Below are 56479 nucleotides of genomic sequence, written 5' to 3'. Positions count from 1 at the left end.
GGGTATCGAAGTCGAGATCGACTTGCTGCGGCCCGCCGAGCGACACCTTCAGAGGAAAGGCACTCTCAGGCGGTAGAAGATCGGCCTCGCCGAGCGCGTGGGCGGCGAACGATGCCAGCATCAACAGCACGCCAAGCGCGATGCGCAGCACGAGCGCATGCGCCCAGCGTCCACCGAACGCCCTCGCCGTGGAATGCCATGTGTGCACTGCCGCCTCCATTCAGAGACGCCGCATGCGGGACCGGCCATCGATGGCCGGCCCGCAGGCACGGCTTTACCCCATCAAGACGATTGCTTCACCATTTTCACGATGGTCAGGGTGCCGCCGACATCCTCGACGCGCACCTTGACCTTGTCACCCTGGTGAGCCTGCTTGACCATCGCGGCGTCCTTGGCCTTGTACGCCATCGTCATCGCGGCCATGCCGATATTGGCGAATTCGCCATGCTTGAGCGTGACCATGCCGGTTGCGGCATCGACCTTCATCACCTCCGCATCGGTCAGTGCCGACTCCGAGGCTTTCTTCGATGCGGACGGTTTCATCGACATCCCCTTGCCGGACATGTCGTCGCCGGCGAATGCCGACGATGCGAACGCGCCCATTGCACAAACTGCAGCGGCAGTAATGACAAATTTCTTCATTGAGCTTCTCCAGATTGGATTGAAGGCACCTTCGTGCCGGAAGGAACTGCTTGGTGAATTCCCGCCTGGTCCACCTTGCGCGCACGACGACGCTGCAACAGGAACCAGGCTGCCGGAATGACGAACATCGACAGCAGCGGCGCGGTGACCATACCGCCCACCATCGGCGCAGCGATACGCTGCATGACTTCAGAACCGGCGCCGTGCCCGATCATGATCGGCACAAGGCCGGACAGCACGACGGCAACAGTCATCGCCTTGGGTCGTACGCGCAGCACCGCCCCTTCACGAATCGCGTCGGCCAGCACGGCCTCCGTGAATGGCGCGCCGGCTTCGAGCCGACCGTTCAACGCACCCTTCAGGTACAGCAGCATCACGACGCCGAACTCTGCCGCGACGCCCGCCAGCGCGATGAAGCCGACCGAGGTGGCGACCGACACCGCGTGGCCCAGGCCCCAGATGAACCAGAGGCCGCCCACCAGTGCGAACGGCACGGTCGACATCAGCAGCAATGCGTCGGCCGCCGAATTGAACGTCAGGAACAGCAGCACGAAGATCACGACGAGCGTGACCGGAATGACGGTGCGCAACTTCGCCGCCGCCCGCTCCAGGTACTCGAACTGTCCGGACCATGCGATCGAATAGCCGGGCGGCAGCTTCACCTGCTGCGCGACGGCCTTCTGCATCGCCTGCACGGCCGATTCGAGGTCCGTATTGCGGATGTCGACGTACACATAGCCGGACAGCCGTGCGTTCTCGCTGCGGATCATCGGCGGCCCGTCGGCGATCGTGACATGCGCGACGTCGCCGAGCTGGATTTGCGCGCCCCGATCCGTGACGATCGGCAACTGCCGCAGCTTCTCGAGCGAATCGCGGACTTCGCGCGGATAACGGATATTGATCGGGAAGCGTTCGCGCCCGGCAATTACCTCGCCAACGTTCTCTCCCCCCACAGCCGACGACACGACGGACTGGATGTCCATGACGGATAGGCCGTATCGCGCGGCCGCAAGCCGATCGATGTCGACGTCGATGTACCGTCCACCGTTCAGACGCTCCGCCAGCGCGGACGTCACGCCCGGCACGTGCTTCACCGCAGCTTCGACCTGCGTCGCGATCGTGTCGATCTGCGTCAGGTCAGGTCCGGAAATCTTGACCCCGACGGGTGTCTTGATGCCGGTGGACAGCATGTCGAGCCGGTTGCGGATCGGCGGCACCCATACGTTCGACAGGCCCGGCACCTTGACGGTCCGGTCCAGCTCGTCGACCAGCTTCTCGGGTGTCATGCCGGGCCGCCATTGACTGCGAGGCTTGAACTGGATCGTCGTCTCGAACATCTCGAGCGGCGCCGGGTCCGTGGCCGTGTCGGCGCGGCCGGACTTACCGAACACGGTCGCGACCTCCGGCACTGTCTTGATGAGCCGGTCGGTCTGCTGCAGTAGTTCGGACGCCTTTTGAGCCGAAATGCCCGGCAGCGCGGTCGGCATGTACAGCAAGTCGCCCTCATCGAGCGGCGGCAGGAACTCGCCCCCTAGTCGCGACACCGGAATCGCCGTCAGGGCCAGTGCGACGACGGCAAAACCGATCGTCAACCATGGGCGACGCAGAGTCGCTTCGAGCAGTGGCCGGTACAGCCGGATCAGCACGCGGTTGATCGGGTTCGCGTTCTCATGCGGAATGCGGCCGCGGATCAGGTAGCCCATGAGCACCGGCACCAGCGTGACCGACAGCCCGGCTGCGGCCGCAATCGTATAGGTCTTCGTGAACGCCAGCGGCGAGAACAGCTTGCCCTCCTGCCCTTCGAGCGAGAAGACCGGGATGAACGACAGCGTGATGATCAGCAGCGAGAAGAACAGCGCCGGCCCGACTTCCGCCGCGGACGCGGCAATCAGTTCCCAGCGCTGCGCTGCGTTTATCGGCACGCGAGGATGGGCATGTTCGTAGGCCTCAAGATGCTTGTGCGCGTTCTCGATCATCACGATCGCCGCGTCGATCATCGCGCCGATCGCGATCGCGATACCGCCCAGCGACATCAGGTTCGCGTTCACGCCTTGGTAGCGCATCACGATGAATGCGGCCAACACACCGAGCGGCAGCGACAGGATTGCGACGAATGCGCTGCGCAGGTGGAACAGGAACACTGCGCATACCAACCCGACGACGATGAATTCCTCGATCAGCTTGTCCTTCAGGTTGTCCACCGCGCGTTCGATGAGTTGCGAGCGGTCGTACGTCGTGACGACTTCGACGCCGGGCGGCAGCGAGCGCTTCAGCTCGGCGAGCTTCGCTTTGACCGCGTCGATGGTCGTCAGGGCGTTCTTGCCGGAGCGCATCACGATGACCCCGCCCGCGACCTCGCCCTCGCCGTTCAATTCGGCGATGCCGCGGCGCATCTCCGGGCCGATCTGGATGCGCGCGACGTCGCCGAGCAGTACCGGGGTACCCGCTTCGTTCGTGCGCAGCACGACGTGGCGGAAGTCGTCGAGCGAGCGCAGATAGCCGGACGAGCGCACCATGTATTCCGACTCGGCGAGTTCGACGACCGAGCCGCCCGACGCCTGATTGGCCTTGCCGAGCGCGTCGGCCACCATCGACTGCGTGATGCCGTACGCGCGCAGCTTGTCCGGATCGAGCACGACCTGGTACTGGCGCACCATCCCGCCGATGCTGGCGACCTCAGACACGTCCGGCACGGCCTTCAGCTCGAACTTCAGGAACCAGTCGTTCAGCGCGCGCAGTTGCCCGAGATCGTGCTGTCCGGTCTTGTCGACGAGCGCGTACTCGTACACCCAACCGACACCGGTCGCATCTGGGCCGAGCGACACCGTCGCACCCTGCGGAAGGCGGCTTTGCACCTGATTTAAGTATTCCAGCACGCGCGAGCGCGCCCAATACTGATCGGTCTTGTCATCGAACAGCACGTAGACGAACGCATCCCCGAATGACGAATACGCGCGGATGGTCTTGGCGCCGGGCACGCCGAGCAGCGTGGTCGTCAACGGATAGGTCACCTGATCCTCGATCACCTGCGGTGCCTTGCCTGGATACGACGCCTTGATGATGACCTGCGTGTCCGACAGGTCGGGCAGCGCATCGAGCGGCGTCTCCTTGAGCGAGTAGACACCCCACGCCGCGACGAGGATGGTCACGAGCAGCACCATGAACCGGTTGCGAATGGACCACCGTATGAGATGCGCGATCATTGGACGCCTCCGGCCGGCTCAACCTTCGTCAGTTGGTAGCCGTCATCCGTCTGCTTGAAGGCGAAGTGCACGGCCTGGCCAACCTTCACGTCCGGAAAGGCGTTCGACGCCGGCTTGTTGAACGTCATCGTCATCGCGCCCCAACCAAGCGCGGGAACCGGCTGATGCGAGAACGTCATGTCGGCCGCAGTCACCTTTTCGACCCTGCCGGTGGTCTCGTAGGTTGGTGAAGCGGCTGCCGGCGCGGACGCCGCTGTCGCCGCACCGGCACCCTTCCCGCCCTCCAGCCGCGGCAGCACGGACTTCAGGCTGGCTTCCGAATCGATCAGGAACTGACCGGACGCGACGACGGTGTCGCCGTCGTTCAGGCCGCTCAGCACTTCGGTTTCGTTGCCGACGTCGTTGCCGACCGTCACCGACGCGGGCTGCAGACGGCCGTCGCTGTTTTTGACGATGACGATCGAACGCTTGCCGGTCGTGATGACCGCTTCGGACGGCACGAGCAACCGCGACACGGCCTTCTGGCCGCCGACGCGCACGCGCATCAGCATGCCGGGCGTCAGCTTGAGCGCACTGTTGTCGATTTCAAGGCGCGCCTGAAGCGTGCGGCTACTGGTGGTGATGCCCGGCAGGATCTCGCGGATACGCCCGGTGAAATGCTGCGTCGGATCGCCCGAGAACGTCGCGTCGACGGTCATGCCCGGACGCGCATCGAGCGCGAGCGCTTCCGGAATCTCGACGATCAGCCAGAGCTTCGAGAGGCCCGAAATCTTCGCGAGCGTCTGCCCCGGCGCGACCATCGCACCGTCGCGCACGTTCAGTTCGCTGACGACACCCGCTTCCGGCGATGCCAGCGTGAGGTGCGTTTGCGCCTTGCCGGTACGGTCGAGCGCCGCGATCATGCCGTCGGGAATCGACAGCGCGCGCATGCGCGCACGTGATGCATCGAGCAGACTATGATCCATCCCGCCGCGCTTGAGAGCGAGATATTCCTCCTGCGGCGCGAGCCAATCCGGCACGAATAGCGACGCGATCGGCGCGCCCTTCGCGACGCGTTGCATCGGCGCGCTGGCATACAGGTGATCGATGTAGCCGGTGACACGCGACTGAATGACGTCCGCTCTCGACTCGTCAAACTGCGTCGTGCCAACCGCATCGAAGCCACCGGCCGTATCCTGGCGACGGACGGTCGCGTAGCGTATGCCGAGATTCTGCTGCAAGCCCGGGTCAATCTTGATGCCGCTCGATCCGCCACCTTCGTCCGCGAAGACGGGTTCGAGCTGCATGTTCATGAAGGGCGATTTGCCCGGCTTGTCGAAGTGCTGGTTCGGCACCATCGGATCGTGCCAGTACAGTACTTTTCGGCCGGTTTTCGGGTCGATCTTGTCGCCCGCCGCGGACATCGATGGCGCGGCAGCGCTGGTCGGAAAGCCGTCGCCTGCGTGTCGAGTACCCGCAAAGTAGCCGGCGCCGAGCAGGGCCGCCCCGGCAAACAGCATCAACACTGCGCGCACGAGCGTGGTCTTCGTCATGTTGTTCTCCTTCACTGTGCGGCGGCCATCGTCGATGGCACGACCTGATATTCGAGTTGTGCCCAGGTTTGCGATACCTCGCGCTTGAGGTCGAGCACTTGCAGTTGCGCTTCCAGTTGGGCGCGTCGGGCCGCGAACGTATCCGCGAGCGAGCCGCTTCCGGCGCGATAAGCCGCGTTGGCAAGCTGCACGCGCTGATCGGCGGCCGGCAGCAGCGACTGGCTCAGGTTGGCGATGCGCTCGCGCCCGCTTGCCAGCGTCGCGGACTGCGTGCGGATGTCCGCCTGCACCTGGCGCAGCGTGTCCTCGTAGGTCAGCCGCGCCTTCGTCGCAAGTTCGGTCTTCTGCGCGAGATCACGGTCCTGAAGATTCTTCCGATTGAGCGGCAGCGGAATCGTGACCCCGATCGACACCATGTTCGAATAGGCCCCGCCACGTTGCTGATAGGCGATTTGCCACGTCCAGTTCGGGCTGCGCTCGCTGCTGGCCACCGCGGTATCCGCCTCGGCCACCGCCACGTCGTCGGATGCCGCCACGAGTGTCGGGTGCGCAATGCGCAGTTCGTCCGGCGGCAGCGCGGAGACGAACGATTCGGGCGCCGGCGGCTCCCCCGTCACGTCTGACACCGGTACGGCAGTCCAGCGCGACAGGCCGATCAGCGCCGTCTGGTAGGTCTGCTGCGCCTTGAGAACCTGATCCTGGGTTTGCGCCAGCATCGCTTGCGCCTGAACGACGTCGGCAGCGCTCGCCTTCGCTCCACGGTAGGACGCTTTCGTGGCTGCCAGTTCGTGCGTCATGTGGTCAAGCAAAGCCTGTTGAAGCGCGACCGCCTGCTTGGCGTAGACGGCGTTCAGCCACGCCGTCGCGGTTTGCTGACGGACCGTCGCGAGTTGCATCAGATAACCGGCTCGCTCGCGACCGACCATTTCATCGGCCAGCGCTGAACGCAGTTGCCGCTTCTTGCCCGACACCCACTCCTGCTGGATGCCAATGCGGCGCATCGTCATGAAGTCCTGGCCGATCGTGAAGCGCTGCGCGCCATTGATCGGCAAGTTGTCGACACCGGCCGAGAGCATCGGGTCGGGCAACTGGCCGGCCTTGACGGCCGCCTCGGAGCTGGCGCGAACGGACGCCTGCGCCGCCTGCATCGATGCGGAATGGTCGGTCGCCGATTGCAGCGCGGCGTCGAGCGTGAAAGGTGCTTGCTCGGCGTGAACGACGCCCGCAAGCAGTAGCGCGGCAACAAGAGAATGCGCGCGCATCGAAGCTCGCCGACCCCGCGGCGTGCCGAAAATGAATGGCATGTTCTAACCCCAACGACGGAATCCCATAGGGATTCCACGTCCTGGCAAAGGACGAACCTCACCGCATACGCGGTGAACCTGTCAGCGTGGGATCAGACGAGACGCGGAGGTCGCCACAACCCGTTCGGGTCACGGCTCGGGAGGGAGTCGGCGTAGTGGAAAATGACCGGGCTGACGAGCGCAGCCGGCCGACTGACACTGACCTGCACCGTTGGGTGGTAAAGGCTGCCGAACTGGCACTGGGCGGTCACTTTACAGAAGACGCCCTTCATTTTGGCGTGGCCGGCGGATGCCGACTTCATCAAGTCGCAGCCGGGCATATCGGCTGACATGCTCGAGTCCGTGTTCATGGACATGGTTTGCTGCATCGGACAGTCGCCCGTCAAGCCACTCGCTGCCAGCCCGCTAATGGGCAGCATCGCGCAAAGCAGCAAGAGGATGAAGGTCCGGAGCAATTTCATAACGCGCATTATAGTCCGCCCGTACCGGCGCTTGCATCGGAATTGTACTTATGTTTCCGCCCTTAAACATGCAGTCAACACGTGCACGGTCACGCGTTCGTCTTGGATTTGGGTACGGCGCTTGCGCGATGCGCCCGGCCCGATCCGGGCAGCCCAGTCAAGGAGAATCAAATGGCACACCAACAGTATCAGTCCGGCATCTCCGCCTGCGATGATTGCGCAGCCGCATGCTATCACTGTGCAACTGCATGCCTCAATGAGAGTGAAGTTGCGCAACTCGCGGATTGCATCAAACTAGACCTCGATTGCGCGGCCTTCTGCCGACTCGCGTCGGGCGCGATGGCGCGCGGAAGCGGGCAAACAAAGGCGCTATGTTCGAGCTGTGCAAATATCTGCGAAGCTTGCGCGGCCGAGTGCGAGAAGCACCCTCACGAACATTGCAAGGAATGCGCACTCGCATGTCGAAGATGTACCCAAGAGTGCCGCTCGATGGCACAATAGACTCGGACCACAAAATGAAGGACGACGGCTTCCGCGTCGGCGCGAAAGCCGTCGGTAAATTGATCGTCTGCTGTCCTTTGCTCCCGCGCCATCGCGTACTTTTTATCGTTTCATCACCGGTATCAACGTCGGGCATAAATGGCCATTGGACGGTGGCCATCGGCGAGGAACATCGCGTGGTTCTCTCCGGTTCCGGTACGCACTAATGCTGACCCCGGATCGCAATTACGGATGTGCGGTGCCATGCTCATTCGTTCGATCCCACGCACACGTTGCGCTCCCGATAATGCGGCGTGCGGCGGCATCTTCGGGCAGTTCAGACGGAAATTGTCTATCCACCCGGCGGATCAGTCGCCCCCACTGTGTTGTCCCCGAGGACTCGCATGCTCGGTCTGAAGCGGTCGGGCATCGCTGAACGGCTGATAATCGACAACCCCAAAATCCTGCTCCAGCAGTTCACGCATCTCGTCGACCGCCGATGTCTGTGCATGCCACATTTCGGAACACAGCCGAATCAGAGCATCATGACGCCGGTCAACACCGGTCATGCAAGCATTCAGCGGTTCAAAAAGCTCATAATGGTGCCGGGCGAATATCTCGAGGTACGCGTGGTCAAATGCTCTGCCTGGTTGCGCATGCTCAAGTATTGCAATTGCTGCTTGTTGTTCTGAACGGACCTTCGGCTGGTAGTTGACTCCGTACCAGACACGCAGAAACTTTTGAAGCTGAATGATCTGTTCGCGCTGACCACGGTTTTCCATCCGCGCACTAGACCTAATCTCTACCATTGAGGCCTTCGCGTTTGTCGCCGGATAGGACGGCGTCGGCGATGTCCCTTCATATGCAGACAGTTCGGTACTCCGCCGAGTATCCGTGCCTGCGGCGAGCTCGGTCATTCTGAGTGCAGAATAATGATGATCTATTACCTGCTCCATTAGCGCGACTTCAAATTCCGCTGTAATTCCACGACCGGGCGCGCTCGCGAACGCCATAGTAGGGCCCAAGAATGTTCCCACCATCAGACCCAGTAGCGGGAGTCGCACAATTCTCCTAAGGCTCGTCAAGCGCGCTCGCGGTCGCTCACCCTTCAAGTTTGCAATGCTTTCCATATCGCCTCCGTCGAAGTAGGGCCATCACCGGAAGTCGCAGGGCACGATTCGCTAGTATCAGTGATAATGGCCCGCCGATACCGAGCAGTACATATGCCCGAGGATACCGATGGAAATGCTGAGCACCGAAAATCTTAACTCTCTAAGTTGTGCACAACATGTCGCGTCATTTGCCAGCGCATGATGTGGCCCACGGACCGGCTACGGGCCCGCAAATAATGACATTAAGATGAAGTAAACGTCATGTGTGCGTCATCAAACGGGCTCGGATAACTGCGAGTTGTCGCAAGCCGTTTCGCTCGTCGTGGATTTATTTATTACCAACGCCACCTGTCCGCGTCGTCGGCAGCACCGCAAACGCAAACGTTACCGATGATCTGAACGAACGGGCGAATAAGTCTCATGAAAATTGCATTCATTGCGGCCCGGGCGTCGAAGTGAAATTTTTTTACTTCGCAAACGGCGACAATTTTATTTTGTGCTAGGGTTTGGGCGGCGCATCCCCCAACCCACCAGTTGATCGTTCTCTCTAGCAGAGGTTTTTCTCGTCAGCCGGGCGTGGTACTTCGCCGCCTCGCGCCGCATCCGTGCCTCTTCCGGCGACACGTAGATCGACGTACTGGCCAGCTTGCGCCGTTCGGACTCAGTGAGATCCGACATCACCGCGAGCAGCTGCGCGATCGCCCATTGCGTGAGTCCGCGCGCGCCGCGCACCGAATAGCCGCCCCGCGCTGCGGCGCCGGCTACTGCTTCGTCAGTGTCGACGGGCTCGCCGAATTTCTCGCGGGCTCGCGGCGTCGGCGGGATGACCAACGGCGCCACCAGCGGCAACCCGGGCGGCTTCGCTGCGGCCGCCGCGTCGAGATCCTGGCCGCGATCGCGCCAGTGCGCGCGCAGCGCGTCGACGCACTCGTCGCTGATCGGCACGAAGCGTTGCTTGTTGCCCTTGCCGATCACCTCGAGCAACCAGCTGGCCGGCGTGTCGTCGTCCGCCGGCATCCAGACAAGCGCCGCACGCCTCGCCGCGGCCGCCTCAGCGATCCGCAGGCCACCATCCCCCATCAGCAGCAACAGCGCACGTGCTGTCCGCCAGCGCGGCCCGCTCGGCCCCTGCAGCTCGCTGCGTTCGGCCAGCGTCTCGCGTACGCGCGTCCAGAGGTCAAGCGGTAGTGCTCGCTCGACCTGCAGCTTGCGCACCCGCCTGACGACGCTGGGATCGGAGACGGCCGCCCAAGGGTTGCCGGCCAGATACCGCACCGCGACGAGCCACGTGAATGCCGCGCGAATCGCGCGCACCGCGTAGCGCTGGCTTTCCGGTGACAGGCCACCCGGCGCGAACGGCCGCCACTGGCTGCTCGTGCGCGCGACTGGCGGCCCCGTGAAGCGTTCGCCCGGCGCGGCGAGAAACGCCTTGTAGGCCTCGCAATCCTCAACCCGCATCGACGACAGCGCGACGCCGCGTTCCGCCACGCACCACAGCACGAGGCGCTCGAGCTCCTTCCTGTAGACCCGCTGCGTCGCGGGCCGGTCGTCGTAGCGATGCAGATAGGCCCGCACCGCATCGAGATCGTGCGCCGCGCCGAGATACGCGAACACGGGCGCGCGGTTCGCCCCGTGCGCGCCGGACAGCTCGACGGGCAGCGCCGGGCGCTCGAGCGGGGCCAGCTGCCCGGCGCCGGCGGTGACGCCCGCCGACGTCGGCGCGAGCGCGTCGCCGGCGTCGACGTCGGCCTCGACGGCTGCGCCGATCGACGACGCGTGGCGCCGCAACCAGGCGACCAGCACGCGGGCGCGGCCGACGCCGATGCGCGGTACCGATCGCCACCACTGCCCGCCGCGGCGGTTCGCCACCGAGTATCTCAACGCAGAAAGCATGATCTTCAACTACGCGAGTCGTCTGTCCGAAAGCTATACGGGCGGCCTCTGGCAATTCTTCGAGCTCGACAATGGCGGGTGCTACCTTGCCCCGATCACGTGCGCCGGTTCCAAGTTCAGTGGCCGCTCAACGGCGACGAGGGCGAGACGGGTGCCGACGCGTTCGGGATCGTCGTCACGTTGCTCGTGCTCTGTCACATTGCCGAAGTCACCGGCGACGATCGGTTCGTGGATCGCTATCATCGGCTGCTGGACTATGCATCGCAGCGCCCCGAGTCGGCCGAGATCTCGGCGGCAATCGATTGATGTTGTCGTCACTGCGCCCGGGCATCGTTATGCCCGGGCTTTCTCGTCTTCTCACGGAGGCATATGATGCTGGACTTCAAACAATTGAACGACCCTGAGCGCCGGGAGAAATGTCGTAAGGAACGCGAAGAGCAGGAAGCTAAAGCCGAAGCACACGAAAGGGCTTTGCGTCGCGAACTGAACATCTGCATTGAGGCGTTGGACTATCAGTTCTCCAACAGGACGAACGAAGTCTCGTTCGTAACTGCCAGTCGAGAATGAACAGCTACCTACCCTTGTCAGAAAAGCAGGAAAAGTGGCTGCTCGATATTGCGAAGCGTGTGCGTGACACACTCGATGGCGAGATCCAGAAGCTGGTCCAGCGCCATGCTGCAGGCGACACACTGGGCCAACTGTCACGGGGCGGCGCTATGGAGCCAATGCGGGGTCGGCATAAGGGCGCCACTTGAGGGGCGGCACATAGGCGCCAGTCCAAGGGCGGCGTAATGGCGCCACGTTAGGGGCGGCGCATAGGCGCCAGCAGCATCAGGGCGAGAACGCGGTTCGAACTTTCCGAGTCGGTACGCTCCGTTCTTTTTGAACGGAGCGTCCATGGCCAACAGGAGGTTCGAATTGTTTGAATACCGCCAAGTCCTTGTCCGCATGCGGCAAGGCGATTCTGACCGCGACATCGCGCGCGGCGGTTTGATGGGGCGCAAGAAGCTGACGACCGTGCGCCGCGAGGCTGAAGCGCGTAGTTGGCTGGATCCGGTGCAGCCGCTGCCGGACGACGCTACGATCGCGGGTGTCTTCGGGCGCACGCCGCACCTGCCGCACACCTGTGTGTCGACGGTTGAGCCATATCGCGAACAGGTCCGCGAATGGCTTGCCGCCGGCGTTCAGGGCACCACGATCCATGCCGCCCTTCAACGCAATCATGGCTACGCCGGCAGCTATTGTGCCGTGAAGCGCATGCTGCGCCATCTGGCTGCCGAGCGCAGCGTGGCCACCACAACGATCCTCGACTTCGCACCGGCCGACGCCGCGCAGGTCGACTTCGGCGCGGGACCCGTGCTGACGGTCGAGGGCATTGCGGTCCGGACGTGGATCTTCGTGATGACGTTGTGCTGGTCGCGCCACCAGTATGCCGAGATCGTGCTGGACCAGACCGTCGAGACGTGGCTCGCCAGCCACCGGCGCGCCTTCGAATGGTTCGGCGGCTGTCCCGACCGGGTCATCATCGATAACGCGAAGTGCGCGATCATCCGGGCGTGTCGATACGAGCCGGCGGTGCAACGCTCGTACGCCGCGCTTGCCGAGGGATATGGATTCCGGATCGACGCCTGTCCGCCGCACGATCCCCAGAAGAAGGGCGTCGTCGAATCGGGCGTCAAATACGTCAAGAAGTCCTTCGTGCCGCTGCGCGAGTTCCGGGATCTGGCCGACGCCAACCGGCAACTGCGCGAATGGGTGATGCAGCAGGCCGGCACTCGTATCCACGGCACCGTCCACGAACGGCCGCTGACGCGCTTCGGCGTCGAGCGCCCGTTGCTCGCTGCATTGCCGGACGTGCCGCCGGTACTGTCGGTCTGGAAGGAGGTGGCGGTCCATCGCGACGGCCACGTCGTCTACAAGCACGCGCTGTACTCTGCACCGTTCACGCTCGTCGGCAAGTCGCTCTGGCTGAAGGCGACCGATACGGTCATCCAGCTGTTCCATCGGCATGAACTCGTCGCAACCCATCCGCGGCAGCGGGCCGGCGGTCGCCACACGGTGCGAGATCACCAGCCGCCCGAAGCGCAGGCCTGGCTCGAGCACGATCCGCAGTGGTGTCTGGCGCGCGCGAAGGAGATCGGGCCGTCGTGCCACGGCGTGATCCTCGCGCTGTTCAACGACAAGGTGCTCGTCAACCTGCGCGGCGCGCAGGGGATCATCCGGCTGCGACAGAAAGTCGGCGATCAGAGGCTGGAAGCAGCCTGCGAGCGTGCGCTCGCGTTCAGCAGCGCGAAGTACAGCACCATCAAGGGCATCCTCGACAAAGGCCTGGACAGCGAACCGGTGCCGCGTCCCGCGTCGGCCCCGACTGGCGCTTACCAGAACGGCGGCCGCTTCGGCCGTGATCTCCAATCCCTGCTGATCCACTGACACCATGAACCCGAGTCCCGAATTGAATTCCATCCTCAAACAGCTGCGCCTGTCCGGCATCCTCGACTCGCTTGAGCAGCGCAACCGTCAGGCGATCGACGGGCAGCTCGCCTATACCGAGTTCCTTGCCATGCTGCTGCACGACGAGGTTGCCCGTCGCGAACACAAGAAGCTCGGCACCCGTCTGCTGCGCGCCGGCTTCGCGATGGGCAAGACGCTCGAGACGTTCGACTTCGACCGGCTGCCTACGTTGAACCGCTCACACGTTCATGATCTCGCGACAGGCCGGTATCTCGACGAGAAGGTCGCGATCCTGATCGCCGGTCCAACCGGCACCGGCAAAAGCCACTTGGCCCAGGCGCTGGGCCACTGCGCCGCCCGCCAAGGCCGCGATGTGCTGTTCATCTCGCAGACCGAGCTGCTCAAGCGATTGAACGCCGCGCGCGCCACCGGCGCCTATGACCGCAAGTTCCAGCAGTACGCCCGGGTGCCGCTGCTGATCGTCGATGACTTCGCGCTCAAACCGCTACGTACCCCGCAGGACGAGGACTTCCACGATCTCGTCGCGGCCCGCTACGAGCACGCGGCGACCATCCTGACGTCGAATCTCGACTTCGGTGAATGGGGCGCCGCGTTCCCCGACAACCGCATCCTCGGCACCGCCACACTCGACCGACTACGCCACGGCGCCTACCGGCTCGTCCTCGAGGGCGACAGTTACCGCACCCCGAAACCGATGCCAGATCCCCCTCAAAATGCAGTTGCCAAAAACGGCAAAAAACCGCAACCTTGAAACCGTTCGAATCCGCGTTTTACCCCCGGTTCTGCTGGCGCCATTACGCCGCCCATCCCCGGCTCCTTTACGCCGCCCCGCGACACCAACATCCCACCTACCCCCGCAGCGACTGGCCGAATTTCGGCCTCACCGACGTGGATCCACGGGAATACTGGTTCTGGGTGCTCCGCTTAGTCGGAGCTTTCGGCGAGGATACCGAAGGATAAGTTGCAAACCTGCCCTCGACGCTTGAGGGCATTTTTTTCAATCGGAAATGTGGAGCGGGTGAAGGGAATCGAACCCTCGTCGTAAGCTTGGAAGGCTTCAGCTCTACCATTGAGCTACACCCGCGGAAGCGGAATTCGCGGGCTTTGCCGCGAAAGCGCTCTTTTACTCTGCAGCGGGAATCAGAAAGCGATCGCGATTCTTCGCGTTTGCAATCCACTGCGGTGCCTTGCCCCGCCCGCTCCAGGTGGCTCCTGTCTTCGGATCCTGATACTTGGGTGCCACGGGAGCTCGCTCCCCAGACGCTGCAGCACGTCGGCGCCCAAACAGCTGCTCGGGCGTGATGCCGTACTCTGCGATCTGTTCGCGCATCGCTGCAATGACACTGTCGAGCTCTGCGAGACGTGCTTCTTCTGCTTGCTGTGCCAACGCATCAGCCTGCGCTTTCAATTCAAGATAAGTTGCCATGGAGATGGAAGAGAATCAGTTAAACAACGAACGAGTAGCCTAGTCGGCAAACTCGGTCCCGTCAACACGATTCCGGCATAATCACAAATACCGTCGGTTACGTTTTTCGCGTCCAAAGGTACGCCGGCACGACGCACACACGATAACCAGTCAGTCGATTGAGAGCGACTAGAAAATGGAACAAGCGATGAGCGCAACTACCACCTCACTCGAAGCCGTCGTGGACAACATTTCCTCGAAGCTGCGCGACGAGATCAGGCTGCTCGTCGACGCAAAATACGAAGTCGACGAGCTCGCATGCCGCAGTGCGGCCGGTCGGCGTCTCATTGAACCGTTCCACGACGGTGCCTACGGCCCACGGATCGGAGCTTCTTTTTTCAGAACCGTCTTTCCGTTCAGCAATCTCGAACCGTGCGGCGATTCGTTTAGCGCGCTTGCGCCTGTTTCGCAGACGATCGGCGCGAGCTGGCGATGGACTACCTCCTCTGTCCCTGAGAACGAGCGACCGGCTCTGCTGGCCAGGTTGCAAGACCCGGCTCGCGCGACGGCAGAAGGCTACGATCGAGCCGAGTTCATCTGGATCAAACCGCTCGGTCTATTTCTGGCGCACGAGGGCAAGAATCGCGTGGGATTCTTCCGCGATATGGGTGCGCAATGGATCCCGGCGCACGTTGCGCCGTACGATTACCCGGCCGCCGATCGCCTCGCGACCTACGCGGCGAAGCACGCGCATCAGACCATGTATTGGGCCGTGCTAGACGGCCAACTGCTAGCACCGATCAACCATCCTGCCTGGGCGCTGCCGATCCTGCGGGCCTACGGTGTGGCGGAACATCATCGGTGGCCGCACGAGTTCCCTGCGGTCGACGTAGTCACTGCAGCGCTTACCGAACGCCTGGTCAATCCGGTCTCCAGTCGGCCGGCACCGCTCGACTTGGAGTTGGTCCGCGAGAAAGAGGAATACGAATCGGAAGAGATTCCGTGCTCGATCCTCGACATCGACGCGCTCTCCGCACCATGGTTCTTTCTGAAGGTAATGTTCGGCGTCAGCATCATCGCGATCATGTTGATCTGCATCATGCCGGCAGACTGGTCGAATCTGCGCATCGCGGCCGGAGTCGTCGCCGGCTTGGGTTTCGGCGGCTTGCTAACACCAGGCGTCAAGCTGCTTCGTGCGCCGCGACGGCTCGTCGATCCCTACGCGTCGCTACGCAAATTCTCGCCGCTCGAGCGTAAGGCAGCGGGGATCCGGTGACGTACAACCAAGCCGGCATGGCCGGCCACTTTTCTAACACAGTGTCGAGCTATGCCGATCAAATTGACGCACGAAACAGCGCCGTACATTGCGCGCGCCATCGTCGAATCCGGGTCGTTTATCGGCGGACCGATCCTCGGTGACGCAGGCATGAACGCCTACATTGATGGTGGCCTCTACAACCGCGACTAGGCCGAGCGAACCGGCGCTACCCTGGAATTCGAATGGACTGGACCGGTTTCCGCTGCGCCGGCGAGAGGTGTGCATGAGCCGGATGTGCTGTATGACGAGCGGCCGCACCGCGCGTTCATCGTCGTTTGTACACGCAAGCATCTTCGAGTCACTGGCGTGCGGTTCCGGTCGGGCCTCTCGTGGCGAGACGCGGTTTACGTGCCATCGAAGCCGACCGCGGCCGCCAGCCTTTCGCCAGCGGCTTGGCTCGCGTGGGCCCGAACGTGGCAGCCAGGGTGGTTGGACAACCAGGCGGCCGAACTCGAAAGCGCAATGTTGGCTCGCCTGGCGAGCAAGCCTTCCGTGTCGATCGTGCCGCCGGCGGATTGCCCCTACCTTTTCATCTTGCGCAATCGCGACCTGATCTAACAGTTGTTTTCATTGTCTCTGATCGATTTTCCGATGAATCGATTAATCTGATACCCGTTCGTTTGAAAAGTCGTTATTCAAGGCCCTATGCCAGACGTCAAGAAAGTCCCGTATTACCAACTGGAGTCCGGAGTTCTATATTCCAGCAAACGGTGGAAATGTTACTCTGGCGTGGTCGGATGCGTTCCCATCGACACGCAGCAAAAAATCTCGTTCGATAGACTTGCGCCGAACGAGCCGCCGTCACCGCCACCATCGAAGGCAGCCGCTCCTCTCGCGCCACAGAAGCCGCCTGCTCCAGCACCGGCCAAGCCGCCCGCCAAGCCACAACCGAGTGATAAGCCCCAAGACGCCGAGCAAGCGAACAAGCTGCCTGAGTTCGATCTGCAGGACATTCCCAAAGCGATGGACAAGATGGGCTGGCCGATCTCGGCCAAGCTTGCGCGAGAGTGGTTTGCAAGCCCTAAGCACGCCTATAACGACCAGCTCAACTCGGTGCAGCCGATCGACGACAGGACAGTCTCTCTGGAATGGGCGTTGCGGTTTCGCGGAGCACTTGAGCGTTTCAATCAACTCGTCCGACAAGCGATTTACACTCCGAATGCTGCTACATCGGCGAGGAATACGCTGACGCCCGTGATCGAGAAGAGTTTCGCGGCCGGACAAATGAACGCGGCAGGTATCGTGATCGACACTACGCCGTTTCTGACGGATCTGCTTCAGTTTCATGTCGCCTGGAGATTTCAGTACCAGTCAGTATCATCCGTCGACACACTCGACGGTACGGCGTTGACCGATCTAACCGGCGCACTGGCAAACTTCAACTTCTACGCTGCTGTTGGGAAGGCGACCGTTACCGGCGAGCGTTACTACAAGTACGAAGGCAAGAACAAAATATTCTGTCTCGAACCGGTTGCACAGATTACCCACATCTATGTCTACATCAAGGATAGCTATTCATTTAACGATGATTCGCCTTCCAAGAGCCAGTATCTTGGCCACTGGAACAAGAACGGAATGGTGCTGTCGTACGTCGCTGCAGCCAACGATTTCTTCAAGAGCAGCAACTTGAATGTCGGAAATTCAACCATCGAAAAGTGGCACTATCTTCCTGAAGGCGAAGAGGTCAACAAACCGATCGACAAACGGACAAGTCTCTTTCGGAAATTTATGGCGAAGGATGTGTACTGGCCAGTGCACAACAAGACATATCGCGAGTGGAGAGCGGCACACAATCGTGGCGGTGACTTTATGGTTTACAGTAGACCCAAACTCGTGAAACTGGACAACCCGATTGTTTTGAAACTTGATACCGTATGCAGACCCATCCCGGCGGAACAATGAAGATGATCCGCCTCATCCTCAGAGCGATCTTGGTAGTCGGGGCCGTGGCCTTGGTTGCCGCCATCGTGTGGCCGTTCCTGCCGCCTGGCGCCACGAACGCGATCGCGATTTTCGCGCTCAAGAACGGCAAGACCGCGATCTTCATCGTCACCGCGGTCATCTTTGCAGCCTACTTCTACTGGCTTCTTCGAAATATCGCCCATTTCGGCCGAGCGAAGCGCGCGGGACTGGCGATCGTGACACTTGGCTTATTGGCCTGCCTCGCGCTCATCAGTTTAGGCGGGGTCACGACAGACGACACCGATTGTCAGCGCTTCAACTACAACGCCAAGATGAATGGTGGAATCAAACAGGTCGACGGCACGACCTACATCGTCAACATCTGCGGAAGTGGTGCGCGCAGTCATGGATTTTTTGCAGATCAGAACGAGCAGGTCAAACTCGTCATCACCGATGCGAATGGCTCGACGCTCGCCACGCGCTTATTTTTCGTTTTTTGGGACGGCCGGCCGGGTGAAGACTCGATCAAGATCCGCGATGGCAAATTGATTTACTTCGACGCGTCCGATCAGTACGACAGCATGCGTTCGATCTCGCTGCCGCCCACCTTGATCGACTGGGTTGCCGCAAGAATTCCGATTTGGCTTCGCTGAGAGTAGCCGCCCGTACAGCCATCAAACGGCTCCGCCGTCCAATCCCACAAAAATCAGCCTCGGCGAAATATGCAGGTCACCAGAAAACATGTAATCGCGATCGCGCTTGTCTTGGTACTGGCGATTCCGGCTCTTGCGTTACGGAAGCCATACGAAGATTGCGAGAGCTATACGCAGGATCTTAACGGGGGAACGAAAGAGTTCGGTGGCAAGAAGTACAAGATCGAGCTATGTCGGGTGCCCCGCTCTTTTGCCGATGGTGACGAAATTCGACTCCGGGTGATGGGTCCGGCAGGAGACGTGCTGGCGGAGCGTTATTTTGCGGTGCGCACGCTCAACGATGCAGCACCCACGGAACTGCGGTACAGCGACGACAACATTTTCTACTACGACCAGTCGAAGTCGTCTCCGTTGCGCTTCATTGCCATGCCGCCTTCCCGGACGGACTGGTGGACGGCACGCATACCGTTGCTGCAACGACTGCTCGCGTTCTTTTCATAAGATCGGGAGACGCACTCAGCCGTCGCGTGTTAGCCGGGCATGGTACTTCGCCGCCTCGCGGCGCATCCGCGCCTCTTCCGGCGACACGTAGATCGACGTGGTGCCGAGCGACGCGTGGCCGAGCGTGCGCTGCACGACCTCGAGCGCGACGCCGGCGGCCAACATCTGCGTGCCGACCGTGTGCCGGAATGCATGGGGCGACGTGCTGGCCAGCTTGCGCCGTTCAGACTCAGTGAGATCCGACATCACCGCGAGCAGCTGCGCGATCGCCCATTGCGTGAGTCCGCGCGCGCCGCGCACCGAATAGCCGCCCCGCGCTGCGGCGCCGGCTACTGCTTCGTCAGTGTCGACGGGCTCGCCGAATTTCTCGCGGGCTCGCGGCGTCGGCGGGATGACCAACGGCGCCACCAGCGGCAACCCGGGCGGCTTCGCTGCGGCCGCCGCGTCGAGATCCTGGCCGCGATCGCGCCAGTGCGCGCGCAGCGCGTCGACGCACTCGTCGCTGATCGGCACGAAGCGTTGCTTGTTGCCCTTGCCGATCACCTCGAGCAACCAGCTGGCCGGCGTGTCGTCGTCCGCCGGCATCCAGACAAGCGCCGCACGCCTCGCCGCGGCCGCCTCAGCGATCCGCAGGCCACCATCCCCCATCAGCAGCAACAGCGCACGTGCTGTCCGCCAGCGCGGCCCGCTCGGCCCCTGCAGCTCGCTGCGTTCGGCCAGCGTCTCGCGTACGCGCGTCCAGAGGTCAAGCGGTAGTGCTCGCTCGACCTGCAGCTTGCGCACCCGCCTGACGACGCTGGGATCGGAGACGGCCGCCCAAGGGTTGCCGGCCAGATACCGCACCGCGACGAGCCACGTGAATGCCGCGCGAATCGCGCGCACCGCGTAGCGCTGGCTTTCCGGTGACAGGCCACCCGGCGCGAACGGCCGCCACTGGCTGCTCGTGCGCGCGACTGGCGGCCCCGTGAAGCGTTCGCCCGGCGCGGCGAGAAACGCCTTGTAGGCCTCGCAATCCTCAACCCGCATCGACGACAGCGCGACGCCGCGTTCCGCCACGCACCACAGCACGAGGCGCTCGAGCTCCTTCCTGTAGACCCGCTGCGTCGCGGGCCGGTCGTCGTAGCGATGCAGATAGGCCCGCACCGCATCGAGATCGTGCGCCGCGCCGAGATACGCGAACACGGGCGCGCGGTTCGCCCCGTGCGCGCCGGACAGCTCGACGGGCAGCGCCGGGCGCTCGAGCGGGGCCAGCTGCCCGGCGCCGGCGGTGACGCCCGCCGACGTCGGCGCGAGCGCGTCGCCGGCGTCGACGTCGACCTCAACGGGCGCGCCGATCGACGCCGCGTGACGCCGCAACCGGGCGACCAGCACGCGGGCGCGGCCGACGCCGATGCGCGGCACCGATCGCCACCACTGCCCACCGCGGCGGTTCACGAACGCGACGAGCTCGCCGAGCGTGTGGATGCCCTCTCCCTCCAGGCGTGCGGCAACGAGCGGCCGAAACCAGCGACCGACCGGGTGCTCGGCCCGCGGCGCGGCGACCGCCCACTGCGCGGCGACCTGCTCGATCAGTTGCAGCGACACGGGCGTCAGGCGGGGCTCGCCGTATTTCGCGATCGCCGCCTGCAGGTGGGCTTGCAATACTGGCGAGCCGTCGCGTAGCGCGGCCGCGACCAAGTCGTCGCGCATCGTGCGCAGCAGCTGAGCGACGTCGACCGGCTCGACGGCATCACGGTCGAAGTACAGTCGCTCGATTGTCTCGATCGGCAAGCCTTTCACGCGCGCGCGCAGCGCCGTGAATTCGGTGCGGCTGTAGCTGCGCAACGGCATCTGGGCGAGCTGCTGGGGACGATTTGCCATGGCTCAGCCTGCAGGAATGGGCGATACGACCGTATCGGCCGTGGTGACGCGCTGAAGCCGTTCGAACGCGGCGATATAGCGATGCATCGGTACCGCCGCCAGCTGCGCGTCCAACCGTGCGAGCACGTGCTCGACCGCCGCGCGCTCGAGGTCGGTCAGCGCGCCCGACTCGCCCCGCTCGGCGCGATCGGCGCAGTCCTGGAGGGCCGCCTCGGCCCGTCGATAGAGTGCCGCCTCGGTCGAGTCGAGAAAGTACGCGAGGTAGATCGCATTCAATAGCGTGGCCAGCTGCGCGACGTCGTCGTTCGCGTCGCGTAGTGCCGCGAGCGCCACGTGGTGCTTCAGCTGGATCCGACGCAGTTCGCCGGTCGGGATCGGCAGCAGTTGCGCCCTGGTCAGCGGCCGGCGGTTACGGGACGTGGCTTTTCTCATCGGCTCGGAAAATTCGACGAGCGGACCTTGTCGCACCGCTCGCATTGATACGCGTGGAGACCGCTGTCGTTCAGTATGTAGCGGTAATGGGTATGCTGCACCCAGCGATGCGCACCCACCAGACACGCTAAACGTGCCATCCAATTGCGGAGCATGTTGTCCTCCAGTTCGATTTTCGTCTGCAGCTCGAGCGGCGCTGCGGCACCGTTCGGGCAGCGCATCGGGAAACTCGCAGAGCGCCGTGCAGGTTGTCATTCGGCCGTCGCGGTTTGAGCTGGCCCGAATGTGTCGGCCCAGCTCTCGTCCGTCACGTTGTCGAGCGTGGCAATCGCCGCCGCACGCGACGCGTCGATGCTCGACGCCTCACTGTTCGGCACGTGCATGCCTGTCAGCACGTCGGAAGCCGCATAGCAAGGGACATCATCGCGCCCGACGATCGCATGAACGGCCCATGTCCGACCGCGGTGCTCGAACGGTATGCCGATCACCTGGACATCGCCCGTCCGCATGGCGAGCGTGAACACCACGCCATTGACGTATTGGGGCGCCGGCCGGACAGGCGGTTTTTTCCGGTAAGAGCGGGCCATGGTATTAACTCCTGCAGGGAATCGGCACCCAGAGTTCGGACACCGGCGGTTCGCCGAGGACAAGCGCGAGGAAATCGCCTGCCGCCGCCGGGTGTTCAATGAAGCGCTGTACATGGGCCGGCCGAGCAAACGCGACATCCAGCAACGCGCCCGATGCGCTGCGGACCAACGAGTGCGAGACGAAGCGTTGTTGCGCGCCGTCGCCACCGTTCACAAGCCAGCCGCGTACCGGCGTATCGCCGGGATGCGATTGCAGCCAGCGCGTGACCTGCTCGTGGCAGCGATGCGGATTGGGAGGCCAATGCGCCAGCGCGCCGGCACCCGCGTAACGGTCGATCGACAGAGCGTTCGCATAGTCGTGCGCGATGGCGTCGGAAAGCGTCAGCTTCACGGCGGTCAGCGCGGCGTTACGGTCGAAGGCAGCGGTCATGATGCGCGGTCGTCCGATGTGGTGCGCCCGGACGGTGCGGCCGCGGCGCTGACCAGATCCAGCAGCCGATGCTCGTCGCGCTGCAGCGCTTGCCGTCCCGCGTCATCGACGGTCTTTCGGGCGGCGTTCACGAAGCCGAGCCAGTACGCGAACAGGCTGACGGCTGATGCATGCAGTGCCCTGCGTTCGGCATCGTCGCCGGCGGCCGCGGCGAAGGTCATATAGTCGCGGATATGCCTTTCGGCCGATGCGGTCAGTTCAGGATACGAGACGGTGTAGTCGTGCACGTTGGTCTATCAGGTGTTGAAGTTGGAGGAATCGAGATCCACCGGAACCGCTCCGATGGATCTCTCGTCATTGCTGTTTTTCTACCAGGCCGGTGCGAACGCGCCGGGCTTCAAAATGAGATTCATGAAATGGTGCGTGGTCAGCGACACCGGCCGCTTCTTCGGACGCTTCAAGATCTCGAACTGACACGGCGCCACTTCGACGAGCAAGCCACATCCTTCCGGCACCTCCGACGCCTCGATCATGCCGGCCGGCGCTGCGTAGTACAGCACCTCCGCGATTTTCCCGTAGCCGGCCCGCTTCTCGGGGCGAGCCACGTCCGCGAGAAAATCCGCGCGACTCACCTTCACTTCATCGACACACGGATTGATGCGCTTTTCGTCGTAGTTCGCAGCGACTGAAAACACGTCGGGACGAATCGCTTGCCGGCCACCGCTTTCAAGGTCGACCAGCAATTCGATGTTCTGCCACGTCACGCGACCTTGACTCTGACGCCACTGCGCCAAGCGGCCAGCAAGAGTGTGATGCGGCTGACGCCGCTCGACCTCGCGCGCCTTCTCGGCGGCAAGCTCTTGCTCGCCCGCTTTCGTGATGCGAAAGCGAACGCCGTAGCCGAAGCGCTCGAAGCGCTCAACCAACCCGAGTGCGGCCAGGTCCAGGTCGATGCCGTCCGTCATCCCGGCACCACCATTCGCCAGGCCTTGCCAATAGAACCGCAGGCGTTTGTAGTGTTGGCGTGTCAGCGTCGTCATCGCGTTTTCCGTTACGATTCGTATCCCGGTTGGTGAATAGGATCAGTCGGGTGACCGCCACAGACGCGACACCAGAAGACCCCTTCCGATGGTTGGTCCATCGGAACCACCTCGTGACCGATCATCTCCCTGTCCTCATCATAGTGACGTGGATCTAGGGGAGGCAGTACGCCCAGATCGAGAACTTTCTTCCGGGTTCCGGCCATGGCGTTTTCCTATGCTCGCAGGCGCATCGCTCGCGCCGCGTCTCGAATACGCGTGGCCGCCCGGCGCGGCGTATCGTTGATGCACGTCCAGTCGTGATGCCACCACGCAATCAGGTCCGCCGCGATGCTGATCGTTCGTGCTGCGACGACGTCGCGAATTTCGTCGGCTACCTCATCCCACCAGGCCGCGCCTTCGCCGTCGCCGGCCCGCGAGTCGATTGCTTGACGGTAGATCGCCTTAGCAGCGTCGAGCGTGATCGTCATCGCGTTTTCCTATTCCGTTTCTTGACGCGCAAGTCGGATCTTCGCGGCCGCATCGAGCAGCTGCTGCGCGAGCGCTTCCGACTCGTCCGCCGTGGCGAGGATCCGGAAGTGGTGTTCGCTGTCGAGCTGGCCCACGACATCGAGTTCGATCACTTGATGGTCCTCCCACGCGAACACGCGTGCCCTGGCGTGGACCGACGCGTCGCCGCGGCCTTTGGTGTAGCGGGCGGTTGTTTTCATCAAGGCTCCGTCAAAACCCGTACTGATCGTCGCCCCAGCGACGCAGCACCTGGTAATCATGTTCGGGCAGCACGATCAGCCCCGCCTCGGCCGCCTCGAGCACGCGCTCCATCTGCCCGCTCAGGATCAGGTTGCCGTGCAGACCGTAGAAATACCAGGCGAAGCGATGGCCGATGCGCTCGTCGAACTGCATCAGCTTCCCGTACAGGCTGTACACGTCCAGCTTCGCGGTGTTCTTCAGCGCCGCGATCTTGCGCGTGTGAGTCCAGCGCGGTATGAAGTCCATCTCCCGGCCGATACGTGGATCGGTGTTGTCCTGGGTGATGAAAACCCACCGCTGACAAATGCGCTCGCCCGCCTGGCCGGCGCTTGACGCAGCCCAGTCGTCGAAGAAGCGGCGGCCGCGCCATTGTTGGTTGTCGTAGCCCGGCGTGAGCTCGCGCACACTGACCACCCGCGATTCGCCCGTGTCGAGGTTCCGCTCGACCAACTGCCGATCGCCGTCGCGCTGCCGGCGCTCGTTATAAGTCGTCTCGGCGAGCGCCGCAAAGTGCTTCATGTCGATCACCGCCTCGAGCCGATAGCGCGGCGAGCCGAGCGTGCGCCGCTCGAACCGTTCGACCGGCATGTCGTGCCAGCCGGAGCGCAATTCATGCACATCCGGCGAGCGCCACGGCGTGCTGCGCGGAAACACCTCGCGCTCGACGAATTCCTGTTCTTCCCAGATTTCGAGCTGCACGAAATTGTCCTGGTCACCGCCGCGGTCGAATACGAAGTAGTGCAACAGCGGCTGGACGTCGACCAGTAGATAGCCGGAATCCCGGTGCGCGAGCAACACGTCCTCCACCGAGCCGCCGTGCACGTCGAGCTGGCCGTCGATCCACGCGTGATAGTCGGCTGCGATCTCGCGGCCGTCGGCATCGATCACGCGGGCGGGCCGTTCAGAGAACTCGTCGCGTGTGACCGCGTAGCGCGCGCCGCGATAGTCGGTGCGGGTCGCAAACGTCGTCAGCAGCGCGGCGTGCTTCGACGTGACCGGGGTCGCCGCGACGATCGTCGCGAGCACGTCGGTCTGCAGTTCGTATTCCTTGCGCATCGCAGGGTTCCTATTAGACATGGGTTTGAATACGAGTCAGGCCATCAGCCGGACGAGCGCATCCCTGGCACTTCGGACTGCATCTGCCGCGGCGGGATGTTGAGCGATGCGATGTCCAGGCAGATCAGCACGGCGAGTCGCTTGCAATCGGCCAAATAGGCCGCCTCATCTGCCCCGTGGAAGTCTCTGGCGAGCACCTTCCACATCGACAACACGCCAAGCGCCGCGCGCCATGCGCTCGCCGCGCGGCTCCGGTCATTCGCCACACGATGTGCTTCGGCGATCGCAAGGTACTCGACCATCTCCTGCTCGGCACGCGCGGTGATTCGTTCGTAGGTCAGTTTTGACATGACGGGATCTCCTGATCGTTTCAGCGCCTCGGCGCGCGCTGCTCGAGGTGGATCACGTTCGACCGCGCGAAGGTCACGCGCTCGCCGATGAAGAAGCCGCGGTATTCCTCCCCGGCGCCGGCAGCACCGACGAACTCGGTGACGATCGCGCCGTAGCTGTCCTCGTCGACCAAGCCGTCGTGCACCCGATCCAGGCACACCGTCGCGCGCAGTAGCGGGCCGTCGACCGGCTGTAGCTCAACCACGTCGCCGCGCTCGATCGTCCTGCGCTTGACGTCGCGGTCAGGATTCCAGTCCCGCTCGAAGTCCTCGTGGCGCTCAAAATCGCTCGGATAGCGATAGCCCCACGACCGGCGCAGCAGCAACCACGCGGCGATCGGCATCGGCGCCTGGCCGGCCTCCCAGCGCTGGACCTGGCGCTCCTTCACGCCGAGCAGCGCGGCCGCCTGCGCCTGGGTGCGCCGGCCGCGCTGCCGCATCGCCCTGATCTCGTCGGGCGTCGGCCCGCCGTCGTACGGCGCGACTTCGAGCGTCACACCGCCGTCCCACTCCAGCGTGACCGGCTCGTAGCACTTCGCGCAGGTGGCGGCCGCGCCGTCGTAGCTGTCGTCCGGGTGATGGACCTCGCCGCGTTGGCCGCAGGCTCGGCAGCGATACACGTACAGCACGGACATGATGCCTCCTGAACAGAACCCGTCTTAAAGACGTATAAACCAGCATAGCACGTCTTAAAGACGTGTCAAGCCACTTTGATAAACCGCCCTTTCGGGTATTCGTGCATTAAACGCAATGCCGATAAGGGGAGTTATCGGCATTGACGGCACGCCATAAAAACCCGGCCGCAGCCGGGTTCGGCGTCGTTCAGGACCGCAGGATCAGGTACGCGGCCATGAACGGCAGGTTCGCCGCGGCGATCGCCGCCAGCGGGTGAACCAGCCCGTAGCTGGCCGGCCACAGCGCCGACAGCCCGCGGTCAACGGCCGCCAGCGCGATCAGCGCCCCTCCGGCCGCTACGCCCCTGCCCCACCCGCTTTCCTCGAACTGCCATGCTGTCACGTTCATTGCCGAGATCCTCTGCATTCACCCGGTGGATTCCATCGTGCCGGCCACTCACGCAGCGGGCTCACCGTCCGGCAGTTCGGGATCCGGCAGGAACGACACCTGGCCGGGCGGGATGACAAAGCTCGGCAACCAGTCGTCCAGGGCCGTACACACGCGCTCGTAGGCCGCGTCGAGCCCGGAACCCTCCGGTGCGTTCGGCGCGTCCGGAAACAGGCGCCGGCCGGTCTCGATCATGTCGTCGCAGGGGAAGCCGTACCGCCCCTTCTGCAGCATGGTCCACAGCGCGTCGTAGCGCTCGGCCTCGAGGGACATCAGGCCGACCGACATCGCATCCGCGATCCGGAATTTCATGTAGCCGATGCACCACTCGAGGAACATCTGCTGGACAGCCGTCATCGGCGTTGTCACTTCGCCATCTCCTTCGCCACGCCCACGTATCGCAGAACGGCGATCGGCATACCTGGTTCGCCCGGCGGTCGGCCGGCGCTCAGTGCTCGCCCCGGGACGCGTAGACCGTGCACACAATGCACGCGGCGAACGTTACTCCCGCCGGTACGCTCCAGCCGAGCGCGAGGCACCCGACAGTCAATGAAAAGGCAAAAACCGCCGCACCGCCGAATCCGTTCATCCCCGCTCCTATTCTGTTCTCAGGCGCGCTGTCGTGCGTCGGTGGCGCCCATCGTACCGCCGGCGGCCGCCACGCCGCGTTACGTCGCCGGCCGCAGCCAGTTTTCGACCGGCAGCCCCGCGATACGGGTGAATTCAGCCGTGTTGTCCGTGACCAGCACGGCGTCGACGGCCAGCGCATGCGCGGCGATCAGCATGTCGTTGGCGTCGATCAACTGGCCTTGCTTCTCGAGCTCGGCCCGCAACCGCCCGTAGCAGCGGTCCGCGTCCGGTTGCAGCGGCAACACGGTCAGGCTTGCGAGCAGCTGCTCGACGCGCTGCGCGAGCGTTGACGAGCCACGCTTCCAGACGCCGAACCGCAATTCCGCGGCCACGATGATCGAGGTGCACACTTGTTCGGGCGGCGTTTCTCCAATCCGGGTGGCGCATGCGCCGCGCGGGTCGCGGATCACGTTCGACAAAATGTTGGTATCGAGCAGGTACAGCGTCATTCGATATCGACCGGTTCAGGCGGAAGGTCCTCGATGTCCGGGAAGATCTCGTCCAGCGGGGTCCATTGGGCGAACAGCTCGCGCAAGGGCGCGGCCTCTACGGGCTCAATGATCAAGCGGCGACCTTCCCGGTGGATGGTGACCTCCGACACCGGCAGTTCGAATTCGCGCGGGATCCGCACGGCCTGGCTCCGCCCGTTGCGGAACAGGCGCGCGTGGCGGGTGTCATGGTTTGGCATCGGGGTAGCTCCAATTCAAACAGAATGGCATATGCCACAGCATATACAAACCGACGCGAGTTCGCAACGCGCTCAGCGCACCGATTGATCGGTCTTACTGCTTGGAGGGCAATCTCTTGCTGCTGTGGGGGCGTTTCGGCGCGCGCGGGTCTTCGCGAGTCACGCTCCGTGCAGGCTTGTCGGCGCGCCGCCCACGAAACGACGGATGACGCAACTGTCCGGTCGGCGTCCACTCGAGAAACGCTACTTCGGCAACGAGTTCCGGCTTCAGCCAGTGGAACTCGCGATCGGCTTCGGGTTCCGGCGCGCGGACGAACGGCGAGCGCTTGCGGCCTAAGGATGCAAGGCGGTCTTCGAATTCCCGTGCCTGGCGGGGCGCGAAGCGCGGCGCGACGTGCCCGACGTACCGCAGTTGTCCGCCCTCCTCGTACACGCCGAGCAGAACCGCTCGCACGCCCCCGGCGGCGCCCTTACGGCGCGAAAATCCCCCAATGACGAACTCCTGGCGTTTACTGCATTTGAGTTTGATCCAGCGGTCCGTTCTTCCCGAGCGATACGGCGCGTCCACCCGCTTGCCCATGATTCCCTCTAGACCAAGGGCACACGCCGAGGCCAGCATGGCGTCGGGGTCGGCATCGACCGCCTCAGAGAAGCGCACCTCGTTGCCGAGAATATCGGCAACGAGCTTCGTTAGCGTGGCTCGGCGTTCACGCCACCTCCACGGCCGGAGATCATTGTTGTTAAGCCACATCAGGTCGAAGACGACAAGCGAAATCCCTGCAGTTCGACGTCTATCAAACGCATTCTGCAGGCCGTTGAAGTTTGGCCGCCCTTCTGTATCGAACCAGACGGCCTCCGCGTCAAGCCACGCACGGTCGACCGGCAATCGTTCAAGGACGGACCTCAGGTGCGGTAGTCGGGCGGTCCAGTCGTGGCCGTTCCTAGTGAAGATTCGAACGTCACCAGCGTCGATACGCGCGAGCATCCGGTAGCCGTCGAATTTGATCTCATATCCCCACTCTCCCGACGTTGGAGGTTCTGCAGCAAGCACGGCCAGCGACGGCTCGATGAATTCCGGCATGCGTTCATTTTTGGCTACTGGCGTCCGGGCACGGATGCCGAGCTCACTTGTCCACCGCCCCATATGCCCTCCTCGCTTTGCAGGTATGCGGGCAATCTATATGCCTGTTGCATGGGGCGCCTGACTAGGCCAGGCCGATCTTGGCTCGAGCCAAGATCGAGCCGTCCAGAGGGTGAATGAACTGTTCTGGATCGGCGGGAATCGTAGCCACCCCAATCTCAGTGAGTTGCTTCCGCGAATCTTGGCTCGAGCCAAAACTATTTAAAAGTGTGGTTCATGGCGAATCATCCAACATGGGATCTCCGATCTTGGCTCGGGCCAAGTCGGTAGCATTTTCGCTCCGAATCGTTGTTACTTGACCACATTTTGTAAAGATCACAAAAAAATATAGTTATTTGATTGACTTATTTTGACTGAGGAATAAAACTCCGAGCGTTGAAACAAACACTTTCCAGTGGAGGTGAAATGGTCATCACGATTGGGGCGGAAAAAGGAGGTGTTGCTAAAACGCGGTTAGCAACGCACATAGCAGCCCTGGCTGCCGCGGAAGACGTGGATGTCGTTCTTCTGGATACTGATAAACAGGGCTCTGCGATGAGTTGGTCGCGAATCCGAAATGAGGAGGGCGTTACACCAGCCATTCCAGTGCTCGCTCTCCCGGCTAATCCGGCCCGGGAACTCGCAAACCTCGCCAACAAGTACACCCTCGTCGTGGTGGACATCGGCGCGCAGAACTATCGGACGATGCTTGAATGTGCACTGTTATCCGATCTCGTGCTGGTCCCTTGTGGGCCAGATCAACAAGAAGTGGAGTCGACCTTGAATGTCTTCGCGACCCTTAAAGAAATGGGGCCGCGGCATGAAAGCGGTGAGATCCCCGCGTACGTTGTGCTCACTCGGGTGTCGCCGGTTGAAGGATCGAAGGCGACTGCGGAATTGCGGGCATATTTGAAAAGCGAAGACATTCGACTTTTCGAATCACAGATTCCGCAGAGAGAAGCTTGGCGTGCGACGGGCAAGACTGGCCGGGCCGTTCATGAGCTGAAGGGCCGTGATCGATCGAAGAAGGCGATCGACGAGATGGAGGCGGTCTATCGGGAAATCATCGAACGGATCAACGGTACGGAGGTCAAGTAATGGCTACTTTTAAGAAAAAATCAGTAGCGGTCGAGCGAGTCGCGGCGGTGGAGGATGCCGCTTCGTTGGCTCCCATTGTGGGCGATCCCCGCATGGCGCCGCCGGTGGCAACTATCTCGCAGCTTCGGGGAGGCGAAGTTGGCTCGAGCCAAGAGCCTACCAGATATGAGATCGGGCAAACGTATGAAGTTCCGATTGGCAAAATTAAATCAAATTCTGTCAATCCGAGAGCCATCTATACAGCTTCTGCTGTATCAGAGATGGCGGAGTCGCTAGCGGCGCGGGGGCAAGGCCAGTCGGCGAGTGCGTATGTCGATGAAGTGGGGGACATCGTGCTCATTGACGGAGAGAGGCGCCTTCGCGGGGCTCGAACGGCCGGGCTCCCGACGTTGCGGGTGGAGATTCGTCCGAAACCAGCGAGTGAGCGGGAACTGTATGAAGAAGCACGCGCTGCCAACGTGGAGCGTAAGGATCAAAGCCCGCTCGATGACGCGCTCAAATGGAAAGAGCTGCTTTCGCGGAAGATTTATCCGACACAAGTGGCTCTGGCCAAAGCGCTCAATCTCGGGGAAGACCATGTGAGTCGGACTCTGTCGCTCGCTCAATTGCCGAGCAAGATCGTTCAAGCCGCCGCCGAGTATCCGGAACTTCTCTCTCTCAAAATGCTGAACGCAATTCGAGAGTTCTGGGAAGTGAAAGGGGAAGAAGAGACCCTCGAATTGATCTTCGATGCTGCTAAGACCGGGATCGGGTACCGCGATGTCGCCGCTCGCAGAAAGGCTGCGGCAAAAGGGACGGTTAAGCGGCCGCGGTCTACGCGCGAGCAACTGTCCTTCCGTGGAGCGAAGGGGGAGTTCAAGTCGTTCGAGGAAGATGGCCGGATCGAGTTGAAGCTGAAGGGTTTGGCGCCGGACGTCGCGGCAGAGATCACCGAAAAGATCTTGGCTCTCTTTCCGAAGGAATAGCGCGACTGTTAGACCGTGAAGGGAGTTGGGGTCGATATCGGGGTGTCCCCTGGATGACGCTGGAGAACATTGCTCACGTGACCGAGCAAAAACGACTATCGGTTATGCAGCGATGGAAGCCAGCGTCGCCTAGTCGTTTGGACTCGTCTCTGGAGCGATGGAGGGTGACGTTCTTCCAGCGATGCTCTATATGCGGCGGGCATCTGCGTGAGAGTGTGTACTCACCTTGTAGCGCTGCCGCTTGACGGTATTGTCTCGTTCTTCCAGCGATGCTGATAGGGCGGGGGTCGTCTCTCCAGCGATGGTCGAGAGGACTACTTTCTCCAGCATTGTCGTTCTTCCAGCGATGGTTTGCCGCTCCGACGCGACTCTGTTGGCGCGGAGGTATCGTGCTTACAACGATGGATCGGTCGATTAGAAAAAGATTAAAAGAAGATTAGGCTCTGTGGACAACAGAGGTAGGCGATTGATTACAAAGGTGTTTTTTGTAAGGCTCGCTCGCTGGAAGAACGATAGTGCCATCGCTGGCGATACGAGTGGTGCCTCGCTGGAGGCACGATTGACCTCGTTGCAGGCACGATAGGGGCTTCACGCTGGAGGAACGAGGAACATCGCTGCAGTGACGAATGCACCGTGATACCTCGCTGGAGGCACGATAGTCCCGTAGTTTTTTTGTTGAACCATCGCTGGAGAGACGAGACAAGGGTCTTGATGGCGAAATTCACGTACTTATACTTCTCGCATGGCAAATTCCATCGTCGACCAGGTGAAAGCGATCGCAGCCCGCGCTAGCAGCGCGGGTGTGGAAACGCAATCCCATCCGACACAGATTCCACTGTGGCCGGCGAACGTTCGTGGGATGCCAAACGCGCTCGCGCGCTCGGCACTGTTCAACGTGAACAAATCGAATGCGCCGCGTAGCCGAATGGAGAAGGCGCTGATCGCTAGCGTTGATGGCGTCGAAATTTCGTTTAGCGGGGAAGAGCTTAGACAGGACGACGCGGACGTCTTTCTTGAAGTGCTTCACCTGGCCCGTGATACTCAGCTGAACGAGAAGGTGGAATTCACAGGCTACAGCGTGTTGAAGTCGCTTGGCTGGGGCACGTCGGTAAAGTGTTACGACAGGCTCGTGACAACGCTGGAGCGGTTGCAAGCGGGGCAAGTTAAGGTTCGCTTCACGGGCAACAAAAAGGGGTTTGTCGGGTCGTTGATCCGTAAATTCCTGTGGAAGGAAGGCACCGAGACGGGAACTGACGGCAAGACGCGGTGGGTGGCGTACGTCGAACCGGAAATCGTCGCGCTTTTCTCTGACGACGACTACACGCGGCTGGCGCGTGAGCAGCGTCAGCGGCTGCGATATGAGTTGTCAAAATGGTTGCATACGTACTACCACACCCATGCAGTGCCTTTCGCGCATTCCGTACGTTTCCTTCATCGTCAATGCGGTTCGCAGACGAAAGAGTTGTTCCACTTTCGCGCGAACTTGAAGAAGGCGCTCGACGAACTCGTGAAAGAGGGCTTCTTGGTCAGCTGGACGATTGACAAGAACGACCTGGTGCATGTCGTGCGTGCGTCGTCGCGTGGCGCGATTGCGGCCTGAAAATGAGGCGGTGTTCGCCGGCCAACGACGCGCCTTGTAGTTTGGTGATGATCGACTAGCAAAACTCCCGCGACGTCGTCGGCAGGGCACCGAGCAATTCGGTCCTGTCGACGAGCTTGCTAGCGATCGGGTGACACACTTTCCCTTCGGCGTGCCAAACGCCGTACACGGCCAGCAACGCGGCGCCGAGCGCCTCCTTCCGAAACTTCTCCAGCAGTCCGGAAGAGGGTCACGTTGACCTGGCCCGCCTCGTCCTCGAGCGTCATGAAGAGCACGCCGTTCGCCGTGCCCGGCCGCTGCCGTACCGTTACCAGTCCGTACGCACGCGCTGCCCGCTGCCCAGCGTTGCCAGCTGCTCGCTCGACTGCAGGGGTGTACCGAAATATGGTCAGGTTGGCGCGAAGCGTTCCAGCAACCATCTGCCAGCAGGGCCGGGCAAGCGATCAGTGAGATAGGTTGCCTGGAAAGGCATTAAACCTGCCGAAGGCCCTTCCAATACGATACGCACCAAGCGTCCTTCCTTCAGGTCTTCTTTGATAAGCCAGAGCGGCATGTGCCCCCATCCGAGTCCCGCGCGCAAGAAAGCGTGCTTCGCGCCGAGATCGGCGAGCCGCCAAATATTCTTTCCCTGCACTCCGAAGTCGACGCCGTGAGTCAGGGTAGAGCGGTCGGTGAGGACGAGTTGTGTTTCATTCAACAACTCCCGGAACACGATAGCGCCCCGTTTACCGGCTAGGGGCGATCCTGGGGCCACTACCGTGACCATTTCCTCGCTGAACAGCCGCTCGGCAGCAAGTCCAGGGGGAAGGAACGGCAGCGTCCCGGTTATACCGAGACTGCACTGACCATTGAGCACAAGTTCCGCCACCCGACCCAACGCCTCGACATGGAGCCTGAGCGGCGTGGACGGGAAGCGTTGCTTAAAGCTGCTCAAAGCATCGGTCAGGCATTGCTGCGGAAACATGACATCGACGACGATGGAGAGTTCGGGCTCTAGGCCGGCGGAGAAGCTTCGGGCCTTGGCCTTCAGGGCGTCGGCATCCAGCACGACGCGGCGCGCATCCACCAGCAGGTTCTCTCCGTGTGCCGTCAAGCGGGGGTAGCGGCCGACGCGTTCGAACAAGGTGACGCCGAGCTGCGCTTCCAAATTGGCAATGGTCTGGCTCACTACCGATTGCGCGCGGCTGATCGCTCGGCCCGCCGCCGAAAAACTGCCCTCGTCTGCTGCAGCGACGAAGGTACGCAAGTGATCGAGGGAAACACCGTCCAGCAATGTATCTTTTCCGTAGATGGTTTGTATCGAATAATATAGGCTTCTCAGGTGGATGGATAGACCCTACGCTGCATGGCAAAGGAGTCTTCCATGTCACAGAATATTTTTGTCATTGGCGCCTCAGGATTTGTGGGAAGCACCCTTGCAAGACATTTCGTTGCGCAAGGGCAAGAGGTGTCAGGGCTCGCGCGTTCCAGCCACGCAGAATCTGCTCTGCGGGCCGTCGGCGTCCAGCCCGTGCACGGAGATCTCGACACCGATCTCGCACCGGTACTGGCTGCAGCTTGCTCGGCTAACGTCATTGTCTATGCCGCCCAGGTCGCTTTTGAGCGCGAGCCGGCTGTTATCCGGAGGCTATGCGACGCGCTTGCCGGCAGCGCGAAGACTTTGATCTTTCTTTCAGGAAGCGGTGTCTTCATGCAGCGAACGGGCGGTGCGTGGAGCCCGGACAGCTTCGCGGAGGATGATTCCTTCGTGCCGGAGCCTTTGGCACTTCTCAGGGTCGAGGCGGAAGAAATCGTCCGCGCTGCCGCTCGGCGTGAGTTGCGCAGCATGGTGATCCGGCCACCGCTAATCTGGGGCCCGGGGGACAACGGCCCGGTAGCCCAAGTGTATCGCTCGGTCGCGCTCACAGGGGCGGCCTGCTACATCGGGTCCGGGCTTGCCGCCTATTCCAACGTGCACGGCGACGACCTGGCACGCCTGTTCTCACTGGCCATCGAACGCGGGCAACCCGGCGCGCTGTACCACGCTGCTGCCGGCGAAATTGCTTACGGATGGATTGCCGAAGCCGTGGCGCGTGACCTGGGCGTCAAGACGCGCAGCCTGTCGATGGACGAGGCCGTCAAAGTATTCGGCCCCTTCGGCGCACTGATTCACTCGGCGTGTAGCCGCTCACGCGATCCGCGAACTCGGGGTGAGCTGGGCTGGAAGCCTACCCGACTCGACCTTCTTTCCGAAATCGGTGAGCCGCGCCTGCGGGCGCTCGCGATTTCTTAACCCAACCAAGGAGCACATTCATGAAGACACATGACAACAAGATCGCCATCATCACTGGCGGCAAGCAGGGCATCGGTCGCGGCATCGCTAATCTTCTCGCACAACGCGGTGCTCAGGTGGTGATTGTTAATCGCGAGAAGGCCGACGAAGCCGCCATGGCGATCGGCCATGACGCCATTGCCATTGCAGCCGACGTGACGAGCGAAGACGGCTGGGCCGCAGTCGCCAGCCAAGTCGAACAGGCATTCGGGCGGGTCGACATCCTTGTCCATGCCGCAGGCATTTATCCCCTGGCGACACTCGACCAGATGACGCCTGCCGAATGGCGCCGCGTGATGGCGGTGAACCTCGATGCGCATGTGCTCGGCGCCCGTGCCATCGTGCCGCTAATGCGCAAGGCGGGCCGCGGTGCGATCGTCACGATCGGATCGGATGCTGTCGGCATGGTGACCCCGCCCGGTATGGGTTTCTCGCACTATTACGCATCCAAACTGGGCGCGATCGGCTTGGTACGTGCGCTCGCCAACGAACTGGCGGCCGACAACATTATCGTCAATGCGGTGCATCCCGGCATCACTGACACCGAAGGTGCCAGCGGCATGCCGAACGAGCAGAAGGCGCAAGTCTACATGCAGCAGGCCATCAAGCGACTCGGTACACCCGCTGACATCGCCGGCCCGGTGGCTTTCCTCACCAGTGACGATGCCCGCTTTGTCACGGGTCAGACGCTAGTGGTCGATGGTGGCTGGATGAGGCTATGACGGAAGAGGGGGAGCGGCCGGAAGAATACCGGATCGATTCTCGGTAGGGGCCACAGAGAGAGATCTCAACAAAATTCCCGCGATGTGGTCGGTAGGGCGCCGAGCAACTCAGTCCTGTCGACGAGCTTGCTCGCGATCAGGTGCCGCACTTTCCCCTCGGCCTGCCTAACACCGTAGACCGCGAGCAACGCGGCGCCGAGCGCCTCCTTCCGAAACTTCTCCAGCAGTCCAGGCCACAGGATCACGTTGACCTGGCCCGTCTCGTCTTCGAGCGTCAAGAACAGCACGCCGTTCGCCGTGCCCGGCCGCTGCCGTACCGTGACCACTCCGCACGCGCGCGCGAGCTGCCCGCTGCGCAGCGTTGCGAGCTGCTCGGCAGACTGCAGGTGATCCAGCGCGAGGCGATCGCGCAGCTGCGCCAGCGGGTGCCGGCCGAGCGTGAAGCCCATCGCGCGATAGTCCGTCACGATCTCGTGACCCTCCGATGCCCGAGGCAATGCCGGCACCGCGTCGTCACATTCGGTGCCGCGCAGCAGATCTCGATCAGGCACGGCGGGGGCAGCCAGCCAGAGCGCGTCGCGTCGGTTATCGCCGGCGAGCGAGCGAAGTGCGTTCGCACCCGCGAGCACCTGCAGGTCGTGCCGATCGAGCTGCGCACGGCGCGCGAGGTCCGCGACGTCGACGAACGGGCGCGCTGCGCGTGCGAGCTCGATGCGGCCGGCGACGTCCTCGCGCATGCCGCGCAACAGCGAGAAGCCGAGACGCACGGGCGCCGACGTTGTCGGCCCTTCGATCGCCGAATCCAATGTGCTCCCGTCGATGTCGACACGGGAGCACCGCAGCGCCGCGGTGTCTTGCGTCCTGCGGTAGCTGCGAGGATATGCGAGAACCAATCGAACGGCGTGGGCCCCAGAGTACCGAACCCGAGCACGCGGCGCACGGCTCTAGACTAGGTACTGGACGAAGCCTCCGTTTGTTTGGGCGTATACCCTAGGTATCGGGGAACGAAATGCTTTGATATGTTTATTTCAAAATGTTTCAGAAAAGAAATTCTGAGAGCCGAAGTGCAAAACAGGCGTAGGGAAAGTTCCACTTTCTTGCCTTAAGCGCGTTGCGACAAACGATTACAACGGATGCACCCGGGGGCAATATGCGTCGTCCGAAATTCGAGCTTGGCGTTCGCCATGGCGAACGAGTCATGCACCGTTTCATTCGAGGGACTATAGCCCTGGCGTTAGTGGTTGTCAGTGCTATCGCAACGTCCGGCTCCATCACCTATACGTACGACCCGCTGGGCCGGTTGACAAAGGCCGTTTTCAATAACGGCTCCACTACCACAACGGTTACCTACAACTACGACGCAGCGGGAAACCGAACGTCCGTCTCCACCACATCCCCATAGCGAGGTAAGCAGTCACAGCACATAGCACGCAACAACAGCTCATCTAATTTCGTAGTTCGAAGTATTTAGAATCCTATCGGGGGATGGGTAATACCCCCGTTCAGTAGGCGGGATCAGAAGTAGAATTTCCAGCAAAGGGAGTTCTACGCGATGAAGAAGTCGAAGTTCACGGATAGCCAGATCATGGAAGCGCTCAAGCGCGCGGAAGCTGGGGTGGCGGTGCCGGAGATTTGTCGGGAGCTGGGCGTTAGCACGGCGACCTTCTACAACTGGCGCAGCAAGTACGGCGGGATGGACGTGTCGCTGATGGCCAAGATGAAGGAGCTGGAAGCGGAGAACGCGCGACTGCGCAAGATGTATGTCGAAGAGAAGATCAAGGCGGAGATCGTCGCGGAGGCGCTAGCAAAAAAAGACTGAGGCCATCTACCCGCCGCGAGATGGCCAGAGAAGCAGTAGCGAGCCGGGGTGTGTCGATCCGGCTTGCATGCGAGGCATTTGGCATAAGCCAAACGTGCTACCGCTATGAGCGGCAGCGCAATGCGGAGAACGAACAGATTGCCGATTGGCTGCTACGGCTGACCGACAATCATCGCAACTGGGGCTTCGGGCTGTGTTTCCTGTATCTGCGCAACGTGAAGGGCTTCGGCTGGAACCACAAGCGCGTGTACCGGATTTATCGAGAACTGGAGTTGAACCTGCGCATCAAGCCGCGCAAGCGGCTCGTACGGCAGGCGCCGGAGCCGCTGATCGTGCCGGCGTCGGTGAATGCGGTATGGTCGATGGATTTCATGCACGATCAGTTGAAGGACGGCCGCAGTATCCGGCTGTTCAACGTGATCGACGACTTCAACCGAGAAGCATTGGGAATCGAGATCGACTTCTCGTTGCCCTCGGCGCGCGTCATTCGGTCACTGGAGCAGATCATCGGCTGGCGGGGAAAACCGATGGCGTTACGCTGCGACAACGGTCCAGAGTATTTGAGCGATGCGATCACGCAGTGGGCCACCAGACAGGGCATTTCATTGAACTACATCCAGCCTGGCAAGCCGCAGCAGAACGCCTACGTGGAGCGATTCAACCGGACAGTGCGCTATGAATGGCTATCGCAGTACTACTGGGACGACCTCGCGCACGTGCAGCACTTCGCAACCGAGTGGATGTGGCAATACAATCACGAGCGCCCTAACATGGGCCTTGGCGGCGTGACGCCGAAACAGCGGCTCATGGCCGCGGCATAGTCTCTACTTCTGACTCGCGTTAAAAGCGGGGGGATTACCGATGTAATGCCCACGTTTCCGCGCGTCGATTTCCGGCAGTCAGTGCGTGTCTTCCTTCTGAGTGCCCTGATGGCTCTCGGATCTCACACTCTTGCTAGCCCTATTCAATCCGCCTTGCCACCAACCGCCAAAAAGGTGCCAGCGGATTGGATGTTGGGTGCACAGCCGACTGCACCGAAGTCTTCGAAGCACTACGTTGGAAAGGAGCCACCTCCCTCTGGCGTCGGGCAGCCGGTGACCTTCGTGAGCGGGAAGCCTGCGATTGCGTATTCTCCGGAGGATATTTCGGCACTCGCTAATGCGCAGGGGCCGGGGAGAAATGCAGTCAATATGTTTCCGATCTCCGGTAAAGAGTGGGAGCAATCCCGCTCGCGAGTCGTCCTCCCGCCGAACGTCAATCAAGGCGCAGCGGTCAATACGAAAACCGTTGCACCGTCCACGCGCAGCGCACGTGCCAACGTCATGAGTGCGGGCGGCAACGGAAGTCCTCAAGGGCCGGCATCGATTGCCGAACTTGCTCGCGCACTCAACTATAACCCGGACGTCATCTATCAATACGTTCGCAACAACGTCGAGGTGTATCCGGTATACGGTACTCAGAAGGGCTCATTTGGCGCCGTGCTGGACAATCAGGGGACCGTCTATGATCAAGCGATGTTGATGGTCGATCTCCTCCGAGCATCCGGCTATACAGCGAGCTTCACGACAGGGGTGATCAAGTACACGGCAGCACAATTCAACACGCTTTACGGCGTCGATACATCAAATGTTTGTGGAATCCTGAAGCTGCTAGGCGACGGCGGATTTCCAATCTATGGGGCGACGGCAGTGAGTCCCGGGCAGTGTCCTGGTAACACATCTGCACTGGTTGACGTGTCAGTGGGGCACGTCTGGGTAAAGACGGTCATCAACGGTACGACCTACTATTTCGATCCGAGCTACAAAACTCATTCATTCAAGACCGGCATCAATCTCGCCAGTTCGAGCACGACAGGCTACGACGCACCGACGTTCCTGAATTCGGCGAAGAGCGGAGCGACGATCACCGCGGACTATGCACAGAACATCAATCGCACGAACATTCGAAACAACCTGACGACCTACGCCAATAACCTCGCGACGTATTTGCGATCGAACATGCCAGCGGCTACGGTCGACGATGTGGTTGGCGGCAAATCAATCGATCTGATCTACGGGGCGATTCCGCACTACACATCGCCACCGCTGCAAAACACGGTCTATGCGCTTCAGGATCAGACGGATGTTCCGATATCCATGAAGCCGACTTTGCGGATCCAATATCAGGGGATCGATCAGACCTACTCGTCGGATGCGATCTACGGTCATCGGCTAACCATCACGTACAACTCTACTAATCAGCCGATCCTCACCCTCGACGGTTCTGCAGTGGGAAGTCCTGGCACGGCCCCTCCTTCTGGTGCGTCCACGATCCTCACCCTTACAGCGACGCACAACGCATATGCTACGACAGCTGCAAACCTGACCATCAATCAAACGATTGTCGCGAAACCCGGAAACGTGTTCACGATTGCGAATGCGTGGGGACCGACCGGTCGTGGCCTGCCGAACTATTATCAAACCGCGCTCGGCAACCTTCGAGCGGCGGGCGCGGCCGACACATCGGAGGCGGTGGGGGGAACCACTTTGGCTGTTGTCGCCGCACATTGGCTTGGCCAAACATCTCGGATGCAGTCCCTAAGCGAGCGCTTGTCCAACACCACGTTCCTGGTTCATCACGATATCGGTGTTGCAGGTTATACCGGTGCGTCCTCCTACGTGGACCTGCCCGGCGGCACATTTTCAGTGGCGAGCGTCTCTGGTGACTCGAATAGCGAGACCATGGCCTTTTTCCTACAGGGGATGCACTCGAGCATTTTGGAATCGACTGTTGTGCAACAGATCAGTTCTGTTTCAGCGGCGTCTACGGTGAAGTTGATCGATACGGCTGCGGCGGCCGGGCAGCCGATCTACAACGCAACATCGGCAAACTATGCTACCGCCGTTCAACCGAATTTGGTGAATTGCAGCGCTTACTACGGCACCTTCAGTTCTTACCTGTCTAGCGGGTTCAGCCTGGTTTTGCCGCAACACTGTGATCTGACTGAGAACAGCTGGACGGGTGCTGGCTACTACGTGCAGAGCCCCGTATTTCTGGGTGCGTTGATCACGGGGAACCTCGCCGGAGGATACATGACCCTGGGTCAGTTTCTCTCCACCCTTTCCCCGTTGGCGCAGGTCGCGTCGCCGTTTCCGCCTTCGATGTACAACCTTCCGGTGACCGTCCTAAGCGATGGCAGCTTCCGATTTGCGCCGTCTCTCCAAGGTGGGACGTCTCTCCAAGGCGAGCCATTCAATTTCGTTGCCGACCCCATCGGCCTGGCGGCCGGGAATTTTACGTACAGCCGCGATGACCTATCGTCAGGTGTGGGCCTCTTTCCGCAGCGCCTCACCTTCAGCCGCATATATAGTTCGAGCGCCAAGAATCAGGACAGTGTGCTTGGGAAGGGCTGGGCTCACAACTTCAGCGTGACCGCAAAGGTAAATTCCGACGGTTATCAGGGAATGGGGGAAGATTCAGCGCTCGATGCGGTAGCCGCGTTGGTCGAGATGAAGGCGTCGTCGGATCTGCTTACTGATGCGTCACACCCGATTGAAAAATTGGTCATTGCGACTTTGGGGCAACGGTGGTTCGGCGATCAGCTGATCAACAATACCGTGATCGTCACACAAGGTCTGAATGGCGAGGTGTTCGTGAAGTTGCCGGACGGTAGTTTCAACCCACCCCCGGGGAATTCTTCGAAGCTGATACTGAACGGGGATGGCACTTACACGTACGACACCGTTCACCATAACTCGATGCACTTCAATTCGTCGGGGAACATCGATACCTACAAAGACGCCAACGGCACGCAGGTCAACTACAGCTACACCGGAAGCAACTTGACCAGCGTCAGCAACGGCTTCTGGCGCACACTAAATTTCAGCTATACGAACGGACGGATTAGCCAGGTCTCTGACGGCGCTCGAACGGTTCAATATGGCTACGACGCGAATGGCAATCTGACGACCTTCACCGACACGTTGTCGAAGAGCACGACATACGGCTATGGGTTGCCCGGTCAGATAACGCAAATCTTTTATCCGAGCTTCCCGTCCACCGCCGGCGTGACGAACGTCTATGACAGCCTTGGACGAGTCCAAACGCAGACGAACGCGCGAGGCAAGACATACAGCTACTATTTCGCTGGATCGCGAGCTCTTGAATCTGCGCCGGGTGGTATCACGAGGCTCAGCTATCTCGATGTGCTCGGGAATGTGTTGCAGCAAGCGGATCCGCTGTTCAACGTCACCCAATTCGCTTACGACGGACAGGGGCGGCTGATTACCAAGACTTTGCCTCAGGGGAATGGCTTCTCGTACACGTACGACGATGCATCCTGTGCGAGCTCGGAGAAACGCTGCACGCAGAACGTGAAGTCGATCACGCAGTTCGCACCATCCGGCTCAGGTCTCGCACCGCTCACTCGAAGCTTCACCTATGAGAGTGCCTACAACAAGGTTGCAACTGAAACCGATGCGCGAGGCAATGCCACGACGTACACCTATGCGCCCTGGGGCGACATCGCGACCGTTACCTCGCCGGTTGACGCGAGCGGGGTAGCGCCATGGACAGCCTATGATTACTATTCCTGGACACCGACGGGCTTCCCGACGATGTATCTCTTGTGGAAGACGACGGTCAAGACGAGCGCATCGAATTCCACTGCGACGACGCGGACCTATGATTGGGCGCACCACGAAGTGCCCGCGACCACGACAGTCGACGCCGGCACGGGAACACTGAATCTCACGACCACGTACACCTATGACGACATCGGCAACCTGACCGTGGTGGACGGGCCGCGTACTGACGTGACCGATACGGTGACGACTAGCTACGACAGCGAACGGCGCCCGACCGTGGTCACGGATGCGCTGGGGAAGCAAACTCAGACCACCTATGATGCGGACGGCCGGCCAATTGCTGTCGCCCGGCAGATCGGCGCTCAATGGTTGACAAACTGCTCGCGGTACAGTGCGACAGGAAAAGTTATCCGGGCATGGGGCCCTTCGCTGACTGCATCGGCGACGACTTGCCCAACAGAGGCAGCACCAGTGCCGATCACCGACACGGCATATGACGATCTCGATCGGCCATATCAGCAAACGCAGTATCTTGCCGCTGCAGACGGGGGGAACAGAGTGACGACGACGGTGTACAACGTCGACGATTCGATCAACACCATCCAGAAAGCGACAGGCACGGCGCAGCAACAGAACTATGTGCAATACACCTATACGCCGAACGGTAAACTCAATTCGAGCGCTGATGCGAAGAACAATCTGACCGTCTATGCATACAATGGTTTCGACCGTCTGACGAACCGATACTACCCGCTGGCCAACACACCAGGCTCGGCGAACAGCAATGATTACGACGGCTATACCTACGATCCGAACGGGAACGTGGTTACCATCCGCAGACGTAGCGGGGGCACGATCACCCAGACCTGGGATAACCTGAACCGCCTGACCGCACGTACCTATCCGAGCAGCGCTAACAATGTTCAGTTCGGTTATGACCTGCGCGGACTACGCACCGCGTCGCAGTACGCGAACGGCAGTTACGCGGTGTCCTATGCTTGGGACAACGCAGGTCGATTGCTCAACACGACGGCGGGGGGAAGAACGCTCAATTTCCAGTACGATGCCGCAGGAAATCGGACCCAGACGACGTGGCCGGATGGGTTCAATACGACTACCAGCTACGATGCGTTGAATCGGCCGAGTGTGATCAAGGAGAACGGAAGCACAGCACTCGCAACGTACACCTATGACGACCTGAGCCGGGCTACCACCCTCACGTTCGCGAATGGAACGTCGATTCAACGCGGGTACGACAATCAAGGTGGGCTAGCAACGCTGACGAATGCGTTGACTGCGCCGGGCGACCAGGTGCAGTTCGTATACGCACGTAATCAAATTCTGGATGTAACCAGCGTCACACCGAGCAACCTCGCGTACCAGTGGAGCGGTGGAACGACCGGTAGCCAGAGTTATACCGCGGATGGCCTGAATCGTTACACGACGGCTGCTGGCGGTTCTGTCGGGTACGACAACAACGGAAACGTGGCTAGCTACAGCGGTTGGTCGTATGGTTACGATCTCGACAATCGCCTCGTATCTGGTACTACTGGATTGTTCTCAACAGTGAGTCTTGCGTACGACGCAGAAGGTCGCCTGCGCCAGACTGTTGAACCGAACGGTCTTGGCAGTCTCACGACGAACATGCTGTACGACGACACGAAACTCGTCGCCGAATACGATTCGTCGGGCAATATCCTCCGGCGCTATGTTCATGGTTCCGGTGCAGACAATCCGCTCGTTTGGTACGAAGGATCAGGGACCACGAACAAGAATTGGTTCTACACGGATCAACTGGGGAGCGTCGTCGCGACGGCGAATACATCGGGGGCCAAAACGGCAATCTATACCTACGGTCCGTTTGGTGAGCCGAACGCAACGAGTGGCACGCGGTTCCGCTACACGGGGCAGCAACTGATCGGTTCGCTCGGACTGTACTATTATAAAGCGAGGTTCTATTCACCGGGGCTGGGACGATTCTTCCAGACCGACCCTGTTGGCAGTCGCGATGATCAAAACCTGTATGCATATGTCGGAAACAACCCGGTCAATCGGTCCGACCCGGACGGATTGACTGGCACGATCGTAGGTACGGATTCGTTTCAACTTGCGGGTAGTTATATATGGGGGCACGGCGACAGACACGTAAGCGATCCGGATGCCGCGCGCGCAGAGATCGGCGCCCATCTTCCTCCAATAGGGGATGTGGGTGGCCCATTTTGGGGCGTCACACCGAACTATATTTATCGCGTCTTTCCGTTACCGTCTGGTGATGTAAATATTGGAACGTACTTTTATCGGCCATCTGGGATTCCGTATTAAACACTTAAATTTCTATGTGGGACGGGCATTGGGAGTTTGCGAATGAATATTTCTCAGTTTCGAGAGCTGAGTCAATTGGAAGTCGCCCTCTTGCGCAGGATGGCGACCTGTGGGGTGCCGAATGGCGATATCTTAATGGCACAGATATTAGCTGCACGCGCAAGTCCAATTGATGAAGAGGGATCGCTCCGCCTCGTGACAAGCAGTGATAAAAAATACGGTGACGCGACCGGACCTCTGATAACGGCTGTCCAAGAGGATGTCGACACAGTGCGAAATTATGGGCCATATATTAATTTCGTATTGATATTGAAAAATGGATTTATCGACGAGCTGGAGGTTTATAAGGATGACGGGGGAAAAATTGCCGCTGACTTCAATCCTGATGGCTTGTCGATCACATGGGGTGGCCCGAAAGATTCGCGAGTCTTTTAGGTTCGGTGTGCAATATCGCGGTGAAGCTTGCGCTAAGCTAGGGGGTGCCCTCACGATTTGGCACAGCGCATACAAGACGCCGCTTTAGTATCGTCATGGAGAACGCGTAAGCGTTAGCAAAACTCCCTTGACGTCGTTGGCAGTGCACCGAGCAACTCGCTCCTGTCGACGAGATTGCTGGCGATCAGATGCCGCACGTTCCCTTCGGCCTGCCACACGCCGTAGACCGCGAGCAACGCGGCGCCGAGCGCCTCCTTCCGAAATTTCTCCAGCAGACCGGGCCAGAGGATCACGTTGACCTGGCCGGTCTCGTCCTCGAGCGTCATGAACAGCACGCCGTTCGCCGTGCCCGGCCGCTGCCGCACCGTGACCAATCCGCACGCGCGCGCGAGCTGGCCGCTGCGCAACGTCGCCAGTTGCTCTGCCGACTGCAGGTGATCCAGCGCGAGGCGATCGCGCAGCAGCGCCAGCGGATGCCGGCCGAGCGTGAAGCCCATCGCTCGATAGTCCGTCACGATCTCGTGACCCTCCGATGCCCGAGGCAATGCCGGCGCCGCGTCGTCACATTCGGTGCCGCGCAGCAGATCTCGATCAGGCACGGCAGCGGCAGCCAGCCAGAGCGCGTCGCGTCGGTTATCGCCGGCGAGCGAGCGAAGTGCGTTCGCACCTGCGAGCACCTGCAGGTCGTGCCGATCAAGCGTAAGCGGCTCGGCGCGACCAGTTCCATATTCGCGCGCGCATGGGGCATGATGTGAGAGCTTGGGGAGTTCCGTGAGGATCACGTGAGATCGTGCCCACGATCGTGGATCATGGGCACGATCTATCTGGATCTATGAAGCAGTCAGGCAGTGCCATGCGAGCTGACCGACGTCAGCTTGTCGACCACATTCCAAGGCAGCAGTTCGTCGACGCGGGTGATGACGTGATCAGCGATGTGGGTCAAGACGTATTCCAGATAGGCGCGCGGGTTGATGCCATTGAGTTTGCACGCACCAATCAAGCTGTACATCGCGGCGGCCCGCTCACCCCCGCTGTCGGAACCAGCGAACAGGAAGTTCTTTCTCCCGAGGCTCACGCAACGCAGGGCGTTTTCTGCCAACGCGTTGCTGATCTCGGCTTGCCCATCCTCGCAGAACAGCGTCAGCGCAGTCCAGTGATTCAGCGAGTACTGGATCGCGCCGGCCAGCTCCGACTTGCGCGACAGCGTCGCGAGCTTGGCCCGGATTCTCGTTTCGAAGGCGTCCAGCAGCGGCTTGCTTTTCTCACGCCGCACGCGCTGCCGTTCATCGGGCGGCTTGCCGCGGATGTCGGTTTCAATGCCGTAGAACTCGCCGATCATCTCGAGCAGTTTCTGGGTCTCGTCCGTCGGTGTGCTCGCGTGGATCTCGTAGTACTTTCTCCGCGCGTGGTCCCAACAAGCAGCCTCGCGGATCTTGCCACTTACGTACAACTCGTCGAAGCCGCCGTAGGCATCGGCTTGCAGGATGCCTTCGAATCCGGCGAGATGCGTCTGAGGATGGATGCCTTTGCGATCGCACGAGTACGCGAACCACACCGCAGCCGGCTCCGTCGAGCCCGAACGGCTGTCGTCGCGCACGTACACCCAGAGTCGCCCGGTCTTCGTCTTCTTGTTGCCTGGCGCGAGCACGGGGATCGGCGTGTCGTCCGCGTGCAACTTCGTGCCCGCCATCGTATACCGGCGCAGCGCGTCGGTCAGCGGGCGGCAGAGCGCCTCACACTGTCCGACCCAGCGACCCATGCTGGCGCGGTCAAGCGTCACCCCGTCGCGCGCCGCAATTTCCGATTGTCGGTACAGCGGCGCATGATCTGCGTACTTCGACACCAGAATGTCGGCAAGCAAGCTCGGATGCGCGATACTGCGCTCGATCGGCAGTCCCGGCATCGGTGGCTGCGCGATGTGGCCGCAGGCCGGACAGACCGTCTTGTGCCGGATCGTGCGGATCACCTTGAACATCGCCGCAACACGGGCGAGCTGTTCCGAGACGTCCTCGCCGAGGCACTGCATAGCACCTTCACACTTGGGGCAGATCGAATCCGGTTTGAGCACGCGATCTTCTCGCGTAAGGTGCGGTGGCAGCGGCTCACGTACGGCCGGATCGCTGCTAGTCGTGGACCTTTCTCGTCGGACCTTTGTGTGCTGAACGTCGGCGACACCGCTGCCTGCGGCCAAATCCTCAAGCCGGAGCTCAAGCTTCTCGATCTCTCGGGCAAGTTGTTCCGACTTGCGGCCGAAGTGCATTCGCTTGAGCTTGTCGATCAGGAGCTTCAACCGTGTGATCTCGAGATCGCTTGCGGCGATGTCGCGGCGCAGCTGTTCGATCTCGAGTTCCCGTTCGATGGCCGACGCGCGAGCCTCAGCCAGCATGGCCTTCAGTGCAGCGACATCGTCGGGCAGATCGTCGAGATTCGGCATGCGCCGGAGTTTACGAGCCTCCCGAGCGGTTTTACAACACCTACAGCATCGACAGAGGTGCCGTACGGCGGGGCTGCCGCCAATCGATGCCTTCGAGAAGCATCGACAACTGCGCGACCGTGAGCGAGATCTTGCCGCCATCGGCTTGCGGCCAGATGAAGCGGCCGCGTTCCAATCGCTTCGACAGCAGCCAGAGCCCGTCGTCGGTGGCCCAAAGCAGCTTCACGAGATCGCCTCGACGTCCGCGGAAGATGAACACATGGCCGCACAACGGATTCTCCTCGAGCGTCGCCTGTACCTTCGTGGCAAGCCCCTGGAAGCCGCAGCGCATGTCCGTGACGCCCGCAGCAAGCCAGATGCGGGTGCCGGCCGGCAATGTGATCACTTCAGGCATTCCTGCAGGAACGCTTCGGCCCGCTCAGCAGACAGGCCGCGAATCTTCACGCGCCGCTTGCCGATCTCCACCTCGATCTCGCACACGGGCGTCGGCATCGGTACGCCGCTTGTCACCTTCGACGTCGCGTTTCCCGTAGGCTGCGGCGCTGGCAGCATCAACACCGAATCGATCACGTCAACGCTCAGCAACTCCGTGCCTGTCATGGCCGACGGCGCAGCTTCGAGTCCCGGCAGTTCCAGCTTGCCTTCCCGATATTGCTTGCGCCACCCGAACACGACGTTGGCGTTGATGTCGTGCCGCCGCGCGACGATCGACACCGACATGCCTGGTTCCAACGTTTCCCTGATCACTTGCTGTTTGAATGCCCGCGCATACGTGCGATGGGCCGGGCGCGCTGCATTCGGCATAGCTGACCGTCTCCGTCAATCTAAACGCGACTATCATGCGCCAGCAAAATCAGCATCGGGAAACGGTCGGGCCGAGTCGCTTACGATCAAGCTGGGCGCGACGCGCCAGATCCGCGACGTCGGCAAATGGCCGCGCCGCGCGTGCGAGCTCGATCCGGCTCGCGACGTCCTCGCGCATGCCGCGCAGCAGCGAGAAGCCGAGGCGCACGGGCGCCGACGTTGTCGGCCCTTCGATCGCCGAATCCCATGTGCTGACGTTGACGTCGACGGGCAGCACTTCAACGCCGCGGCGCCGCGCGTCCTGCAGCAGCTGCGACGGCGTGTAAAAGCCCATCGGCTGGCTATTGAGCAGCGCAGCCAGGAACACGGCCGGTTCGTGTCGACGCAGCCATGCACTCGAGTAGACGAGCAGCGCGAAGCTGGCCGCGTGGCTTTCCGGGAAGCCGTATTCGCCAAAGCCTTTGATCTGGGCGAAGATCGACTCGGCGAACTCGCGATCGTAGCCGCGCTCGAGCATGCCGCTCACCAGACGCTCGTGGTACGGCTCCAGTCCACCCTTGCGCTTCCATGCCGCCATCGCGCGGCGCAGTTGGTCGGCCTCGCCGGCGGAGAAGCCGGCCGCGAGCATCGCGACCTGCATGACCTGCTCCTGGAAGATCGGCACGCCGAGTGTGCGCGCCAGTGCCTTCTCCATGCCTTCAGATGGAAACGTGACGGGCTCCAGCCCTTGGCGCCGGCGCAGAAACGGATGCACCATCCCGCCTTGCACGGGGCCCGGCCGTACGATCGCGACTTCGATCACCAGGTCGTAGAAACACTGCGGCCGCAGTCGCGGCAGCATCGACATCTGCGCGCGCGATTCGACCTGGAACACGCCCATGCTGTCGCCGTCGCACAGCATGTCGTAGGTCGCCTTGTCTTCGGCCGGAATGTCCTGCAACTCGAACGTCTCGCCGCGCTTCTCCGAGATCATGTCGAGCGCGCGGCGCACCATCGATAGCATGCCGAGCGCCAGGACGTCGATTTTGAGAATGCCGAGCGCCTCGATGTCGTCCTTGTCCCACTGGATGATCGAGCGATCCACCATCTTCGCGTTCTGGACTGGCACAAGGCGCGTGAGCTTGCCGCGGCTGATCACGAAGCCGCCCGAGTGCTGCGACAGGTGTCGTGGATAGCCGAGCAGCTGCGCGGCAAATGCGGCCCACTGCTGATTCAGCGGCGCGTCGGGGTCGAGGCCAGCCTCGGCAAACCGCTGCAGCAGATCCGCGCGCGAATCGAACCAGTGGTGCTGCTTCGCAACGCGTTCGACGATCGCCGGATCCACGCCGAGCGCCTTGCCGGCCTCCCGCAAAGCGCTGCGCGGCCGGTACGTCGTGACGGCGGCCGTCAGCGCTGCGCGATCGCGGCCGTACTTGCGGTAGATGTACTGCATGACCTCTTCGCGACGCTGATGTTCGAAATCGACGAATCGGCGAGGGGGACAAGGGAACGAACAGCGGCGTATCGCGTGCAGGCCCGCGGCGCTTCACGAACGTGACGTCGACGCCGTCGCGCTTGGGTGCCAGCGCGAGTCGCAATGGCGCCGGCGACGCGTCGCGCGCGGCGGCCGCCGGCCGGAAGAGGTAGAACAGCGCCTGGCCGCTCTGCGCGGCCAGATTGAGCCGCCGCAATGCGTCCGCGCGCACGTGCGACTGCCAGAGCAGCACGGCGGCGCACGTGCCAGCACGCAGCGCCTGTTCGGCGGCCCACAGCGCGTCGGCCGAGCGCGGTGCCGGCAGCATCACGAAGCCGGACGGATCGATACCCCAATACGCGAGCGCCAGCGGTTGCAGCGCATGCGGCGGCTGGATCAGCATGACCGGCTTGCCGGCCGCGCGCGCGAGCACCGGCGCCAGCAGCCGGAGTTCGCCGATTCCAGGCTGCGGCGCGAGCAGTTCGATCAGCGCGCCGGGCGGCCATCCGCCGCCGGGCAGTTCGGCCGTCAACTCCGGATGGCCCGTGTCGACGCCGCGCACGCTCGAGCGCGCCAGTTGGCTGGCTCGCCATAAACTCGGATGGATTGCTTCTGGATGGGCGAGAGCGGGGTGCATGGGGTCGGTTCGCAAAATACTGTATGTTTGTACAGTATATGACAGAGATAACCGTCCCTCCAACCCCCGGGTTTACGCAGCGAGCTGGTGCTCGTAGTACGGCCGCTCGCGGTCGGCGAGGATGTCGCGCAACTGCGCGCGCCGGCTTGGATCCGGTGCGAGCCAGGCGTCGACGTTCGAGGATTTCAGCGGAATCACACACCTGTCGTGCCCTGCGGCCGCGACTTCGGGCGGCGGATCGTCGGTGATCGCCGCAAACGACCAGAGGTCGTCGGCACCGGGAATCTCGGTGCACGTCCATAAGCACGCGAGCTGCATCTGCTGCGGTGGTGTCGGATCGAAACGCAGGATGACGTCCTTCCCGTCTCGGTCGACGTGCTCGAAGAACGTGTCGGCGAGCACGATACCGTGCGTGAAGCCAAACACCTTGCGCCAGGCGGTGCCGAGCGAGTCGAAACGCGCGTTGTAGCTTCCCTGCTTCTGTTTTTCTTCCGCCTCGGTCCAGCCCGGAATACGGCAGCGGTACCGCATCGGCACGATCAGGCGCTTGCCGTCGAGTTCGATCAGCACGGGCGCATACCAGCCGGGGAAGATCCGCGAATCACGCTCCTGCAGGTCCTGCCGGCGAAGATCGTCGAGCCCGCGCGTTGCCGCATCGATCTTGTTCGTGGCGATTCGGACGTCCTCGCTGGCCTTCTTCGTGATCTTCGCGGCGAGCTTTTTCTCGGCCGCGGCCAGCCGCGCGCGTTGCTCGAACAGAGCGGTCTCCAGCTCGCGTGTTCGCTGGTTTCGATACGCGGCGATCGCGGTAGTGATCTCATCATCGACACCTGCGAACGCGGCGTCGACAGCTTTCGGGATCTTGATGTCAGCCCCGGATGCGCGCGCGAAGAAGATGCGCCGGAACGTCTCGATGTCCATGTCGGCGCCGTAACGTCGAACGTACTCTCGATAGTTCGCCTGGATCTTGGCCGAGTAGCACATCGTCGCCTCCCATAACCATTGCTCTTCCGACAGAGTATCGCGCTCAGGCACGGGCTGAACAGAATTGTGAGGATTCCACTCGGGTTGGGGGCGGCCCCGTTCTTGTAGACATGGGGGTGTGGAGCGGCAGGGAAAATTTTGGTGGGGGCGATCCATTTGACCGTTAGTTGCGTATTAAGATACCCCCCCTCTCTGAAAGCTAAGCTGCCGAGGATAGTCGATGGTGCTTGCGGGCAGTCGGGCGCGCACGCGCGCGCGCTGATTTCGGGGTGCGGCTTTGACGCGCCCCGAAATCTTTTGTCGCGCCGTTAGCGGTGCGGCGGCCAGCGGCCGCCGTAGCGCTTACGGCCTGCCGGTGGAAAGCGCATGCAGCCCGTGGGGGTTTCCTGCCAAGCGGGCGAAGCCCGCGTGACACCGCGGCATTGCCGCGGGTCGATATGGGGTATAGGTAGAGATAGGTTCTGACTAAGCCCCGACACTTAACGGCGAGCCGTCCCGACAGTTAAATGCACTTATCCACAGTTGCGAACGGCTAGGCGGCGACACGGCGTCAGAATCCAGGCCGAAAACCAGCGAATGAGACACCAAATACCGGCAGAAGACGGCACGACGGCGGATCCGCGCAAGCGCCATCCTCGCGGTAGCGATAGATAGGAGGAAACCGTTTGTACGCTAGGCGGGTGGGGCGAGCTGGTTATGCGCGACCCGGAAACACCGGTCGCGGTCCCAGTCCGGGTAGATATCTTTGAGTTCGCCGGCGCGGATCATGATCGCGCGCTCGAGATCGGCACGACGATCGTCGTCGGAGCGCGTGCTCCGAGCGACGGCCTTGGCCTGAGCAGCGGCCAGTTTGTCGGTGAGCAGCGTGCGCAGCTGGCCGGCACTGGCATGGGCCTTCCGCTCGGACTTGCGCGCGGCATTACGCCGGCGCTGCGCACGTAGGTGGGCGCGAGTGCGCTCATGGCGCAGCCACTTGCCCAGGCCGAATTGTTCGAATAGTGCAGGCGTCACGTAGCGAATGGCGGCAAGCCCACGATAGCGCGGCCCTTCGTCGCCGACCGCCACCTCGCACTGCGGCCGGCTTTTCACCAGCCGTGCGGTGACCAGGTCGCGCAGCGCGCGCTCGGCACGGCGCACCGAGAGACCCGCCTGCTCGGCCAGGTAGGGCAGGGTGAAATCCACCCAGCCGCTCTGCGCCGGCACTGCAATACGCAACGTCGAGACATCACAAAATTTGACGAGCGCTCGCACCAGTTGCACGCACGCTATACGGCGCTCGCTGCGCTGCTGGCGGCGGCTTCCATTGGCAGCGTTCAGGGCCGGCAACCAGGCCTGCGGCGTTTCGAGATATCGGCCGAGGCGCAACTTCAACTCGCGCAGCAGCCGGGGGCTGTTCGCCGGCGCCGGACACGGAATATCCGCCGGCCAAACGCGCTCGGGCAGCGACGCGCGTCGACGGGGGGCGTGCGTAGGCGCGGCCATCCAGTCGTCGCTGGCGGCCGGACAGGTCGGATTCATCGGGGCGTGCGCCAGATTCGGCGACGTACCGGGAATCAGCCGAGTCATGAGCTGGTTCAGTCCGTACCCGATACCCTCGAATTTTGGATATCCGGATCGCCGCCAGCCGCTACCACGGGGCGGAGCGGCAGCGCCGTTGCATCTGTTTTCAATGCCTCACCGACAATACGGCCAATGTTGTTCTGGATCATCATCTGATGTGCTGATTCGTTAAGTTGCTGTCACATAGATGACGCTTGACAGGGCACGCTTCTGTTCTAGAATCCGAACTTTCTGGTTTGACGCCTGCGACGCCGAAGGTCCCTGTCGTACGTCATCTTGGTCGCGCCCCGAGTGCAATCGGGGCGTTTTTTTTGACTGGCCTATCCAGTCCTCCGTATTCGTTAGCGCTACACAACATTCCAAAAGAATCGCTTTCAGTCCAGCGGAACTAGGCGATTCCATGACCAGTTGCACTCACAACCAATTCGCCGGTCGATCCTCATCGGTATAGGGCGGTTGATCATCGAACCTCGGGGGCGGCTCATCGACGACCGGTGGTTCGGCGAACAGCGGAGTCGGATCCGGTTCCGTTTCGGGCGCCTTAACCACCGTGCGCGTTCTGTTTTCGAGCTCGCGCGCAATCGCGGAGCCCGGTACCGCTAGGGCATTCGTGGCCGCTGCCGATGCGAGCGGCCGCGGTTGCCGTTGGGCCTTCCGCGCCGCGTCGAAGGCGGTCAGGGGAAGCGGGGGCATCACTTCGGTCCCCGGCCGCCAGATCCATGAATCCAGTTCCGACTCCGCGATAAGCGTGTCTAGCTCGGACTGGTAGCCGGACGACACGTCGGCCGGCACAACATAGAGCGCCGTACCGCGCTCGGCGTCAGTCAATAACGCCGTGGCGATTGGATGCTTAGCGGTCTGGTTGTAGCGCAGGCACTTCTGGTAACGACGGGTGGCCAAGGCCTTCAGAAGCGCGTTATCGGCGAGCGATTCGAACGGGATCCACGATTCGTTGGCCAGCATCATCGACACCTCCTGGACGGTGGCGATACCGGCCGCTGACAGGCTCGCGGTGGCGATGACCATGAGGTGGGTGCCTTCCGTTGCCGCCCAGATCTCGAGCTCGGACGCGAAGACCTTCTCGATCCGCTTCTTGGTCTTCTCGTCGACCATCAGGCCATAGTCGGGTAGATGCTTGATGACCAGCTTGAAGCCAAAGCGAGCGGTCGCGATTTCCTTGAGCTCACCGATCACCAGCACGAAGTGCGGCTTCCCGGATTCGGAAACAGAAATCCGGGCGAGATGCTCGGTGCGTCGCTGGGCGATGCGGTCCTTCTGGTCGCCGACGAACATCTCAGGGACGTACAGCATGTCCTCGAGGCTCATCTTCTTCGCATTCTTGCCCGCGACGGCCAACAGCAGATATTTGCGGACCACAGACCAGTTCCGCTTGCCGGCCATGGCCGGCGACCAGCGATTCAGGCCGGCCTGTTCCCAGAGGTAGTGCAGCAAACCCCGCAAGGTCAGCTTCTTGCCATCCGTCTTGATGCTGTCAGGCTCATCGCCAGAGGGCTCCGGCATCTCCCGCGAGGCACCTTTCGCCAACGCGAAACCGAACTTGAGGGTGACCTCTCCGGATTCCGGATCCTCGACGATGGCCGACCCCTCTACATCGCCGTAACCGCTCAGGCCGGGCGGGGTTTCGTACGAGTCGCAGCCGAGCTTGTGCTTCGCGCCGGTACCGGGCATACGCTTGACCTGATACCGCCCCTCGAAACGTGCGATGTACATCGGAATCGGTGGGGTCGAGCACAGGCAGAGCGGACGTGTCTTTGCCTCGTGCGCAGCTGGCAGTTTCGCGAGGAAACTATTGCTTCCCGCCTCGTATTCCAACCCGTCTAATTCAAAGTTCTGCATGCCAGATCTCCTGGTTTAAACGGCGGCTGAGCGCTTGGCCGAGCCCCTCAAGGGCGCTTTGGCAGAGCGGGGATCGGCCTCTCGGACATCTAGGCCGCGCGCGCGGGCCTCAATCAGCAACTGGACGAGTTCCACGGCCTCGTCGGCCGTCATGTCGCCAGCGATCGCGGCCGACACGATGCTGTGTGCTGTCACGGGTTTGCCACTTCGAAACACCTGATCGGGCATGGGAAGCTCCGGTATGTGGATGGGGTAGCTCAATCGCTGTCAGGCGGGACGTCGCCGAATACGGTGCCGAGCGCAATCGCACCGAGCAGTTCACGGGCGTAGGTGACCGACGGTATGGCGTCTCCGAAATAGGCATCGACGCCATACGGATTCGTACACCACAGACCTTCGCCGCTGACGAAGTCGAAACAGTGCCCGTCGACGTCGACCGATTTGCCCGCGGCCAGCGCCTGCACGAAGGCGTCGGGCGTTGGGAGATCCAGCGCCGGCCAATCGCCGGCTTCGATTGCCGCCTTCGTGTTGGCACGTCGCTCGTCGGCCGCCTTCTCTCGCGCCAGCTCGTTCTCGGCTTCAGCCAAGGCCTCCGCCAGTTCAGCCTCGGCGTTGGCCTGGTCGACCTGCGCCCAGTCGACGGCACTTTCGAATGCGTCTCGCAACACGGGCACGTCGGCGAGCAACGGCGAACAACTGAGATCGTCGGCACCGACCAGGACAAGATCTCGGCCGAGATCGCTCGCCCCATAGCGTGCCCGTTTCAGGAGTGCGTTCCGCGCTTCGGATCCCTCATCGGTCGTGCAGATCGCCATCGCGTAGTCGACGCGAGCCTGCAGCGCGCGCTCGAAAGCAATCGGCACCTCAGGATTGCGCAGACCGATGCCTGTCACCACGTCCGGTCCAGCAGGAAGTTTCGAATTCATGGTGATCTCCTTGGTTACCAGACGAATCCCGCACCTACACCGGCGGCCACGGTGCCGCGCGTATCGGTCGAGCCGTTCGCCTTCAGAATCCAGTGGCCGGCATACGTTGAAATGCCGAGCGCCATGGCGGACTGCCCGCCGTACGTCCCGCCCCCGATGGCCACCATGCTCTTTCCCGGCGCCGGCGCCTGGGGCAGACTGGCGATCGCGACAGCCGCGGCGATGCCGCCATTGGCGTCACGTCGGTCGTGTTCGATGCGGTTGCTCAGGTTCGTCACCGTGTCGTTCAGCTGCTGGACGTTGACGGCATCGGTCGGGGCCGTTCCGGCCGAGACATTGGTCAGTGTTCGCGTCGTACCGGTCGCCGAGTTGCCGATCGACACCGAATCGTCGCGATCGGCCACTGAACCGGCGCCCAGCGCCACGGCATTGGCGCCAGTTGTGCTCGCACCGCTGCCGACCGCGATCGAGCCGCTGCCTTGGGCAACGGCACCCACGCCGAGTGCAACACTGCGATCGCCGGTGGCCACCGCATTGCTGCCGATAGCCGTCGCATCCGTGCCGGTTGCAACTGAACCGGCGCCGGTGCTGTTGAACGCAGCATATTTGAGGCTGCCCTGGCCGGGCTCGGGGAGGCTCTGGCTGAACCTCGACGGAAGGATCGCGCCAAGTCGGGCAGAAAGTACATCGATCGCGCTGGTATTGGCGGCGACGTTCGCATTCGTGGCAAAGAGCTGAGCCCCGTTGACCGCATCCGCGCTGGTTGCTGATAACGCGCCGGGCGCCAGGTTATGGATGGTGACGGCCACCCCGGCTCCGAGCCCTCCAAGCGTCACGCTGAGCTTCGTGAGATCGTCGTAAGACAGTGCGTTACCGGCGATCGTATTGACCGTACCGATAACCTGGTTCAACTGGCCGACATTGACCGCGTCGGTGACGTTCACACCCGCTGCCACACCAGAGACGCGGCGCGCGCCAGCCAGGCCGCTGACGTCGATGTTGGTGCCGCCTGTGCCGGCACCGATCGTAATCGCGCCGGCACTCGAGCCGCCGCGTTGTTGCACG

56 protein-coding genes, 1 tRNA gene and 5 pseudogenes (2 of these 62 only partly in view) are annotated in these 56479 nt (G+C 61.9%); 20 read left to right on the top strand and 42 right to left on the bottom strand.

All coding sequences use genetic code 11. The features are described 5' to 3' along the window. The 6 genes from dsbD to LXE91_RS42025 all read right to left on the bottom strand — a co-directional run. Positions 1 to 220 carry the 5' portion of a protein-disulfide reductase DsbD gene (gene dsbD, locus LXE91_RS42050; RefSeq protein ID WP_080353683.1) on the bottom strand. 1487 nt of this gene lie to the left of the window's left edge, so only the first 220 of its 1707 coding nucleotides appear in the window; its start codon is at positions 218 to 220; its stop codon lies off the left edge, out of view. Between the two features lie 62 nt (positions 221 to 282). Continuing rightward, on the bottom strand, positions 283 to 642 hold the full coding sequence (locus LXE91_RS42045) for a copper-binding protein (protein WP_027810174.1): 360 nt from the start codon (positions 640 to 642) through the stop codon (positions 283 to 285). Continuing rightward, positions 639 to 3845 carry an efflux RND transporter permease subunit gene (locus tag LXE91_RS42040; protein ID WP_027810173.1) on the bottom strand — a complete coding sequence of 1069 codons (3207 nt, stop codon included), beginning with the start codon at positions 3843 to 3845 and terminating at the stop codon, positions 639 to 641. The genes LXE91_RS42045 and LXE91_RS42040 overlap by 4 nt, the downstream gene beginning before the upstream one ends. Continuing rightward, a complete protein-coding gene (locus tag LXE91_RS42035; RefSeq protein WP_027810172.1) occupies positions 3842 to 5377 on the bottom strand; it encodes an efflux RND transporter periplasmic adaptor subunit in 1536 nt (511 codons plus the stop codon). Before LXE91_RS42035 ends, LXE91_RS42040 begins: the two co-directional genes overlap by 4 nt. 11 nt (positions 5378 to 5388) lie before the next feature. Continuing rightward, positions 5389 to 6681 carry a TolC family protein gene (locus LXE91_RS42030; RefSeq protein WP_027810171.1) on the bottom strand — a complete coding sequence of 431 codons (1293 nt, stop codon included), beginning with the start codon at positions 6679 to 6681 and terminating at the stop codon, positions 5389 to 5391. Positions 6682 to 6773: 92 nt separating this feature from the next. After that, on the bottom strand, positions 6774 to 7142 hold the full coding sequence (locus tag LXE91_RS42025) for a hypothetical protein (protein WP_027810170.1): 369 nt from the start codon (positions 7140 to 7142) through the stop codon (positions 6774 to 6776). A gap of 171 nt (positions 7143 to 7313) precedes the next feature. Here LXE91_RS42025 and LXE91_RS42020 point away from each other — a divergent pair, with 171 nt between their 5' ends. Together LXE91_RS42020 and LXE91_RS42015 are read left to right on the top strand one after the other, a co-directional pair. Then, a complete protein-coding gene (locus LXE91_RS42020) occupies positions 7314 to 7643 on the top strand; it encodes a four-helix bundle copper-binding protein (protein ID WP_080289672.1) in 330 nt (109 codons plus the stop codon). Continuing rightward, complete coding sequence (locus LXE91_RS42015; RefSeq protein WP_146125846.1) at positions 7601 to 7849, top strand: hypothetical protein; 249 nt, start codon at positions 7601 to 7603, stop codon at positions 7847 to 7849. Before LXE91_RS42020 ends, LXE91_RS42015 begins: the two co-directional genes overlap by 43 nt. Before the next feature lie 141 nt (positions 7850 to 7990). Here the strand turns inward: LXE91_RS42015 and LXE91_RS42010 are convergent, their stop codons facing one another. Beyond that, positions 7991 to 8539, bottom strand: a complete 549-nt coding sequence (locus LXE91_RS42010; RefSeq protein ID WP_226112406.1) for a DUF305 domain-containing protein — start codon at positions 8537 to 8539, stop codon at positions 7991 to 7993. Positions 8540 to 9223: 684 nt separating this feature from the next. After that, positions 9224 to 10597 (bottom strand): annotated as a pseudogene (locus LXE91_RS42005) (phage integrase family protein); the annotation flags it as partial. Positions 10598 to 10726: 129 nt separating this feature from the next. On the opposite strand from LXE91_RS42005, the gene LXE91_RS42000 reads away from it, so the two are divergent. The 4 genes from LXE91_RS42000 to istB all read left to right on the top strand — a co-directional run bounded on the left by LXE91_RS42000 (position 10727) and on the right by istB (position 13850). Next, positions 10727 to 10933: an antirestriction protein gene (locus LXE91_RS42000; RefSeq protein WP_053093696.1), complete on the top strand. Its 207-nt coding sequence runs from the start codon at positions 10727 to 10729 to the stop codon at positions 10931 to 10933. 66 nt (positions 10934 to 10999) lie between these two features. Next, complete coding sequence (locus tag LXE91_RS41995; RefSeq protein ID WP_143282279.1) at positions 11000 to 11194, top strand: hypothetical protein; 195 nt, start codon at positions 11000 to 11002, stop codon at positions 11192 to 11194. Positions 11195 to 11545: 351 nt separating this feature from the next. Then, positions 11546 to 13057 (top strand): IS21 family transposase, encoded by a 1512-nt coding sequence (gene istA, locus LXE91_RS41990; protein ID WP_027809980.1) that lies wholly within the window; start codon positions 11546 to 11548, stop codon positions 13055 to 13057. Positions 13058 to 13061: 4 nt separating this feature from the next. Continuing rightward, on the top strand, positions 13062 to 13850 hold the full coding sequence (gene istB / locus LXE91_RS41985; RefSeq protein ID WP_012213993.1) for an IS21-like element ISBmu1 family helper ATPase IstB: 789 nt from the start codon (positions 13062 to 13064) through the stop codon (positions 13848 to 13850). 259 nt (positions 13851 to 14109) lie between these two features. Here istB and LXE91_RS41980 read toward each other — a convergent pair. Together LXE91_RS41980 and LXE91_RS41975 are read right to left on the bottom strand one after the other, a co-directional pair. Beyond that, positions 14110 to 14183 (bottom strand) — tRNA-Gly (locus tag LXE91_RS41980). Between the two features lie 39 nt (positions 14184 to 14222). After that, positions 14223 to 14525, bottom strand: coding sequence for an H-NS histone family protein (locus LXE91_RS41975; protein WP_077187207.1), 303 nt, complete (start codon positions 14523 to 14525; stop codon positions 14223 to 14225). A 187-nt stretch (positions 14526 to 14712) separates the two neighbouring features. On the opposite strand from LXE91_RS41975, the gene LXE91_RS41970 reads away from it, so the two are divergent. From LXE91_RS41970 to LXE91_RS41945, 6 genes are all read left to right on the top strand, one after another. Next, complete coding sequence (locus tag LXE91_RS41970; protein WP_048992704.1) at positions 14713 to 15780, top strand: hypothetical protein; 1068 nt, start codon at positions 14713 to 14715, stop codon at positions 15778 to 15780. Between the two features lie 51 nt (positions 15781 to 15831). After that, entirely contained in the window at positions 15832 to 15972 is a 141-nt protein-coding gene (locus LXE91_RS41965; protein ID WP_153260041.1) for a hypothetical protein, read from the top strand. A gap of 69 nt (positions 15973 to 16041) precedes the next feature. Beyond that, complete coding sequence (locus LXE91_RS41960) at positions 16042 to 16380, top strand: hypothetical protein (protein WP_143282317.1); 339 nt, start codon at positions 16042 to 16044, stop codon at positions 16378 to 16380. 87 nt (positions 16381 to 16467) lie between these two features. Further along, positions 16468 to 17724, top strand: coding sequence for a DUF6402 family protein (locus LXE91_RS41955; protein WP_027813803.1), 1257 nt, complete (start codon positions 16468 to 16470; stop codon positions 17722 to 17724). Continuing rightward, on the top strand, positions 17697 to 18377 hold the full coding sequence (locus LXE91_RS41950; protein ID WP_027813802.1) for a hypothetical protein: 681 nt from the start codon (positions 17697 to 17699) through the stop codon (positions 18375 to 18377). Before LXE91_RS41955 ends, LXE91_RS41950 begins: the two co-directional genes overlap by 28 nt. Positions 18378 to 18446: 69 nt before the next feature. Beyond that, the gene (locus LXE91_RS41945) at positions 18447 to 18878 is read left to right on the top strand and encodes a hypothetical protein (protein WP_048985624.1); all 432 of its coding nucleotides are present in this window, start codon (positions 18447 to 18449) and stop codon (positions 18876 to 18878) included. 15 nt (positions 18879 to 18893) lie between these two features. On the opposite strand, the gene LXE91_RS41940 is transcribed toward LXE91_RS41945, so the two are convergent. The 17 genes from LXE91_RS41940 to ligD all read right to left on the bottom strand — a co-directional run bounded on the left by LXE91_RS41940 (position 18894) and on the right by ligD (position 28883). After that, positions 18894 to 20738 carry a phage integrase family protein gene (locus tag LXE91_RS41940; protein ID WP_278068197.1) on the bottom strand — a complete coding sequence of 615 codons (1845 nt, stop codon included), beginning with the start codon at positions 20736 to 20738 and terminating at the stop codon, positions 18894 to 18896. 3 nt (positions 20739 to 20741) lie between these two features. Next, positions 20742 to 21170: a hypothetical protein gene (locus tag LXE91_RS41935; RefSeq protein ID WP_027813566.1), complete on the bottom strand. Its 429-nt coding sequence runs from the start codon at positions 21168 to 21170 to the stop codon at positions 20742 to 20744. After that, positions 21167 to 21391 carry a hypothetical protein gene (locus LXE91_RS41930; RefSeq protein ID WP_027813565.1) on the bottom strand — a complete coding sequence of 75 codons (225 nt, stop codon included), beginning with the start codon at positions 21389 to 21391 and terminating at the stop codon, positions 21167 to 21169. The genes LXE91_RS41935 and LXE91_RS41930 overlap by 4 nt, the downstream gene beginning before the upstream one ends. Positions 21392 to 21421: 30 nt before the next feature. Continuing rightward, positions 21422 to 21757, bottom strand: coding sequence for a hypothetical protein (locus LXE91_RS41925; RefSeq protein ID WP_027813564.1), 336 nt, complete (start codon positions 21755 to 21757; stop codon positions 21422 to 21424). Positions 21758 to 21761: 4 nt separating this feature from the next. Continuing rightward, positions 21762 to 22187, bottom strand: coding sequence for a hypothetical protein (locus tag LXE91_RS41920; protein ID WP_027813563.1), 426 nt, complete (start codon positions 22185 to 22187; stop codon positions 21762 to 21764). After that, on the bottom strand, positions 22184 to 22474 hold the full coding sequence (locus LXE91_RS41915; RefSeq protein WP_027813562.1) for a hypothetical protein: 291 nt from the start codon (positions 22472 to 22474) through the stop codon (positions 22184 to 22186). The genes LXE91_RS41920 and LXE91_RS41915 overlap by 4 nt, the downstream gene beginning before the upstream one ends. Positions 22475 to 22555: 81 nt before the next feature. After that, a complete protein-coding gene (locus tag LXE91_RS41910; RefSeq protein WP_034176084.1) occupies positions 22556 to 23227 on the bottom strand; it encodes a hypothetical protein in 672 nt (223 codons plus the stop codon). A 215-nt stretch (positions 23228 to 23442) separates the two neighbouring features. Then, positions 23443 to 23697 carry a hypothetical protein gene (locus LXE91_RS41905; protein WP_046544062.1) on the bottom strand — a complete coding sequence of 85 codons (255 nt, stop codon included), beginning with the start codon at positions 23695 to 23697 and terminating at the stop codon, positions 23443 to 23445. Positions 23698 to 23706: 9 nt separating this feature from the next. After that, positions 23707 to 23937, bottom strand: coding sequence for a hypothetical protein (locus LXE91_RS41900; RefSeq protein WP_027813533.1), 231 nt, complete (start codon positions 23935 to 23937; stop codon positions 23707 to 23709). 10 nt (positions 23938 to 23947) lie between these two features. After that, positions 23948 to 25033, bottom strand: a complete 1086-nt coding sequence (locus tag LXE91_RS41895; RefSeq protein WP_027813532.1) for a hypothetical protein — start codon at positions 25031 to 25033, stop codon at positions 23948 to 23950. 44 nt (positions 25034 to 25077) lie between these two features. After that, a complete protein-coding gene (locus LXE91_RS41890) occupies positions 25078 to 25383 on the bottom strand; it encodes a hypothetical protein (protein WP_027813531.1) in 306 nt (101 codons plus the stop codon). A 20-nt stretch (positions 25384 to 25403) separates the two neighbouring features. Then, positions 25404 to 26057, bottom strand: a complete 654-nt coding sequence (locus LXE91_RS41885; protein WP_027813530.1) for a helix-turn-helix domain-containing protein — start codon at positions 26055 to 26057, stop codon at positions 25404 to 25406. Positions 26058 to 26244: 187 nt separating this feature from the next. Continuing rightward, positions 26245 to 26445, bottom strand: a complete 201-nt coding sequence (locus LXE91_RS41880; RefSeq protein WP_034176085.1) for a hypothetical protein — start codon at positions 26443 to 26445, stop codon at positions 26245 to 26247. Positions 26446 to 26493: 48 nt separating this feature from the next. After that, entirely contained in the window at positions 26494 to 26853 is a 360-nt protein-coding gene (locus LXE91_RS41875; protein ID WP_223274427.1) for a hypothetical protein, read from the bottom strand. A 299-nt stretch (positions 26854 to 27152) separates the two neighbouring features. Then, positions 27153 to 27563: a type II toxin-antitoxin system VapC family toxin gene (locus LXE91_RS41870; RefSeq protein WP_027813527.1), complete on the bottom strand. Its 411-nt coding sequence runs from the start codon at positions 27561 to 27563 to the stop codon at positions 27153 to 27155. Beyond that, positions 27560 to 27802 carry an antitoxin gene (locus LXE91_RS41865; protein ID WP_027813526.1) on the bottom strand — a complete coding sequence of 81 codons (243 nt, stop codon included), beginning with the start codon at positions 27800 to 27802 and terminating at the stop codon, positions 27560 to 27562. The genes LXE91_RS41870 and LXE91_RS41865 overlap by 4 nt, the downstream gene beginning before the upstream one ends. Before the next feature lie 94 nt (positions 27803 to 27896). Further along, the gene (ligD, locus tag LXE91_RS41860) at positions 27897 to 28883 is read right to left on the bottom strand and encodes a non-homologous end-joining DNA ligase (RefSeq protein ID WP_223274426.1); all 987 of its coding nucleotides are present in this window, start codon (positions 28881 to 28883) and stop codon (positions 27897 to 27899) included. A gap of 465 nt (positions 28884 to 29348) precedes the next feature. Here ligD and LXE91_RS41855 point away from each other — a divergent pair, with 465 nt between their 5' ends. From LXE91_RS41855 to trfA, 3 genes are all read left to right on the top strand, one after another. After that, complete coding sequence (locus LXE91_RS41855) at positions 29349 to 30020, top strand: nucleotide-binding protein (protein WP_027813524.1); 672 nt, start codon at positions 29349 to 29351, stop codon at positions 30018 to 30020. After that, positions 30020 to 30985, top strand: a complete 966-nt coding sequence (locus tag LXE91_RS41850) for a ParB/RepB/Spo0J family partition protein (protein WP_027813523.1) — start codon at positions 30020 to 30022, stop codon at positions 30983 to 30985. Before LXE91_RS41855 ends, LXE91_RS41850 begins: the two co-directional genes overlap by 1 nt. Positions 30986 to 31727: 742 nt before the next feature. Beyond that, positions 31728 to 32585 carry a plasmid replication initiator TrfA gene (gene trfA / locus LXE91_RS41845; protein ID WP_027813522.1) on the top strand — a complete coding sequence of 286 codons (858 nt, stop codon included), beginning with the start codon at positions 31728 to 31730 and terminating at the stop codon, positions 32583 to 32585. Between the two features lie 388 nt (positions 32586 to 32973). On the opposite strand, the gene LXE91_RS41835 is transcribed toward trfA, so the two are convergent. After that, a complete protein-coding gene (locus LXE91_RS41835) occupies positions 32974 to 33858 on the bottom strand; it encodes a LysR family transcriptional regulator (protein ID WP_027813521.1) in 885 nt (294 codons plus the stop codon). Between the two features lie 90 nt (positions 33859 to 33948). On the opposite strand from LXE91_RS41835, the gene LXE91_RS41830 reads away from it, so the two are divergent. Then, the gene (locus tag LXE91_RS41830; protein ID WP_027813520.1) at positions 33949 to 34857 is read left to right on the top strand and encodes an NAD-dependent epimerase/dehydratase family protein; all 909 of its coding nucleotides are present in this window, start codon (positions 33949 to 33951) and stop codon (positions 34855 to 34857) included. A gap of 20 nt (positions 34858 to 34877) precedes the next feature. Continuing rightward, positions 34878 to 35618 (top strand): SDR family NAD(P)-dependent oxidoreductase, encoded by a 741-nt coding sequence (locus LXE91_RS41825; protein WP_027813519.1) that lies wholly within the window; start codon positions 34878 to 34880, stop codon positions 35616 to 35618. 65 nt (positions 35619 to 35683) lie between these two features. Here LXE91_RS41825 and LXE91_RS41820 read toward each other — a convergent pair. Continuing rightward, a pseudogene (locus tag LXE91_RS41820) lies at positions 35684 to 36500 on the bottom strand (helix-hairpin-helix domain-containing protein); the annotation flags it as partial. A 670-nt stretch (positions 36501 to 37170) separates the two neighbouring features. Here LXE91_RS41820 and LXE91_RS41810 point away from each other — a divergent pair. The 3 genes from LXE91_RS41810 (at position 37171) to LXE91_RS41800 (ending at position 44759) form a co-directional block, all read left to right on the top strand. Continuing rightward, positions 37171 to 38258 (top strand): IS3 family transposase gene (locus LXE91_RS41810; protein ID WP_085954460.1). Its coding sequence is split into 2 segments (ribosomal slippage): positions 37171 to 37432 and positions 37432 to 38258, totalling 1089 coding nucleotides; the frame shifts between segments, so codons are not numbered across the junction. A 282-nt stretch (positions 38259 to 38540) separates the two neighbouring features. Then, a complete protein-coding gene (locus LXE91_RS41805) occupies positions 38541 to 44324 on the top strand; it encodes an RHS repeat-associated core domain-containing protein (protein WP_223274425.1) in 5784 nt (1927 codons plus the stop codon). Positions 44325 to 44366: 42 nt separating this feature from the next. Further along, entirely contained in the window at positions 44367 to 44759 is a 393-nt protein-coding gene (locus LXE91_RS41800) for a hypothetical protein (RefSeq protein WP_143277549.1), read from the top strand. 113 nt (positions 44760 to 44872) lie between these two features. On the opposite strand, the pseudogene LXE91_RS41795 reads toward LXE91_RS41800, so the two are convergent. The 13 genes and pseudogenes from LXE91_RS41795 to LXE91_RS41735 form a co-directional block, all read right to left on the bottom strand. Then, positions 44873 to 45457, bottom strand: a pseudogene (locus tag LXE91_RS41795) (OB-fold nucleic acid binding domain-containing protein); the annotation flags it as partial. A gap of 143 nt (positions 45458 to 45600) precedes the next feature. Then, positions 45601 to 47193, bottom strand: coding sequence for an IS66 family transposase (gene tnpC / locus LXE91_RS41790; protein WP_027813733.1), 1593 nt, complete (start codon positions 47191 to 47193; stop codon positions 45601 to 45603). A 40-nt stretch (positions 47194 to 47233) separates the two neighbouring features. Beyond that, positions 47234 to 47578 carry an IS66 family insertion sequence element accessory protein TnpB gene (gene tnpB / locus LXE91_RS41785; protein WP_027813734.1) on the bottom strand — a complete coding sequence of 115 codons (345 nt, stop codon included), beginning with the start codon at positions 47576 to 47578 and terminating at the stop codon, positions 47234 to 47236. Further along, on the bottom strand, positions 47575 to 47913 hold the full coding sequence (locus tag LXE91_RS43870) for a transposase (RefSeq protein WP_395460142.1): 339 nt from the start codon (positions 47911 to 47913) through the stop codon (positions 47575 to 47577). The genes tnpB and LXE91_RS43870 overlap by 4 nt, the downstream gene beginning before the upstream one ends. 157 nt (positions 47914 to 48070) lie before the next feature. Continuing rightward, positions 48071 to 49477, bottom strand: a pseudogene (locus tag LXE91_RS41775) (helix-hairpin-helix domain-containing protein); the annotation flags it as partial. Beyond that, positions 49401 to 50087, bottom strand: a pseudogene (gene imuA / locus LXE91_RS41770) (translesion DNA synthesis-associated protein ImuA); the annotation flags it as partial. The pseudogenes imuA and LXE91_RS41775, both read right to left, overlap by 77 nt. A gap of 72 nt (positions 50088 to 50159) precedes the next feature. Next, a complete protein-coding gene (locus tag LXE91_RS41765) occupies positions 50160 to 51071 on the bottom strand; it encodes an SOS response-associated peptidase family protein (protein WP_027811105.1) in 912 nt (303 codons plus the stop codon). Between the two features lie 672 nt (positions 51072 to 51743). Further along, positions 51744 to 52637 carry a hypothetical protein gene (locus LXE91_RS41760; RefSeq protein ID WP_027811104.1) on the bottom strand — a complete coding sequence of 298 codons (894 nt, stop codon included), beginning with the start codon at positions 52635 to 52637 and terminating at the stop codon, positions 51744 to 51746. 8 nt (positions 52638 to 52645) lie between these two features. Next, complete coding sequence (locus tag LXE91_RS41755; protein ID WP_153260042.1) at positions 52646 to 52783, bottom strand: hypothetical protein; 138 nt, start codon at positions 52781 to 52783, stop codon at positions 52646 to 52648. Positions 52784 to 53045: 262 nt separating this feature from the next. Further along, complete coding sequence (locus tag LXE91_RS41750; RefSeq protein WP_027811103.1) at positions 53046 to 54488, bottom strand: DUF1173 domain-containing protein; 1443 nt, start codon at positions 54486 to 54488, stop codon at positions 53046 to 53048. Positions 54489 to 54503: 15 nt separating this feature from the next. After that, the gene (locus LXE91_RS41745) at positions 54504 to 54716 is read right to left on the bottom strand and encodes a hypothetical protein (RefSeq protein ID WP_034192229.1); all 213 of its coding nucleotides are present in this window, start codon (positions 54714 to 54716) and stop codon (positions 54504 to 54506) included. A gap of 29 nt (positions 54717 to 54745) precedes the next feature. Then, positions 54746 to 55414: a hypothetical protein gene (locus LXE91_RS41740; RefSeq protein WP_027811101.1), complete on the bottom strand. Its 669-nt coding sequence runs from the start codon at positions 55412 to 55414 to the stop codon at positions 54746 to 54748. 14 nt (positions 55415 to 55428) lie between these two features. Next, on the bottom strand, positions 55429 to 56479 hold the 3' portion of the coding sequence (locus LXE91_RS41735; protein ID WP_027811100.1) for a beta strand repeat-containing protein. It continues 3518 nt past the right edge of the window; the window shows 1051 of its 4569 coding nt (coding positions 3519-4569); its start codon lies beyond the right edge, outside the window — the gene reads right to left on this strand; the stop codon is at positions 55429 to 55431.

Source organism: Burkholderia contaminans (assembly GCF_029633825.1).
Classification (GTDB): Bacteria; Pseudomonadota; Gammaproteobacteria; order Burkholderiales; family Burkholderiaceae; genus Burkholderia; species Burkholderia contaminans.
This window is presented reverse-complemented; position numbering and strand designations above follow the sequence as displayed.

What these genes read in the sequence shown, in the direction of transcription:
- LXE91_RS42045 (WP_027810174.1), bottom strand. Translation starts at nt 642, where the DNA reads ATGAAGAAATTTGTCATTACTGCCGCTGCAGTTTGTGCAATGGGCGCG.
- LXE91_RS42040 (WP_027810173.1), bottom strand. Translation starts at nt 3,845, where the DNA reads ATGATCGCGCATCTCATACGGTGGTCCATTCGCAACCGGTTCATGGTG.
- LXE91_RS42035 (WP_027810172.1), bottom strand. Translation starts at nt 5,377, where the DNA reads ATGACGAAGACCACGCTCGTGCGCGCAGTGTTGATGCTGTTTGCCGGG.
- LXE91_RS42030 (WP_027810171.1), bottom strand. Translation starts at nt 6,681, where the DNA reads ATGCCATTCATTTTCGGCACGCCGCGGGGTCGGCGAGCTTCGATGCGC.
- LXE91_RS42025 (WP_027810170.1), bottom strand. Translation starts at nt 7,142, where the DNA reads ATGAAATTGCTCCGGACCTTCATCCTCTTGCTGCTTTGCGCGATGCTG.
- LXE91_RS42020 (WP_080289672.1), top strand. Translation starts at nt 7,314, where the DNA reads ATGGCACACCAACAGTATCAGTCCGGCATCTCCGCCTGCGATGATTGC.
- LXE91_RS42015 (WP_146125846.1), top strand. Translation starts at nt 7,601, where the DNA reads ATGTCGAAGATGTACCCAAGAGTGCCGCTCGATGGCACAATAGACTCG.
- LXE91_RS42010 (WP_226112406.1), bottom strand. Translation starts at nt 8,539, where the DNA reads ATGACCGAGCTCGCCGCAGGCACGGATACTCGGCGGAGTACCGAACTG.
- LXE91_RS41995 (WP_143282279.1), top strand. Translation starts at nt 11,000, where the DNA reads ATGCTGGACTTCAAACAATTGAACGACCCTGAGCGCCGGGAGAAATGT.
- istB (WP_012213993.1), top strand. Translation starts at nt 13,062, where the DNA reads ATGAACCCGAGTCCCGAATTGAATTCCATCCTCAAACAGCTGCGCCTG.
- LXE91_RS41975 (WP_077187207.1), bottom strand. Translation starts at nt 14,525, where the DNA reads ATGGCAACTTATCTTGAATTGAAAGCGCAGGCTGATGCGTTGGCACAG.
- LXE91_RS41970 (WP_048992704.1), top strand. Translation starts at nt 14,713, where the DNA reads ATGAGCGCAACTACCACCTCACTCGAAGCCGTCGTGGACAACATTTCC.
- LXE91_RS41965 (WP_153260041.1), top strand. Translation starts at nt 15,832, where the DNA reads ATGCCGATCAAATTGACGCACGAAACAGCGCCGTACATTGCGCGCGCC.
- LXE91_RS41955 (WP_027813803.1), top strand. Translation starts at nt 16,468, where the DNA reads ATGCCAGACGTCAAGAAAGTCCCGTATTACCAACTGGAGTCCGGAGTT.
- LXE91_RS41950 (WP_027813802.1), top strand. Translation starts at nt 17,697, where the DNA reads ATGCAGACCCATCCCGGCGGAACAATGAAGATGATCCGCCTCATCCTC.
- LXE91_RS41945 (WP_048985624.1), top strand. Translation starts at nt 18,447, where the DNA reads ATGCAGGTCACCAGAAAACATGTAATCGCGATCGCGCTTGTCTTGGTA.
- LXE91_RS41940 (WP_278068197.1), bottom strand. Translation starts at nt 20,738, where the DNA reads ATGGCAAATCGTCCCCAGCAGCTCGCCCAGATGCCGTTGCGCAGCTAC.
- LXE91_RS41935 (WP_027813566.1), bottom strand. Translation starts at nt 21,170, where the DNA reads ATGAGAAAAGCCACGTCCCGTAACCGCCGGCCGCTGACCAGGGCGCAA.
- LXE91_RS41930 (WP_027813565.1), bottom strand. Translation starts at nt 21,391, where the DNA reads ATGCGCTGCCCGAACGGTGCCGCAGCGCCGCTCGAGCTGCAGACGAAA.
- LXE91_RS41925 (WP_027813564.1), bottom strand. Translation starts at nt 21,757, where the DNA reads ATGGCCCGCTCTTACCGGAAAAAACCGCCTGTCCGGCCGGCGCCCCAA.
- LXE91_RS41920 (WP_027813563.1), bottom strand. Translation starts at nt 22,187, where the DNA reads ATGACCGCTGCCTTCGACCGTAACGCCGCGCTGACCGCCGTGAAGCTG.
- LXE91_RS41910 (WP_034176084.1), bottom strand. Translation starts at nt 23,227, where the DNA reads ATGACGACGCTGACACGCCAACACTACAAACGCCTGCGGTTCTATTGG.
- LXE91_RS41905 (WP_046544062.1), bottom strand. Translation starts at nt 23,697, where the DNA reads ATGACGATCACGCTCGACGCTGCTAAGGCGATCTACCGTCAAGCAATC.
- LXE91_RS41900 (WP_027813533.1), bottom strand. Translation starts at nt 23,937, where the DNA reads ATGAAAACAACCGCCCGCTACACCAAAGGCCGCGGCGACGCGTCGGTC.
- LXE91_RS41895 (WP_027813532.1), bottom strand. Translation starts at nt 25,033, where the DNA reads ATGCGCAAGGAATACGAACTGCAGACCGACGTGCTCGCGACGATCGTC.
- LXE91_RS41890 (WP_027813531.1), bottom strand. Translation starts at nt 25,383, where the DNA reads ATGTCAAAACTGACCTACGAACGAATCACCGCGCGTGCCGAGCAGGAG.
- LXE91_RS41885 (WP_027813530.1), bottom strand. Translation starts at nt 26,057, where the DNA reads ATGTCCGTGCTGTACGTGTATCGCTGCCGAGCCTGCGGCCAACGCGGC.
- LXE91_RS41880 (WP_034176085.1), bottom strand. Translation starts at nt 26,445, where the DNA reads ATGAACGTGACAGCATGGCAGTTCGAGGAAAGCGGGTGGGGCAGGGGC.
- LXE91_RS41870 (WP_027813527.1), bottom strand. Translation starts at nt 27,563, where the DNA reads ATGACGCTGTACCTGCTCGATACCAACATTTTGTCGAACGTGATCCGC.
- LXE91_RS41865 (WP_027813526.1), bottom strand. Translation starts at nt 27,802, where the DNA reads ATGCCAAACCATGACACCCGCCACGCGCGCCTGTTCCGCAACGGGCGG.
- ligD (WP_223274426.1), bottom strand. Translation starts at nt 28,883, where the DNA reads ATGCCGGAATTCATCGAGCCGTCGCTGGCCGTGCTTGCTGCAGAACCT.
- LXE91_RS41855 (WP_027813524.1), top strand. Translation starts at nt 29,349, where the DNA reads ATGGTCATCACGATTGGGGCGGAAAAAGGAGGTGTTGCTAAAACGCGG.
- LXE91_RS41850 (WP_027813523.1), top strand. Translation starts at nt 30,020, where the DNA reads ATGGCTACTTTTAAGAAAAAATCAGTAGCGGTCGAGCGAGTCGCGGCG.
- trfA (WP_027813522.1), top strand. Translation starts at nt 31,728, where the DNA reads ATGGCAAATTCCATCGTCGACCAGGTGAAAGCGATCGCAGCCCGCGCT.
- LXE91_RS41830 (WP_027813520.1), top strand. Translation starts at nt 33,949, where the DNA reads ATGTCACAGAATATTTTTGTCATTGGCGCCTCAGGATTTGTGGGAAGC.
- LXE91_RS41825 (WP_027813519.1), top strand. Translation starts at nt 34,878, where the DNA reads ATGAAGACACATGACAACAAGATCGCCATCATCACTGGCGGCAAGCAG.
- LXE91_RS41800 (WP_143277549.1), top strand. Translation starts at nt 44,367, where the DNA reads ATGAATATTTCTCAGTTTCGAGAGCTGAGTCAATTGGAAGTCGCCCTC.
- tnpC (WP_027813733.1), bottom strand. Translation starts at nt 47,193, where the DNA reads ATGCCGAATCTCGACGATCTGCCCGACGATGTCGCTGCACTGAAGGCC.
- LXE91_RS43870 (WP_395460142.1), bottom strand. Translation starts at nt 47,913, where the DNA reads ATGTCGGTGTCGATCGTCGCGCGGCGGCACGACATCAACGCCAACGTC.
- LXE91_RS41765 (WP_027811105.1), bottom strand. Translation starts at nt 51,071, where the DNA reads ATGTGCTACTCGGCCAAGATCCAGGCGAACTATCGAGAGTACGTTCGA.
- LXE91_RS41760 (WP_027811104.1), bottom strand. Translation starts at nt 52,637, where the DNA reads ATGACTCGGCTGATTCCCGGTACGTCGCCGAATCTGGCGCACGCCCCG.
- LXE91_RS41755 (WP_153260042.1), bottom strand. Translation starts at nt 52,783, where the DNA reads ATGATGATCCAGAACAACATTGGCCGTATTGTCGGTGAGGCATTGAAA.
- LXE91_RS41750 (WP_027811103.1), bottom strand. Translation starts at nt 54,488, where the DNA reads ATGCAGAACTTTGAATTAGACGGGTTGGAATACGAGGCGGGAAGCAAT.
- LXE91_RS41745 (WP_034192229.1), bottom strand. Translation starts at nt 54,716, where the DNA reads ATGCCCGATCAGGTGTTTCGAAGTGGCAAACCCGTGACAGCACACAGC.
- LXE91_RS41740 (WP_027811101.1), bottom strand. Translation starts at nt 55,414, where the DNA reads ATGAATTCGAAACTTCCTGCTGGACCGGACGTGGTGACAGGCATCGGT.